The organism is Pantoea dispersa (assembly GCF_035783935.1).
Lineage (GTDB): Bacteria > Pseudomonadota > Gammaproteobacteria > Enterobacterales > Enterobacteriaceae > Pantoea > Pantoea dispersa_C.
This window is the reverse complement of sequence record NZ_JALKOV010000014.1, coordinates 56,272-111,044: the sequence shown is the minus strand read 5'-3', so window position 1 is coordinate 111,044 and position 54,773 is coordinate 56,272. Positions and strand designations below refer to the sequence as shown.

Annotated in this window: 60 protein-coding genes (2 of these 60 only partly in view); 34 read left to right on the top strand and 26 right to left on the bottom strand. The window is 56.0% G+C overall.

Going from position 1 to position 54,773, the window contains the following annotated elements:
• The 7 genes in view from MXF20_RS21795 to MXF20_RS21765 are tightly spaced (at most 58 nt apart) and all read left to right on the top strand, a layout consistent with a single transcriptional unit that may run on beyond the window.
• Positions 1–29, top strand: the 3' end of a protein-coding gene (locus MXF20_RS21795; protein WP_267411833.1) for a hypothetical protein. It extends 310 nt beyond the left edge of the window; the window shows 29 of its 339 coding nt (coding positions 311–339); its start codon lies beyond the left edge, outside the window; the stop codon is at positions 27–29.
• Between the two features lie 58 nt (positions 30–87).
• Complete coding sequence (locus tag MXF20_RS21790) at positions 88–840, top strand: Gp138 family membrane-puncturing spike protein (protein WP_325971427.1); 753 nt, start codon at positions 88–90, stop codon at positions 838–840.
• The gene (locus MXF20_RS21785; RefSeq protein ID WP_325971425.1) at positions 840–1,193 is read left to right on the top strand and encodes a hypothetical protein; all 354 of its coding nucleotides are present in this window, start codon (positions 840–842) and stop codon (positions 1,191–1,193) included. Before MXF20_RS21790 ends, MXF20_RS21785 begins: the two co-directional genes overlap by 1 nt.
• A complete protein-coding gene (locus MXF20_RS21780; RefSeq protein WP_325971424.1) occupies positions 1,193–2,392 on the top strand; it encodes a baseplate J/gp47 family protein in 1,200 nt (399 codons plus the stop codon). Before MXF20_RS21785 ends, MXF20_RS21780 begins: the two co-directional genes overlap by 1 nt.
• Positions 2,389–3,069 (top strand): DUF2612 domain-containing protein, encoded by a 681-nt coding sequence (locus MXF20_RS21775; RefSeq protein ID WP_325971423.1) that lies wholly within the window; start codon positions 2,389–2,391, stop codon positions 3,067–3,069. Before MXF20_RS21780 ends, MXF20_RS21775 begins: the two co-directional genes overlap by 4 nt.
• A complete protein-coding gene (locus MXF20_RS21770) occupies positions 3,051–4,127 on the top strand; it encodes a hypothetical protein (RefSeq protein WP_325971421.1) in 1,077 nt (358 codons plus the stop codon). Before MXF20_RS21775 ends, MXF20_RS21770 begins: the two co-directional genes overlap by 19 nt.
• A complete protein-coding gene (locus MXF20_RS21765) occupies positions 4,124–4,645 on the top strand; it encodes a tail fiber assembly protein (protein WP_325971420.1) in 522 nt (173 codons plus the stop codon). Before MXF20_RS21770 ends, MXF20_RS21765 begins: the two co-directional genes overlap by 4 nt.
• A 133-nt stretch (positions 4,646–4,778) precedes the next feature.
• Here the strand turns inward: MXF20_RS21765 and MXF20_RS21760 are convergent, their stop codons facing one another.
• From MXF20_RS21760 to MXF20_RS21740, 5 genes are all read right to left on the bottom strand, one after another.
• Entirely contained in the window at positions 4,779–6,170 is a 1,392-nt protein-coding gene (locus MXF20_RS21760) for a glucosyltransferase domain-containing protein (protein WP_325971419.1), read from the bottom strand.
• Positions 6,167–7,078, bottom strand: coding sequence for a glycosyltransferase family 2 protein (locus MXF20_RS21755; protein ID WP_325971418.1), 912 nt, complete (start codon positions 7,076–7,078; stop codon positions 6,167–6,169). The genes MXF20_RS21760 and MXF20_RS21755 overlap by 4 nt, the downstream gene beginning before the upstream one ends.
• Positions 7,075–7,434: a GtrA family protein gene (locus MXF20_RS21750; protein WP_325971416.1), complete on the bottom strand. Its 360-nt coding sequence runs from the start codon at positions 7,432–7,434 to the stop codon at positions 7,075–7,077. The genes MXF20_RS21755 and MXF20_RS21750 overlap by 4 nt, the downstream gene beginning before the upstream one ends.
• 173 nt (positions 7,435–7,607) lie before the next feature.
• Positions 7,608–7,874, bottom strand: a complete 267-nt coding sequence (locus tag MXF20_RS21745; protein WP_325971415.1) for a hypothetical protein — start codon at positions 7,872–7,874, stop codon at positions 7,608–7,610.
• Between the two features lie 16 nt (positions 7,875–7,890).
• On the bottom strand, positions 7,891–9,018 hold the full coding sequence (locus MXF20_RS21740; protein WP_325971413.1) for a site-specific integrase: 1,128 nt from the start codon (positions 9,016–9,018) through the stop codon (positions 7,891–7,893).
• Positions 9,019–9,294: 276 nt separating this feature from the next.
• Here MXF20_RS21740 and MXF20_RS21735 point away from each other — a divergent pair, with 276 nt between their 5' ends.
• Both MXF20_RS21735 and MXF20_RS21730 read left to right on the top strand, forming a co-directional pair.
• A complete protein-coding gene (locus MXF20_RS21735) occupies positions 9,295–10,143 on the top strand; it encodes a hypothetical protein (RefSeq protein WP_325971411.1) in 849 nt (282 codons plus the stop codon).
• 47 nt (positions 10,144–10,190) lie between these two features.
• Positions 10,191–10,811 (top strand): LysE family translocator, encoded by a 621-nt coding sequence (locus MXF20_RS21730; RefSeq protein WP_325971409.1) that lies wholly within the window; start codon positions 10,191–10,193, stop codon positions 10,809–10,811.
• 3 nt (positions 10,812–10,814) lie between these two features.
• On the opposite strand, the gene cmoB is transcribed toward MXF20_RS21730, so the two are convergent.
• The 3 genes from cmoB to MXF20_RS21715 all read right to left on the bottom strand — a co-directional run bounded on the left by cmoB (position 10,815) and on the right by MXF20_RS21715 (position 13,408).
• Positions 10,815–11,783: a tRNA 5-methoxyuridine(34)/uridine 5-oxyacetic acid(34) synthase CmoB gene (gene cmoB, locus MXF20_RS21725; RefSeq protein WP_325971407.1), complete on the bottom strand. Its 969-nt coding sequence runs from the start codon at positions 11,781–11,783 to the stop codon at positions 10,815–10,817.
• The gene (gene cmoA, locus MXF20_RS21720; RefSeq protein WP_058757507.1) at positions 11,780–12,508 is read right to left on the bottom strand and encodes a carboxy-S-adenosyl-L-methionine synthase CmoA; all 729 of its coding nucleotides are present in this window, start codon (positions 12,506–12,508) and stop codon (positions 11,780–11,782) included. Before cmoA ends, cmoB begins: the two co-directional genes overlap by 4 nt.
• A gap of 78 nt (positions 12,509–12,586) precedes the next feature.
• The gene (locus MXF20_RS21715; RefSeq protein ID WP_325971405.1) at positions 12,587–13,408 is read right to left on the bottom strand and encodes a DUF72 domain-containing protein; all 822 of its coding nucleotides are present in this window, start codon (positions 13,406–13,408) and stop codon (positions 12,587–12,589) included.
• 230 nt (positions 13,409–13,638) lie between these two features.
• Here MXF20_RS21715 and aspS point away from each other — a divergent pair, with 230 nt between their 5' ends.
• The 6 genes from aspS to ruvB all read left to right on the top strand — a co-directional run bounded on the left by aspS (position 13,639) and on the right by ruvB (position 19,192).
• Complete coding sequence (gene aspS / locus MXF20_RS21710; RefSeq protein WP_325971403.1) at positions 13,639–15,420, top strand: aspartate--tRNA ligase; 1,782 nt, start codon at positions 13,639–13,641, stop codon at positions 15,418–15,420.
• The gene (nudB, locus tag MXF20_RS21705) at positions 15,420–15,851 is read left to right on the top strand and encodes a dihydroneopterin triphosphate diphosphatase (protein WP_325971401.1); all 432 of its coding nucleotides are present in this window, start codon (positions 15,420–15,422) and stop codon (positions 15,849–15,851) included. Before aspS ends, nudB begins: the two co-directional genes overlap by 1 nt.
• A gap of 241 nt (positions 15,852–16,092) precedes the next feature.
• The gene (locus tag MXF20_RS21700; RefSeq protein ID WP_325971399.1) at positions 16,093–16,836 is read left to right on the top strand and encodes a YebC/PmpR family DNA-binding transcriptional regulator; all 744 of its coding nucleotides are present in this window, start codon (positions 16,093–16,095) and stop codon (positions 16,834–16,836) included.
• Between the two features lie 37 nt (positions 16,837–16,873).
• Positions 16,874–17,401, top strand: a complete 528-nt coding sequence (ruvC, locus tag MXF20_RS21695; protein ID WP_325971397.1) for a crossover junction endodeoxyribonuclease RuvC — start codon at positions 16,874–16,876, stop codon at positions 17,399–17,401.
• 163 nt (positions 17,402–17,564) lie between these two features.
• Positions 17,565–18,179: a Holliday junction branch migration protein RuvA gene (gene ruvA / locus MXF20_RS21690; protein WP_059009758.1), complete on the top strand. Its 615-nt coding sequence runs from the start codon at positions 17,565–17,567 to the stop codon at positions 18,177–18,179.
• A gap of 8 nt (positions 18,180–18,187) precedes the next feature.
• Complete coding sequence (gene ruvB / locus MXF20_RS21685) at positions 18,188–19,192, top strand: Holliday junction branch migration DNA helicase RuvB (RefSeq protein ID WP_325971394.1); 1,005 nt, start codon at positions 18,188–18,190, stop codon at positions 19,190–19,192.
• Positions 19,193–19,198: 6 nt separating this feature from the next.
• Here the strand turns inward: ruvB and znuB are convergent, their stop codons facing one another.
• Together znuB and znuC are read right to left on the bottom strand one after the other, a co-directional pair.
• A complete protein-coding gene (gene znuB / locus MXF20_RS21680) occupies positions 19,199–19,984 on the bottom strand; it encodes a zinc ABC transporter permease subunit ZnuB (protein ID WP_325971392.1) in 786 nt (261 codons plus the stop codon).
• Positions 19,981–20,736 (bottom strand): zinc ABC transporter ATP-binding protein ZnuC, encoded by a 756-nt coding sequence (znuC, locus tag MXF20_RS21675; protein WP_325971390.1) that lies wholly within the window; start codon positions 20,734–20,736, stop codon positions 19,981–19,983. Before znuC ends, znuB begins: the two co-directional genes overlap by 4 nt.
• Before the next feature lie 77 nt (positions 20,737–20,813).
• On the opposite strand from znuC, the gene znuA reads away from it, so the two are divergent.
• The 3 genes from znuA to lpxM all read left to right on the top strand — a co-directional run bounded on the left by znuA (position 20,814) and on the right by lpxM (position 24,230).
• Entirely contained in the window at positions 20,814–21,785 is a 972-nt protein-coding gene (gene znuA, locus MXF20_RS21670) for a zinc ABC transporter substrate-binding protein ZnuA (protein WP_325971388.1), read from the top strand.
• Between the two features lie 14 nt (positions 21,786–21,799).
• A complete protein-coding gene (gene mepM / locus MXF20_RS21665; protein WP_325971386.1) occupies positions 21,800–23,128 on the top strand; it encodes a murein DD-endopeptidase MepM in 1,329 nt (442 codons plus the stop codon).
• 127 nt (positions 23,129–23,255) lie between these two features.
• Positions 23,256–24,230, top strand: a complete 975-nt coding sequence (lpxM, locus tag MXF20_RS21660) for a lauroyl-Kdo(2)-lipid IV(A) myristoyltransferase (protein WP_325971385.1) — start codon at positions 23,256–23,258, stop codon at positions 24,228–24,230.
• A gap of 47 nt (positions 24,231–24,277) precedes the next feature.
• Here the strand turns inward: lpxM and MXF20_RS21655 are convergent, their stop codons facing one another.
• The 3 genes from MXF20_RS21655 to MXF20_RS21645 all read right to left on the bottom strand — a co-directional run bounded on the left by MXF20_RS21655 (position 24,278) and on the right by MXF20_RS21645 (position 28,025).
• Complete coding sequence (locus MXF20_RS21655) at positions 24,278–25,513, bottom strand: MFS transporter (protein ID WP_325971383.1); 1,236 nt, start codon at positions 25,511–25,513, stop codon at positions 24,278–24,280.
• 92 nt (positions 25,514–25,605) lie between these two features.
• Positions 25,606–27,048, bottom strand: a complete 1,443-nt coding sequence (gene pyk / locus MXF20_RS21650) for a pyruvate kinase (RefSeq protein WP_325971382.1) — start codon at positions 27,046–27,048, stop codon at positions 25,606–25,608.
• A 107-nt stretch (positions 27,049–27,155) separates the two neighbouring features.
• Entirely contained in the window at positions 27,156–28,025 is an 870-nt protein-coding gene (locus tag MXF20_RS21645) for a MurR/RpiR family transcriptional regulator (RefSeq protein ID WP_325971381.1), read from the bottom strand.
• A gap of 372 nt (positions 28,026–28,397) precedes the next feature.
• Here MXF20_RS21645 and zwf point away from each other — a divergent pair, with 372 nt between their 5' ends.
• On the top strand, positions 28,398–29,873 hold the full coding sequence (gene zwf, locus MXF20_RS21640) for a glucose-6-phosphate dehydrogenase (protein WP_021509979.1): 1,476 nt from the start codon (positions 28,398–28,400) through the stop codon (positions 29,871–29,873).
• 269 nt (positions 29,874–30,142) lie between these two features.
• The gene (locus MXF20_RS21635) at positions 30,143–30,790 is read left to right on the top strand and encodes a bifunctional 4-hydroxy-2-oxoglutarate aldolase/2-dehydro-3-deoxy-phosphogluconate aldolase (protein ID WP_325971379.1); all 648 of its coding nucleotides are present in this window, start codon (positions 30,143–30,145) and stop codon (positions 30,788–30,790) included.
• Positions 30,791–30,875: 85 nt separating this feature from the next.
• On the opposite strand, the gene purT is transcribed toward MXF20_RS21635, so the two are convergent.
• On the bottom strand, positions 30,876–32,054 hold the full coding sequence (purT, locus tag MXF20_RS21630) for a formate-dependent phosphoribosylglycinamide formyltransferase (RefSeq protein ID WP_325971377.1): 1,179 nt from the start codon (positions 32,052–32,054) through the stop codon (positions 30,876–30,878).
• A gap of 161 nt (positions 32,055–32,215) precedes the next feature.
• On the opposite strand from purT, the gene MXF20_RS21625 reads away from it, so the two are divergent.
• Both MXF20_RS21625 and MXF20_RS21620 read left to right on the top strand, forming a co-directional pair.
• Positions 32,216–32,857, top strand: a complete 642-nt coding sequence (locus tag MXF20_RS21625) for a tellurite resistance TerB family protein (RefSeq protein ID WP_058757517.1) — start codon at positions 32,216–32,218, stop codon at positions 32,855–32,857.
• Between the two features lie 119 nt (positions 32,858–32,976).
• The gene (locus MXF20_RS21620; RefSeq protein WP_325971376.1) at positions 32,977–35,040 is read left to right on the top strand and encodes a prolyl oligopeptidase family serine peptidase; all 2,064 of its coding nucleotides are present in this window, start codon (positions 32,977–32,979) and stop codon (positions 35,038–35,040) included.
• On the opposite strand, the gene exoX is transcribed toward MXF20_RS21620, so the two are convergent.
• Positions 35,034–35,702, bottom strand: coding sequence for an exodeoxyribonuclease X (exoX, locus tag MXF20_RS21615; RefSeq protein WP_325971374.1), 669 nt, complete (start codon positions 35,700–35,702; stop codon positions 35,034–35,036). The two genes, MXF20_RS21620 and exoX, sit on opposite strands and share 7 nt — an antisense overlap.
• 3 nt (positions 35,703–35,705) lie before the next feature.
• Positions 35,706–35,936: a DNA polymerase III subunit theta gene (locus tag MXF20_RS21610; protein WP_128599376.1), complete on the bottom strand. Its 231-nt coding sequence runs from the start codon at positions 35,934–35,936 to the stop codon at positions 35,706–35,708.
• Between the two features lie 153 nt (positions 35,937–36,089).
• Here MXF20_RS21610 and copC point away from each other — a divergent pair, with 153 nt between their 5' ends.
• The 6 genes from copC (at position 36,090) to MXF20_RS21580 (ending at position 39,111) form a co-directional block, all read left to right on the top strand.
• Positions 36,090–36,467: a copper homeostasis periplasmic binding protein CopC gene (copC, locus tag MXF20_RS21605; RefSeq protein WP_325971370.1), complete on the top strand. Its 378-nt coding sequence runs from the start codon at positions 36,090–36,092 to the stop codon at positions 36,465–36,467.
• Complete coding sequence (copD, locus tag MXF20_RS21600; RefSeq protein WP_325971369.1) at positions 36,467–37,348, top strand: copper homeostasis membrane protein CopD; 882 nt, start codon at positions 36,467–36,469, stop codon at positions 37,346–37,348. Before copC ends, copD begins: the two co-directional genes overlap by 1 nt.
• Positions 37,349–37,376: 28 nt before the next feature.
• Positions 37,377–37,724, top strand: coding sequence for a YebY family protein (locus MXF20_RS21595; protein WP_325971439.1), 348 nt, complete (start codon positions 37,377–37,379; stop codon positions 37,722–37,724).
• 621 nt (positions 37,725–38,345) lie between these two features.
• Positions 38,346–38,558, top strand: coding sequence for a cold-shock protein (locus tag MXF20_RS21590; RefSeq protein ID WP_325971368.1), 213 nt, complete (start codon positions 38,346–38,348; stop codon positions 38,556–38,558).
• A 20-nt stretch (positions 38,559–38,578) separates the two neighbouring features.
• Positions 38,579–38,728 carry a hypothetical protein gene (locus MXF20_RS21585; RefSeq protein WP_240656183.1) on the top strand — a complete coding sequence of 50 codons (150 nt, stop codon included), beginning with the start codon at positions 38,579–38,581 and terminating at the stop codon, positions 38,726–38,728.
• A 254-nt stretch (positions 38,729–38,982) separates the two neighbouring features.
• The gene (locus MXF20_RS21580; protein ID WP_021510004.1) at positions 38,983–39,111 is read left to right on the top strand and encodes a hypothetical protein; all 129 of its coding nucleotides are present in this window, start codon (positions 38,983–38,985) and stop codon (positions 39,109–39,111) included.
• A 112-nt stretch (positions 39,112–39,223) separates the two neighbouring features.
• Here the strand turns inward: MXF20_RS21580 and MXF20_RS21575 are convergent, their stop codons facing one another.
• The 4 genes from MXF20_RS21575 to MXF20_RS21560 form a co-directional block, all read right to left on the bottom strand.
• Positions 39,224–39,784, bottom strand: coding sequence for a diguanylate cyclase (locus MXF20_RS21575; RefSeq protein ID WP_325971365.1), 561 nt, complete (start codon positions 39,782–39,784; stop codon positions 39,224–39,226).
• Positions 39,785–39,960: 176 nt separating this feature from the next.
• The gene (locus tag MXF20_RS21570; protein ID WP_325971364.1) at positions 39,961–40,131 is read right to left on the bottom strand and encodes a hypothetical protein; all 171 of its coding nucleotides are present in this window, start codon (positions 40,129–40,131) and stop codon (positions 39,961–39,963) included.
• Between the two features lie 69 nt (positions 40,132–40,200).
• Positions 40,201–40,593, bottom strand: a complete 393-nt coding sequence (locus MXF20_RS21565) for a NirD/YgiW/YdeI family stress tolerance protein (RefSeq protein WP_325971438.1) — start codon at positions 40,591–40,593, stop codon at positions 40,201–40,203.
• Between the two features lie 75 nt (positions 40,594–40,668).
• Positions 40,669–40,899, bottom strand: coding sequence for a hypothetical protein (locus tag MXF20_RS21560; protein WP_325971363.1), 231 nt, complete (start codon positions 40,897–40,899; stop codon positions 40,669–40,671).
• Positions 40,900–41,287: 388 nt separating this feature from the next.
• Here MXF20_RS21560 and MXF20_RS21555 point away from each other — a divergent pair, with 388 nt between their 5' ends.
• The gene (locus MXF20_RS21555; protein WP_021510008.1) at positions 41,288–41,458 is read left to right on the top strand and encodes a hypothetical protein; all 171 of its coding nucleotides are present in this window, start codon (positions 41,288–41,290) and stop codon (positions 41,456–41,458) included.
• Positions 41,459–41,494: 36 nt separating this feature from the next.
• Here MXF20_RS21555 and MXF20_RS21550 read toward each other — a convergent pair whose 3' ends face one another.
• Positions 41,495–42,256 (bottom strand): hypothetical protein, encoded by a 762-nt coding sequence (locus MXF20_RS21550; protein WP_325971361.1) that lies wholly within the window; start codon positions 42,254–42,256, stop codon positions 41,495–41,497.
• A gap of 232 nt (positions 42,257–42,488) precedes the next feature.
• Entirely contained in the window at positions 42,489–43,220 is a 732-nt protein-coding gene (locus tag MXF20_RS21545) for a class I SAM-dependent methyltransferase (RefSeq protein WP_325971360.1), read from the bottom strand.
• Between the two features lie 251 nt (positions 43,221–43,471).
• Between MXF20_RS21545 and MXF20_RS21540 the strand changes: the two genes are divergently transcribed.
• Positions 43,472–44,119 (top strand): metallophosphoesterase, encoded by a 648-nt coding sequence (locus MXF20_RS21540; RefSeq protein WP_325971437.1) that lies wholly within the window; start codon positions 43,472–43,474, stop codon positions 44,117–44,119.
• A 6-nt stretch (positions 44,120–44,125) separates the two neighbouring features.
• Here the strand turns inward: MXF20_RS21540 and rsmF are convergent, their stop codons facing one another.
• The 3 genes from rsmF to yebS all read right to left on the bottom strand — a co-directional run bounded on the left by rsmF (position 44,126) and on the right by yebS (position 49,510).
• A complete protein-coding gene (rsmF, locus tag MXF20_RS21535) occupies positions 44,126–45,550 on the bottom strand; it encodes a 16S rRNA (cytosine(1407)-C(5))-methyltransferase RsmF (RefSeq protein WP_418936870.1) in 1,425 nt (474 codons plus the stop codon).
• A 113-nt stretch (positions 45,551–45,663) separates the two neighbouring features.
• A complete protein-coding gene (locus tag MXF20_RS21530; protein ID WP_325971358.1) occupies positions 45,664–48,297 on the bottom strand; it encodes a PqiB family protein in 2,634 nt (877 codons plus the stop codon).
• Positions 48,266–49,510: a membrane integrity lipid transport subunit YebS gene (gene yebS, locus MXF20_RS21525; RefSeq protein ID WP_325971357.1), complete on the bottom strand. Its 1,245-nt coding sequence runs from the start codon at positions 49,508–49,510 to the stop codon at positions 48,266–48,268. Before yebS ends, MXF20_RS21530 begins: the two co-directional genes overlap by 32 nt.
• Positions 49,511–49,728: 218 nt before the next feature.
• Between yebS and MXF20_RS21520 the strand changes: the two genes are divergently transcribed.
• The 4 genes from MXF20_RS21520 to htpX all read left to right on the top strand — a co-directional run bounded on the left by MXF20_RS21520 (position 49,729) and on the right by htpX (position 54,158).
• Positions 49,729–50,229, top strand: coding sequence for a GAF domain-containing protein (locus tag MXF20_RS21520; RefSeq protein WP_325971356.1), 501 nt, complete (start codon positions 49,729–49,731; stop codon positions 50,227–50,229).
• Positions 50,230–50,325: 96 nt separating this feature from the next.
• On the top strand, positions 50,326–51,006 hold the full coding sequence (gene proQ / locus MXF20_RS21515) for an RNA chaperone ProQ (RefSeq protein WP_325971355.1): 681 nt from the start codon (positions 50,326–50,328) through the stop codon (positions 51,004–51,006).
• Positions 51,007–51,026: 20 nt separating this feature from the next.
• Positions 51,027–53,066, top strand: coding sequence for a carboxy terminal-processing peptidase (gene prc / locus MXF20_RS21510; RefSeq protein WP_325971354.1), 2,040 nt, complete (start codon positions 51,027–51,029; stop codon positions 53,064–53,066).
• A gap of 210 nt (positions 53,067–53,276) precedes the next feature.
• Entirely contained in the window at positions 53,277–54,158 is an 882-nt protein-coding gene (gene htpX / locus MXF20_RS21505; RefSeq protein ID WP_325971352.1) for a protease HtpX, read from the top strand.
• A gap of 46 nt (positions 54,159–54,204) precedes the next feature.
• Here the strand turns inward: htpX and MXF20_RS21500 are convergent, their stop codons facing one another.
• Positions 54,205–54,773, bottom strand: partial view of an MFS transporter gene (locus tag MXF20_RS21500; RefSeq protein ID WP_325971351.1) — the end only. The gene runs 814 nt beyond the window's last position; 569 of the gene's 1,383 nt are visible here — the last part of the coding sequence; its start codon lies off the right edge, out of view; it ends in the stop codon at positions 54,205–54,207.

Sequence of the window (54,773 nt, the reverse complement as noted above, 5' to 3'; positions counted from 1 at the left end):
GCACTTTTGACTGCCAAAAAATTAATTAACTGCGCATCTTTGAAAATATAACCCGCTTCGGCGGGTTTTTTATTGCCTGGAGTTTACATGTCAGTATCACCGCAATCGCTGGCAGGCGGCGAACAGCAGGCTATGAAGGTGCTGTCAGACACCATCTTCTCCATGCTGCGTGTTTCGCTGCCCGGCATAATCGAATCCTTTGACCCCATCGCATGCACCTGCACCGTTCAACCGGCGCTGAAGGGCCAGACCGCTGATGAGCTGGGCAACATGAAATCAGCGCCACTTCCGCTGCTGGTAGATGTGCCAGTGGTGTTCCCGCGGGGCGGCGGCTGCACCATAACGTTCCCTGTGAAATCGGGAGACGAATGCCTGGTTGTTTTCTCTGATCGCTGCATCGATTTCTGGTGGCAAAGCGGCGGAGTACAGGAGACTGTCGATCCGCGGCAGCATGATTTATCAGACGCCTTCGCAATTGTTGGCCCGCAGTCTCAGGCTAACGTCATCAGCAACATCAGCACCACCACGCTGCAGATGCGTACCGATGACGGCTTTGCTTATATCGAGCTGGATCCGAACAGCCACGCCATAAACATTGTGGCGCCGGGCGGATTAGACGTGAAAGCGCCGCTGTCCGAGTTTAGTAACGCGGTCAAAGTAAATGGCCTGTTTACGTGGCTCGGCGGCATGGTGGGCAGCCTTGCCACCGGCACCGCGGCGAAGATTACCGGTGCTATCCAGTTCCTCGGCACGCTCACATCCAACGGCAAAGACATCAGCGACCAGCATACGCATAACGGCGTGCAGACTGGCAGCGGCAATTCCGGCAAGGTGAACTGATGCGATACAGACGCGAAGATGACGACGGCGATTACACCTTCGGGCAGGGTGATGATACCTGGCTGATTAACTCACCTGAAGCAGTGGCGCAGGCGGTTAAAACACGATTTCTGCTCTGGTATGGGCAATGGTTTCTCGATACCACTACTGGGACGCCGTGGATTCAGTCGGTCCTGGGCAAGCAAAAGCCGGAAACGTACAACCTTGCCATACGCCAACGCATCCTTGAGACACAGGGCGTTAATTCAATTCTTTCATTTGACACCAACCTCAACACCTCATCACGCCGGGTAGTGTTCACGGCAACTATCGACACCATCTACGGAACGACGACAGTCACAAGCGAGGCATAATGGCTCTTGATCTCGACACGCTGGGGCTCTCCGCTACGGTGACCGCCTCAGGGATTAGTGCGCCTGATTACCAGACGATACTCTCCACCATCACCAGTTACTTCCAGCAGATTTACGGGACCGACGCCTATCTCGATCCGGATAGCAAAGACGGACAGATGGTCGCTCTGGTGGCGCTGGCTATCAACGATGCCAACAACACTGCAGTTAAGGTGTACAACTCGTTTTCACCTTCAACGGCAATGTCTGATGCCCTGACGCGAAACGTAAAAATTAACGGCATCGCGCGCAAAGCCGCCACCAACTCCACTGTTGACCTGACGCTAACCGGAACAGGCGGCACAACCATCACTAACGGCTCGGTGAAAGACGCCAACGGCATTATCTGGAACCTTCCAGCCAGCGTGACAATCGAGCCGGGCGGTACCGTAATCGCAACGGCAATCTGTGCGACCTCTGGCGCGGTTGCAGCAGTAATTGGTTCTGTGAACCAAATAAATACACCGACGCGCGGATGGACGGCGGTTACGAACGCCAGCGCGGCGACGGTCGGCACTGCCACAGAAAAGGATTCTGCGCTGCGAGTGAGACAAACCCAGAGCGTAGCGCTGCCCTCACTGACTCCCTTCGATGCCTTAGACGGTGCTCTGGCGAATGTGGCCGGCGTAACACGCCATAAACTCTACGAGAATGATACTGCGTCTGTGGATGCAAATGGGCTGCCGGCGCACTCTATTTCAGCCATCGTCGATGGTGGTGACGCAACGGATATTGCTCAAACGATCCGAGGCAAAAAGGGGCAGGGTGTGGCCACATACGGCACTACATCAGTAACTGTGCCGGACAAATACGATAATCCACACGTCATAAGCTTTTACCGTTCCACTGACGTGCCGATTTATGTCGCGCTTTCGCTGAAGGTATTCACCGGATATACCACGCAAATCGGAGAGCAAATCAAACAGGGGATCGCTGACTATATCAATGGGCTGCTTATCGGCGATGACGTCCTGCTAAGCAGGGTTTACTCCCCTGCAAATTTGGGCGTAGTTAGTGGTGGCAATGCCCGCTATTACGATATTTCGTCTCTGCAAATTGGTAAAAGTTCCGGGACTGTGGCTCCGGCCAATATCGTCATCGCCTTCAACGAATCAGCATCCTGCAGTACCGCCAACATAGCGCTGACGGTGACCTCATGAGCAAATACACCGAACTGATAACCAACTATCACGCTGGTAAACCCCGTTTCGTCGCACATGTTGACCTTTCAACTCGCCCACTTACCGATGCATCAACTGCGCTTCAGGGGCTGATCACCGCCTTTGATATCGACAGCGCGGTTGGTGCGCAACTGGATATTCTCGGCGAGTGGATTGGGCGGACGCGCATCGTCAGCCAGCCTATCAGTGGCGTCTACTTCTCGTTTGATACGGATGGCCTCGGCTGGGATCAGGGCATATGGCAGGGGCCGTATGACCCTGATGCTGGCTATACCAGCCTTAGCGATGACACATACCGCATCGTGCTGAAGGCGAAAATAGCAATCAACAACTGGGACGGCCAAAACGACACGCTGCCGCCAATCCTTGAGACAGCGCTGGAAGGTTCAGGCCTGAAAATGCAGATCGTCGATAACCAGGACATGACCATCTCTGTGTGGGCGTTTCCGGAAGAAGACATCAGCCAGGTCTCGCTGGAACTCATCGCTGCCATTCGGCAGGGATATCTAACCGTTAAAGCTGCCGGCGTCTGGGCTGGCGACATTCAGACGCCTTCAATCGAAACACCATCTGTCGGAAACCGGTTTTTTGGCTTCGATATGGACAACGAATATATCGCCGGATTTGATGATGGCGCATGGGAGAAAATACTCTAATGGCAATAAACAACATTAAACCTTTCGCAACTGGCGCAAATGCGAATGTATTGTCGCAAGCTGACTACGAAGCACTGCCAGCTCTGCTGACTGGGTTTCAGGCGGGTAAGGCATCAAGCGCTCAGATTAACAAAGCAATTCGACAATCATCACTTATCGCTGCAGCCGTCGCTAAATTTATTAACGATAATGGTGGTTATGATGTTCTGGATAATGGTGACTACGCAACAATTGCTGCCAATATTCAAAATACAATTGCGCAAAAATACCTTTCCAGAGTTAATCCACTTGCTGAATTGGTAACAGATAATAAGCAATCAGCAGCAAGGACTAATCTCGGATTGGGGTCAATGGCTACGCAAGGGGCTGGTAACGTAGCCATCACTGGTGGTAATGCTACGCTGACTAGCATAAATGCTCAGACGGGCACAGTCACGAACCTCACAGTAAGCGGAACAGCTACCGTTTCGACCTTTAATGGTCAAACATTAAACGCAACAGCGTTGAATGTTTCCAATGCGACTGCCTTTGCTGGCGCAGTATCCTTTACCGGTCAGGACTATCTCAATAAGAATTCAGTTGTAAACGTTCCTACTGATACCTCAAACCAGACTTTTGGCCTGCGCCTTACAGGTTCTGGAGGTCAGCGAAGTGATGAGCTTTTCTATGAAAAGATTGGCACCTATGCAGCCCGCCGCTTTATCGTAATCTCGGGCGGGAATACCATCACATATGACATGCGTCAGGATGGTTCCATGGTCTGCCTTAACCCTGTAGGCACATGGCAGATACTCCCTAGCGGGGAAATTAACGGGCCCAAATGGGGTGGTAATCTCTCTGATTTCATCAGTACATGGTCCAGAAGTAATTTCATGACGGATACACGGCTTGGTTCTGTCACGACGCTTTATAAGGCGAACAATACCAACGTATTCACCTGCCCGAGCGGATATTCTTTCAGCAGCATCGATACCGGTGATGTCGGGACAGTTACAGCCACTGCGCGGCCCATTCAGAAACAAATCAACGGCAACTGGATTACGGTGAGTCAGCTATGATTAATTTAAAGAATTTTCAGCCTTACACTCCTGAAGAACCACCATTCGCAGGGGCGATGTACCTCAAGGCTGCAACGGGAGAGGACTGGTACGACTGCCAGAAATCCTTTGCGGATGACACGCTGAAAATCGCGTATAACGATGACGGTGTGATTGTCTCGGCCAGTAAGGATGTATCAGCCATGTTCCCGTCCGGGCTTTCTGTAGCTGAAGTTGATGCCTCAACTGCTACGGATTTGGGCGCGCTGATAAATGGTGGGTGGGCATATGAGGACGGTAAAATAGCCGCGGTTGTCCTCACGCAGGCGCAGCTGGTAGCCGCTGCTGTAGCCCAGAAAGCGCTCCTGATGAGCCAGTGCACAGACAAAATAGCGCCGCTTCAGGATGCAGTTGATCTGGATATTGCCACGGATGATGAGAAAGCACAGCTTGCAGCCTGGAAAAAATACAGGGTGATGTTGAATCGGATTGATACATCATCGGAGCAAGATATCAAATGGCCAATAACCCCGAACTAAATATAACGTAGTTGCTTAAAATTTCCTAACCGACACATACCAAGCTAATGACTGATTAGATTCCGTTTTGAATGTTCTTGTTAAAGATTTTATAAAATAATAAAGGGGCGATAACCCCTTTATTATCGTTGGGTTATTTAAAATTGACTGTTAAGTCACTTCCGGAGACACAAGCCTTGATAAAAGCATTTTCATTGGTTTTTTCGCACTGCAAAGCCTCTGCCTTATAAGAGTTTGGTTTTGTATATGATTTTACACCATGATATATAAGTGGGGTGTCAGAAAATAAATCATTGCTAAAATAGAAGAAGTTTATTTTATTCGACATAGGAATTTCAGACTCTACCAGTTCAACGAACTGAGATTTTTTAGGTTCACCAATAAAATGCGACGAATAAATTACATTTGCATCAGTTATTTTTAATATGCCGCTATATATCTCCTCATTAAATTTAGATTGCTCTTTGTAAGCGAAACTAATAGCGGAAGAAACGTAGAAAGCAAATAGCGAAAAAATACCTACTATTATTAATGCAAATTTTTCATGCAACACCAATGACATAGTGGCTATAAGATAAAACGCGCCTATGTAAGTGGCTGTCATTACGCGCGGCTCGAATACAGGATGGAGTAAAATTAGCGATATACCACCAAAGCACATGAAAAGGGATACTATAGATCCTGCCACTAACATAGCGGAGTAATAAAGGCAATATTCCTTCCCTCTGTTTCTTACAAAAAATATTGAGATTGATAATAGTGAAAATATGAAAAGAACTAAAATTACAGAGGACACTTTAAATGAAGATGTGGCACTATTCAAAAGTGCAATGAAGCTCCTGAGATTTTGAATAAAATCCCCTAAGCTCCCATTAAATATCGTTACAGAGTGAACTTTGGCGTATTGTGATAGATCGACGAAATTTAATATTACCTTGTAAATTACTAATACTAAAATGGTGATTAAGGCTCTTTTAATGATTAACGCTAAAGAGTATTTTTCGCCTAATTTTCTAGTATAGATCAACTCTAAAAGGGATAATGAAATATATAGTGATAATGATGTTTGATATGAGCCTACGCCTAGAGTAAGAAACAAGACTGAAAACAACAACCATCTATTGTCATGCTTAATAAAGCACAGCGCTGTGATGGCTATAGATGCCACCATTACAAATGAGTCGTACTTATACAGCATAGGCTGGGAAAAATAAGGATTCACTATCAGAAAGCTCAAACCTACACAATATGAAATCCCTAGTTTTTGCTCTTCGCAAATTTTATATATTACAAAAGCAAAACCTATAAGTGATATCAATATAGAATAAGGGTGTGCAATTATTGCCTTGCCACCAAAGTTAAACGCCCAATAAATAAGGTTCGCAAATGGCCTACCATCTGCAGCCCATGCATACACACCAGAGTTGGCACGATTGAAATCGTCAATGTATAAAAAATCATTGTTAATGAATGGCATGCAAAATATGAAAATTGGAGCAATAATAGCCAGAAATCTTAAATTCATTTTTTATCCTTGATCACGTATCTTGGTCTACTTTTCGATTCTATATATATCCTGCCGATATATTCACCTAGCACGCCTATACCAATCAACTGAATCCCTCCAAGGAACAGAATGGATACCAGAATAGAAGGGTATCCATGAACCGGATTACCAAAGGCGATCGTATCAAAAATCATCCATGCGCCATAAAGGAAGGATACAGCAGCTACTAATAGGCCTATGTATGTCCAGACCCGCAAAGGGAATGTGGAAAAGCTGGTGATGCCTTCTAATGCGAGATTCCATAACTTCCATCCATTAAATTTTGATGTGCCGGCAACACGCTCCGCCCTTGTGTACTCGACCACCTCTACCTTACCGCCTACCCAAGAAAGTATCCCCTTCATGAATAGGTTGCGTTCCGGCAAATTCTTGATGTGTTCGATAATTTCACGCGACATCAAACGAAAATCCCCAACATTTTCCTCAATGGCAGGAGAGCTGATTTTGTTGTGCAGTCGATAAAACCATTCCGCGGTTTTCCGCTTTAGGTGTCCGTCCGAGCTTCTGTCTGTGCGCTTGGCCAGAACGACATCTGCCCCACATTTCCAGCGCTGAATAAGCTCAGGTATAACCTCTACCGGGTCCTGAAGGTCAACATCAATAGGAATGACCGCGTCACCAGTTGCATTCTCAAGACCTGCAAATAGAGCTGGCTCTTTACCGAAGTTTCTTGTGAAAGATAAAGGCTTCACCAGAGGATCGGATATTGAAAGGGCATTAATAATCCCTTCAGTTCCATCTTTACTGCCATCGTTGATGAATACTATTTCAACAATATACTCAGCCAGCTCTTTGCGTACAGCTTTATAAAAAATCGGAATGGCCTCTTCTTCATTGAATACTGGTACAACTAACGATATTTTCATTTCACGTTCCTGAACACTATGTATTTTGAATAAAGAAAACCGCACACTAAACTAATGGCAGAGAAGACAACCAGTGTCGCCACTGGGTTAACTTTTAGTCGATCTGCATAAGAGCCTATCATAACCGCAACCATACCCATAAAAAATACGTACATCATGTATCTAAATGTCGTTGCCTCAGCGTTAAAAGTCCACTTAGCATTAGCAAAAAAAGAAAATGTAACTGCCACACAGAATGCTATGAAATTGGATAAAGATTGAGGCTGATCACGCTCGACGCAAATAGCAAAAACAATCCAGTGAATAGCTGTATTCAGCACACCTATGCTTACATATCTAGCAAAAATTTTAGCCATAATGATACCCAAGTTTGAAGTAGGTGAGATTTTGGCATCCACGCCAGGCACGATCAAGATCAATCAAGATTATTTGAAGCTCATCATGGGGATGGGGTATTTAGGAAGAAAAAAAGCCCCGGCGACGGGGCAGAGGTATACCGCGCCGATCCGCAGCCATTCTCAATTCGGCATCACTCAAGTACAGTAACGTCAGGGTGGTGCCGGCCCGCATCTATCTCATCTGCACACCTAAGTAACTCCTTCGCCAACTCTCTCGCCATATTCGCACGTATACTGATCGCAAGGTCAGGGAACTCTTGCGGATCATCAATGTGGCCCGTCAGTGAGTCTTTCATCTTGAGGTCCACCACCAGAATCCGTCCCCACGCGCTATAAATCATCCCAAAGTCAGTTAGCTCTGGCATGCGGCCAATGTTAGACGTTTCATATTTAGACATTAGAATTCCTCAGTTGCTAATCCCCATTGATTTCGGAAGAGGCCAAAGGTGGGGTGGGAGTTATGCCTCGACTCTCTTGCAAAGCTTTATATCGATCATGTAGAGAGCGTGGGTATAGCTCTGTATAAATTTGCCAAAGAGTTTTTAGTGAACGATGGCCGGTCACCTGAGCTACTTCCTCCAGAACGAAACCAGCCTCAAATAGGCGACTTGCACCTTCCCGACGCAGGTCGTGATAACGCAAGTCTTCGATTCCCAATTTGTTTCTCTCCTCGCCAAAAACTATGGATATCCGCTTATGCTTAAAGGGAAATATCAACTCGCTAAGCCTCGGTTGTTCCATAACGATATCCCAAGCCTCCCCAAGCAGAGCCACATACATGTGATTGCCAATTTTTTTTCTCGGATGCTTTCGATCACGCACAAGAATGGCTTTTTGGTTATGGTCAATGTCGGCCCACCGCAAACTAGTCACCTCGCCAATCCTCATGCAGGAAAGTATCGAAAAGAGAAAGATGCGATGAAAAGGAATTTTTTGATTCGAACGCCGTGAGCGAGCCTCAAGCGCTACCAGAAGAGCGTTTGTTTCATCCTGGGTCGGTCGGCGGCTCCTTTTTTGGGAGCTAGCTGTCATTCCCAACTTTTGGAGCTGATACTTAGCTTGCTGGTAACACTGCAAATCCACCTTGAGATTGAACATAGGCTCTGCTGCGCCGAGAACGGAGCCTATAAAGGCAATATCATTCCTTATGGTCGATGGCCCGGCACCTTGCGCCTCACGCAGTCTGGCATGCTCAATAAACGTGTTCGTGGTAAATTCCGACAAGGAAACTTCAGAGATTTCGCAACGACGAATGAGATTTAATGACCATGTCTTACTCTGTCCATACTTGATATTTGGGTGGTTAGTGTACAGATCTAAAAGCTCGCCAAAGGTAGTAGCTGGCTGCGCATCTACAGTAGGAACGCCATTTTTCTCGATGTCAGCAACTCGCATCACTCCCCAGCTTTTGGCTAACGCCTGTTTAGAGAAGGTCTGGCGCTCTCGATAGATTATTGCACCATCTTTCTTAACGCCGACTGTGCAGCGATACTTGATTTCACCTTTAGATGTTGCTCTTTTTTCAATGCTGTAAAAGGCCATAAATGCTACCTCGCGCCGCTGTCACTCAGGGGGACCTGCAGGGGGACCTGAGTGCTCAAAAATACACGAATATACTGTATTAATATACAGTAATATGCAAGGTAAAAATCTGCACTTGTTTTTATTGCACTGAAATATATGACTTTTTTCACGGCTTCTTTCTTCCTCTTCACTATTCCTTGCTGGGGTTCTTTTTGTCTGCCGTTTCGCCATGCATAGCGCATTAGTGAAAAAGATGCTTTGATTACTCTATGGCTTAACGCGCGGATAACGCTGATGAAATCCCTCCCTTGTGTTGCTGTGATACTGCTGTTTCCCGTTGCCGGTGCGGCGCTGGCCGCCAGCAGCGCGTGCCCGCCGCTGAGCAAAAACATCACCAGCAGTAACAACTGGATTATGCTGGGCGGTGATGCCAAAGGCGCGGTGCGTCAGGTCGTGGCCGGTGAATTTGGTAAAGATGTCAATTCGCAGAAGCGCGTGCTCGGGCAATTTGACCGATGCGGCGATCTGATGGTGGCTGACATCACCTATGACAAAAATGAAGGCAACGTGGTGCTGAGCATGGAGCAGCACATCGCGCGCGTGCAGCGCGGTTGGGTCGCCGACTATGCGTATCTGGTAAAGGTGACTCGCGCGGGCAAAGAGGAAGTGGTGGATAACCGTCAGGGCACCATCAGCTGGCAGATAGGGCAGCACGGCAACATCATCAGCGCCTCGGATAAATTTACCAGCATGGGGAAAGAGGGCTTCACCGATACCACTTACCGCTACGATAAACACTTCCGGCTGGAAAAAAGTATCGCACGCGGCAGCGACGCGCTGACCAACGGCGAAAACACCTGGCGCTGGAATCCGCAGGGGATGGTGATTGCGTCCACCAGCGCGCGCAGCAAAGACACTTACAGCTACGATAACCAGTGGCGCGAATTGCGGCTGCACGGCACCGCGACTACGCCGGTCAGCACTGTGCGCTCGGTGGATGAGTGCCAGCTGTGGGACGAGGTGGGTAACTGCACGCTGAGCTACCTGCATGAAACGGAGGTGTTTGCCAAAGGCACCATTGAGCGGCATCTCAGTTCGGCTTACAAATATCAGTACTGGGATCGTCCGGCGACGGACAAGTAACGCGCCGTGGCGTATGCTGTTCTGCGCACAAACAGGGAGCGCACACCATGACACTGATTATTTCTTTTCTCTTCGCCATCACCTTGCTGACCCTCACGCCCGGCTTTGATACCGCGCTGGTGCTGCGATCGGCGGCCGCGCAGGGCTGGCAGCGTGCCTCGGCCACCGCGCTGGGCGTTACGCTCGGCTGCCTGGTGTGGGGCGTGGCGGTCGGGCTGGGCTTAGGCGCACTGCTGCTGGCGTCGGAACTGGCTTATAACCTGCTGAAAGGGATCGGTGCCGCGTATTTGCTGTATCTCGGCGTCAGACTGCTGCTCAACCCGCGCAGCGCGGTAGCCAGCGCGCAGGATGGGCAAAAGCGCGAGGAGCGCTATCTGACCTGCTTCGCGCGCGGCCTGTCAGGCAATCTGCTGAACCCGAAAGTGGGGGTGTTTTACGTTACCTTTCTGCCGCAGTTCATCCCGGCCGGCGCGTCGGTGCCGCTGTGGTGTACGCTGATGGCGCTGACGCACATGGTGATTGGCTTAGTGTGGAACGCGGTGTTGATTGGCGGCAGCCAGTTCTTTGCCCGCCATCTGCGCCGTCCGGCGGTGCTGAAAGTGATGGATCGCCTGACCGGCTGTGTGTTTATTGGTTTCGCCGCGAAGCTGGCGCTGTCGCGGCGTTAAGTATTACGGCTTGCGCGCCACCAGCACGGCACGCAGCGGGGCGGGGTAACCTTCAACCGTTTTGCTGCTGTCGTGCGGATCGAGGAATTCCGCCAGCGATTCGCTGGTCATCCAGTCGGTGCGCCGCTGCTCGTCCACCGAGGTGATGGCATAATCGGCGATGCGCACATCGACAAACCCACACTTCTCCAGCCAGTTTTTCAGTGCCGCCGCAGACGGAATAAAGTAGACGTTGCGCATCTGGGCGTAGCGCTCACCCGGCACCAGCACCGCATTTTCGTCGCCTTCAATCACCAGCGTCTCCAGCACCAGTTCGCCGTCACTGACCAGCTGATTTTTCAGCTGCAGCAGATGATCGAGCGGAGAACGGCGGTGATAGAGCACGCCCATGGAAAATACGGTATCGAATGCCTGCAGTGCCGGCAGCTGCTCAATGCCCAGCGGCAGCAGATGCGCACGACGATCGTCACCCAGCAGCTTACGCACCGCTTCGAACTGGCACAGGAACAGCTGCATCGGATCGATACCGACCACCAGCTGCGCGCCGGCACCAATCATACGCCACATGTGATAACCGCTGCCGCAGCCCACATCCAGCACGGTGCGACCGGCCAGCGAGGAGATATGCGGCAATACGCGATCCCACTTCCAGTCGGAGCGCCATTCGGTGTCGATCTCGCAGCCGTAGAGCGAGAACGGCCCTTTGCGCCACGGCATCAGATTACGCAGCAGCTTTTCGATGCCGGCGCGCTGGCGATCGGTTAGCGCGTCATGCTGCGCGCTGACGCTGTGCAGCAGATCGAGCTGCTGCGGCACCAGCAGCGGCAGGTTGTCGACTGACTTCTCCCAGTTGCGGAAATGTCCGTGCAGGTTTTCACGCTGCCAGGCGGCAACCTGTGCCGGCAAGACTTCCAGCCAGCTGGCGAGCGGACCGGTAGCGATTTGCTGATAAAAACGGCCAAAATCAATCATTTCAACGCCACCAGAGAGCCAAAGTTAAAGCACTGGAACCACAGTTCAGCATGGGCAAACCCGGCGCTTTTCAGACGGGCTTTGTGAGTTTCTACGCTGTCCGTCAGCATCACGTTCTCCAGCATGCTGCGCTTCTGGCTGATCTCCAGCTCGCTGTAGCCGTTGGCGCGCTTAAAGTCGTGATGCATGTTGAACAGCAGTTCGCCGACATCGGCATCCTCAAAGCTGAACTTTTCCGACAGCACCAGCGCACCACCCGGATTGAGGCCGGCGGCGATTTTTTGCAGCAGCGTCAGGCGTGCGTCAGGCTCGAGGAACTGCAGGGTAAAGTTGAGCACCACCAGTGAGGCGTTTTCGATGTGGATATCGCGAATATCCGCTTCCAGCACCTGCACCGGCGTAGCGGCGCGAAAGGCGTCGATGTGGCGACGGCAGCGTTCCACCATCGCCGGCGAATTATCGACGGCAATAATCTGGCAACCGGGTGCCTGAATATTGCGGCGCACCGCCAGCGTGGCCGCGCCCAGCGAACAGCCGAGATCGTAAACCTGGCTGTTGGGCTGCACAAAGCGTTCTGCCAGCATGCCAATCATCGAAATGATGTTGGAATACCCCGGCACCGAGCGCTGAATCATATCGGGAAAGACTTCAGCCACGCGCTCGTCGAAGGTCCAGTCGCCCAGCTTGTCGATGGGCGCGGAAAATAGCGTATCGCGGTCAGACATAATGAAATATCCGGAGAGAAAACGGAAAGGGCGCTATTCTGGCAGAAACTGCCGCGGGCTGCACCCGTTTCGCGGCGTTTAGAACAGACTGGATTGCTGCGGCCAGTCAGGCAGCGGGCGCAGCGTCGGCTCCAGCTGCTGCAGCTGCGGCCACAGCGCCTGCAGCAGTGGAAACACCGCGCCCATATCCGGCGTGTGCAGGAACAGCAGCGGGTCGCTGTCGTGCTGCCAGTCCGCCAGTTTTTGCTGCCAGACGTCAAACAACGGCAGGCTTTCTGCCACGCTGTCGCTGCCGATGAAGCGCACCATCGGCTGACCGGCGGTGCGTACCGCGTGCGTCGGCACCCGTGGCTTCTGCGCGCGCGCATGCACGGCGGCCGGGCTGAGCGAGGCAGACGCATGCACCGGGCGGCTGTCGAGGATCACCCGGTTAACGCCGCGCTGATGCAGACCGCGATTGAGCGCGCGCTCGGCCTCGCCCTTGGCAAAGAAAGCCGCGTGACGCACTTCGACGCCATAATGAAAACTGCGCGGCAGGCGATCGAGAAACGCCCATAAATCTGTCAGCTGCACCGGTGAAAAGGCGGCGGGCAGCTGCAGCCAGTACTGGCCGATGCGCTGGCTGAGCGGATCCAGCAGGCGCAGAAATTCATTCACCAGCTCATCACAGTTCTTCAGCGCCGCTTTGTGGCTGATGGTGTCAGGAAATTTAAAGCAGAAGCGGAAGGCGTCGTCTGTCATGTCATACCAGCGCTGCACCACTTCCGGCTTTGGCAGTGCATAAAGCGTGGTATTGCCTTCGACGCAGCCGAACAGCCGGGCGTAATCCGCCAGGGTTTCAATGCCCAATATTTTCCAGTTGGCGTGCTGCCACTGCGGTAATCCAATACGAAGTGTCAAAGCTGCTCCTGCCTGCTGTGCGCCGTAAAAGGCGCCGGACGTGACTCGGTTTTGCGCCGGGCAGGTTCCCGCCAGCTAACGAACGCTGACGATTTGTCCGCTTTGCGCGGGATCTGCTTATCCTGCCTGCCATTTTCCATTATAATAGCCGCCTTTTTTGCGGCAGCATCTCAGAAGGTTACGCGGCCTGATGCTGTCTGGCAGCAGCGGCGAAGTTAAAAGGATACGTTATGCGTACAGAATATTGCGGGCAGCTCAATCTGTCTCATGTGGGTCAGCAAGTCACTCTCTGCGGCTGGGTCAATCGCCGTCGCGATCTCGGCAGCCTGATTTTTATCGATATGCGCGACCGCGAAGGCATCGCCCAGGTGTTTTTCGATGCCGATCATCAGCAGGCTTTCCAGCTGGCATCTGAACTGCGTAACGAATTCTGCATCCAGATCACCGGTACCGTGCGTGCGCGCGAAGAGAAAAACCGCAACAGCGACATGGCGACGGGCGATATTGAAGTGTTCGCGCATGAGCTGAACATCATCAACCGCGCGGAACCGCTGCCGCTGGACTCCAACCAGACCAACAGCGAAGAAGCACGTCTGACCTATCGTTACCTCGACCTGCGTCGTCCGGAAATGGCGCAGCGTCTGAAAACCCGTGCCAAAATCACCAGCTTTGTGCGCCGCTTTATGGACGGTGAAGGCTTCCTCGACATCGAAACGCCGATGCTGACCAAAGCCACGCCGGAAGGTGCGCGTGACTATCTGGTGCCGAGCCGCGTGCACAAAGGCAAATTCTATGCGCTGCCGCAGTCACCACAGCTGTTCAAACAGCTGCTGATGATGTCCGGTTTTGACCGCTACTACCAGATCGTCAAATGCTTCCGTGACGAAGACCTGCGTGCGGACCGCCAGCCGGAATTCACCCAGATCGACGTAGAAACCTCGTTCATGAGCGCGGAACAGGTGCGCAGCGTGATGGAGCAGATGATCCGTGAACTGTGGCTCGACATCAAAGGCGTCGACCTCGGTGACTTCCCGCAGATGACCTTTGCCGAAGCGATGAACCGTTACGGCTCCGATAAGCCCGATCTGCGTAACCCGATGGAGCTGGTAGACGTTGCCGACCTGCTGAAAAGCGTGGAGTTCCAGGTGTTCGCCGGCCCGGCTAACGACCCGAAAGGTCGCGTCGCAGCGCTGCGTGTGCCGGGCGGTGCGGCCCTGACGCGTAAGCAAATCGACGAATACGGCAGCTTTGTCGGCATCTACGGCGCCAAAGGGCTGGCGTGGATGAAGATCAATGCGCGCGCCAGCGGTTTCGACGGCGTGCAGAGCCCGGTAGCCAAATTCCTGACGCCGGAAATCGTCGAGGCCATTCTGCAGCGTACCGACGCGCAGGACGGCGACCTGATCTTCTTCGGCGCCGACCGTGCCAAAGTGGTGGCAGATGCGCTGGGCGCGCTGCGTCTGAAAGTGGGCCGTGACCTGCACATCACTGATGACAAAGCCTGGGCTCCGCTGTGGGTGGTCGACTTCCCGATGTTCGAAGAGGACGACGAAGGCGGTCTGGCGGCGATGCACCATCCGTTCACCTCGCCAAAAGCGCTGACCGCAGAACAGCTGGCTGCCGATCCGACGCAGGCGGTGGCTAACGCCTACGATATGGTGATCAACGGTTACGAAGTGGGCGGCGGTTCGGTGCGTATCCACAGCGGCAAAATGCAGCAGACGGTGTTCAGCATTCTCGGCATCAGCGAAGAAGAGCAGCGCGAGAAGTTTGGCTTCCTGCTGGATGCGCTGAAGTTTGGTACGCCGCCGCACGCAGGTCTGGCATTCGGTCTTGACCGCCTGACCATGCTGCTGACCGGCACCGACAATATCCGCGATGTGATTGCGTTCCCGAAAACCACCGCGGCGGCTTGTCTGATGACCGAAGCGCCAAGCGAAGCCAACCCGGCGGCGCTGGCGGACCTCGGTATCCAGATCGCGCCGAAGAAAGTCAATCCAGAGACGAAATAATGGGCTATAAACACCCGGTATCGGTGCTGGTGGTGATTTTTGCGCAGGATACCGGCCGGGTGTTAATGCTGCAGCGGCGTGATGATCCCAGCTTCTGGCAGTCGGTTACCGGCAGCCTCGAAGCGGGCGAGACGCCAGCGCAGGCAGCGCTGCGGGAAGTGGCCGAGGAGCTGGCGATCGACATCGCCGCCGAAGGCCTGGTGCTGGAAGATTGTCAGAAACAGATTGAGTTTGAAATCTTCCCGCACTACCGCCATCGCTACGCGCCGGACATCACGCACAACCGGGAACACTGGTTCCGGCTGGCGTTACCCGCTGAGCGCCAGCCGCTGCTGAGCGAACACCTCGCCGCGCAGTGGCTGCCACCGGCCGCCGCCGCCGCGCTGACCCGCTCATGGAGTAATCGTCAGGCAATCGACGAGTTTATCTGAATGCCCGCCACCGCGCGTTTTTCCGGTGGTTTTATCGTTAAATTACAGACATACGGTGTAAATCGAAAGATTTGCACCGCTAAAATAGAACAGTCAGGCGTCATCGGCGCAGCAAGGTTGTTCACCGCCAGCGCACAGCAACCGGAGCGTACATGAGTACGTGAGGATTGCGCACACTGCCGGGGAACAAGATTGCCAGCAAGATAGCCTGCACCCTGTTAAAGATCGGAGAATATGTAAGATGGCTGGACATAGTAAATGGGCGAATACAAAGCACCGCAAAGCGGCTCAGGACGCTAAGCGCGGTAAAATCTTCACCAAAATCATTCGTGAGCTGGTCACTGCCGCGAAGCTGGGCGGTGGCGATGCGGGCTCCAACCCGCGCCTGCGCGCGGCAATGGACAAAGCCCTGTCCAACAACATGACGCGTGACACCATGAACCGTGCCATCGCGCGCGGCGTCGGCGGTGAAGACGACAGCAACATGGAAACCATCATTTATGAAGGTTACGGTCCGGGCGGCTCTGCGGTCATGGTTGAGTGTCTGAGTGATAACCGCAACCGTACCGTGGGCGAAGTGCGTCACGCCTTCAGCAAAACCGGCGGTAACCTCGGTACCGACGGCTCGGTCTCTTACCTGTTCAGCAAGAAAGGCGTGATCTCCTTCGCGCCAGGCCAGGACGAAGATGCGGTCATGGAAGCGGCGCTGGAAGCCGGTGCAGAAGACGTGGTGAGCTACGATGATGGCGCCATTGACGTTTTCACCGCGTGGGAAGAGCTGGGCAGCGTGCGCGATGCGCTGGAGGCCACCGGCCTGAAAGCCGACAGCGCCGAAGTGTCGATGATTCCATCCACCAAAGCGGAACTGGATGCCGAGAGCGCACCTAAACTGCTGCGTCTGATCGACATGCTGGAAGATTGTGATGATGTGCAGGAAGTTTACCACAACGGTGAAATTTCTGATGAGGTAGCGGAAACGCTGTAATGGCGTTACGCAAAGCCCCGCACTCCGGAGACGCGCTATGGCGATAATTCTCGGGATTGACCCCGGCTCGCGCGTCACCGGCTACGGTGTCATCCGCCAGACCGGCCGCCAGCTCAGCTATCTGGGCAGCGGCTGTATCCGCACCAACGTTACCGATCTGCCTTCACGCCTTAAGCTGATTTACGCTGGCGTCAGTGAAATCATCACCCAGTTCGCCCCGGATTACTTTGCCATCGAGCAGGTGTTTATGGCGAAGAACGCAGATTCGGCGCTGAAGCTGGGGCAGGCGCGCGGCGCGGCGATTGTCGCGGCGGTCAATCACGACCTGCCGGTGTTTGAATACGCGGCCCGCCAGGTGAAGCAGACGGTGACCGGCATCGGCAGCGCAGAGAAAAGCCAGGTGCAGCATATGGTACGCACGCTGCTGAAACTGCCGGCTAATCCGCAGGCGGATGCCGCCGATGCGCTGGCCATCGCCATCACCCATTGCCACGTCAGCCAGAACGCGGCGCGCATGAGCGACAGCAAACTGGTGCTCACGCGCGGACGTTTGCGATCCGGTTAGCAAAATCGTGGCAGTTCAATAGGCTGGATATGCATCCAGCCTTTTTTATGGTATACATAGCCAACATTTTCATCCGGCAGGCGCGCGGCTTGTCGCTGGTTATCGCGGTATGGCAGGGTGCAGATGACCCGGACGCTTACCCCTACATTAAGGAACTGCTCAGGTGATTGGTCGTTTACGAGGCCTTATTCTGGAAAAACAGCCGCCGCTGGTGCTGATTGAGGCGCACGGCGTCGGTTACGAAGTACACATGCCAATGACCTGCTTTTACGAGCTGCCGGACATCAATCAGGAAGCGATTATCTTCACCCAGTTTGTGGTGCGTGAAGATGCGCAGTTGCTGTTCGGGTTCAACAGCAAGCAGGAGCGGGCGCTGTTCCGCGAGCTGATCAAAGTTAACGGCGTCGGACCCAAGCTGGCGCTGGCGATTCTCTCCGGGATGTCGGCGCAGCAGTTTGTCACCGCCGTAGAGCGTGAAGAGATTGCCTCGCTGGTGAAATTGCCGGGCGTGGGCAAGAAAACTGCCGAGCGTCTGGTGGTCGAGATGAAAGACCGCTTCAAAGGTATGCACGGTGATCTGTTCGGCGGCGACTCGGCGTTTACCCTGACCACGCCAGCGGCACAGCAGGATAACAACGACGCCGAAGCTGAAGCCGTTGCGGCGCTGGTGGCGCTGGGTTATAAACCGCAGGAAGCCAGCCGTATGGTCAGCAAGGTTGGCAAACCGGATGCGGATTGTGAAACCCTGATTCGCGAAGCTCTGCGCGCAGCTATTTGAGGTAATGCATGATTGAAGCCGATCGTCTGGTCTCGGGCAGTTCTTTCACGGAGGAAGAGGGCCTTGACCGCGCTATTCGCCCAAAGCTGCTGACGGAATATGTCGGGCAGCCGCAGGTGCGCGAGCAGATGGAGATTTTCATCAAGGCCGCCAAACTGCGCGGTGATGCGCTGGACCATCTGCTGATCTTCGGCCCGCCCGGGCTGGGTAAAACCACGCTGGCCAACATTGTGGCTAACGAGATGGGCGTTAACCTGCGCACCACCTCCGGTCCGGTGCTGGAGAAGGCGGGCGATCTGGCGGCGATGCTCACCAACCTTGAACCGCACGACGTGCTGTTTATCGATGAAATTCACCGCCTGTCACCGGTGGTGGAAGAGGTGCTGTATCCGGCGATGGAAGATTATCAGCTGGATATCATGATCGGTGAAGGCCCAGCGGCGCGCTCAATCAAACTGGACCTGCCGCCCTTCACCCTGATTGGTGCCACCACGCGCGCCGGCTCGCTGACGTCTCCGCTGCGCGATCGCTTCGGGATTGTGCAGCGCCTCGAGTTTTACAACGTGCCGGACCTGCAGCACATTGTCGGCCGCAGCGCCGCCTGTCTCGGGCTGACGCTGAGCGAGGAGGGCGCGCTGGAAGTGGCACGCCGGGCACGCGGCACGCCGCGTATTGCCAACCGCCTGCTGCGCCGTGTGCGTGACTTTGCTGAAGTGCGCGCCAGCGGCAACATGAGCGGCGAAGTGGCTGCCAGCGCGCTGGACATGCTCAATGTCGACAATCAGGGCTTCGACTACATGGACCGCAAGCTGCTGCTGGCGATCATCGACAAGTTTATGGGCGGTCCGGTGGGTCTGGATAACCTGGCTGCAGCGATCGGTGAAGAGCGTGAAACCATTGAAGACGTGATCGAACCGTTCCTGATCCAGCAGGGCTTTATTCAGCGCACGCCGCGCGGCCGGATGGCCACGCAGCACGCCTATAAGCATTTCGGCATCAGCCGCGAAGAGTAACCGGCGTCACGCCGCCGGTTTTTTTGCCATGCTGATGATGAACAGCGCAGCGGCACACAGCACCACAGACGGACCGGCAGGCGTGTCATAGCTGGCGGAGAAGGTCAGGCCACCGGTGACGGCAATAATGCCAATAAGCACCGCAAAGCCGGCCATCTGTTCCGGCGACCGCGAGAAGCGTCGCGCGGTGGCGGCGGGAATGATCAGCAGCGAAGTAATGATCAGGGCGCCAACAAATTTCATCGCCACGCCAATGGTCAGGGCCGTTACCAGCATCAGCATCAGACGGGTGCGCTGAATGTTAACTCCGTCAACCTGCGCCAGCTCCGGACTGATGGTCATCGACAGCAGCGAGCGCCACTGCCAGGTCATTACCGCCAGCACGATAACCACGCCGCCACCCATCATCCACAAATCATCCGGCGTGATTGCCAGCAAATCGCCAAACAGGTAAGCCATCAAATCCACGCGCACGCCCTGCATCAGGCTGACCACCACCAGACCGAGCGACAGCGCGCTGTGCGCCATAATCCCTAATAGTGTGTCGATCGCCAGGTGCGGACGTCGCTCCAGCCACACCAGCCCGAGCGCCAGGCAGACGGTGACCAGAATCACCGCATAATAGGGGTTTACATTCAGCAGCAGACCAAACGCCACGCCGAGCAGTGACGCGTGGGCGAGGGTATCGCCGAAATAGGACATGCGGCGCCAGACCACAAAGGAGCCGAGCGGACCGGCCGCCAGCGCCAGCAACACGCCGCCCAGCCAGCCGGGTAATAACAGTTCAATCATGACGGGCCGTTTCCTTTGCGCAGAACAATGCGTCCCTGTAAATCGTGACGGTGATTATGGTGATGACGGTAGATCGCCAGCTGCTGCGCCCCACGCGGGCCAAACATGGCGATGAATTCCGGATGCTGCGAAACCGCTTCCGGCGTGCCGGAACAGCAGATGTGATGGTTGAGGCACAGCACTTCATCGGTCTTTGCCATCACCAGATGCAGGTCGTGCGAGACCATTAACACGCCGCAGTTGAGCTCGCGCCGCAGCTGGTCAATCAAATCGTACAGCGCCACCTGGCCGTTGACGTCCACACCCTGCGTCGGTTCGTCCAGCACCAGCAACTGCGGCTGGTTGAGCAGGGCACGCGCCAGCAGCACGCGCTGCGTTTCGCCGCCCGAGAGTTTCTGCAGCGGTGCCTGCAGCAGATGCCCGGCCTGCACCCGCTTCAGCGCCGGCAGGATTTCGTCACGGCGGCTGCCACGCGACAGACGCATAAAGCGCTCCACGCTGATCGGTAACGTGGGATCGATGTGCAGCTTTTGCGGCACATAGCCAATACGCAGTCCCGGCGCACGCCGGACGCTGCCGCTGTCTGGCGTTAACAGGCCAAGCACCGCGCGCACCAGCGTGGATTTACCGGCCCCGTTGGGACCGAGCAGCGTGAGAATCTTGCCCGGCTGCAGTGACAGGCTGATGCCTGCCAGCACAGCGCGCTGGCCAAACTTCACGGAGATGTTTTCGAGTGTAACAAGTGAAGACATGTTATTTACGGGTTGCATAGAATTTCGAATGTTATAATATCACATTCCATCACCTGGTCACGATGGAATGACGCATTATGTTACACAATAAAAAGCGCCTGGCTTTTACCCTTTCTGCGGCGGCGATCGGCCTTGCCACCACGTTTTCCGCGCAGTCAGCGGTTGTCGCTTCAATTAAGCCGCTCGGATTTATCGCAGCCGCCATCGCCGATGGTATTACGCCGGTTGAAGTATTGCTGCCGGACGGTGCCTCTGAACACGATTATGCCTTACGCCCATCCGATGTAAAACGTATTAAAAACGCTGACTTAGTCGTATGGACCGGGCCTGAGATGGAAGCCTTCCTCAGCAAGTCTGCCGGCGAGTTACCGGCCAGTAAAAACCTCGAAATTGCCGCCCTGCCAGGGGTCAAACCGCTATTGATTAGCGGGGGTGAAGATGAGGACGAAGATGAGCACGATCACGATCATCACCCTGACTCAGACAATTCCGGGAAGCAAGACCCGTCTCATACCCATCATCATCACGGTGAGTTTAATATGCACCTGTGGATGTCACCGGAGATTGCGAAACAATCTGCTGTTGCAATCCACGGAAAATTATTGGAACTTATGCCGCAAAGCAAAGCCAAACTTGACGCCAACCTGCAGCAGTTTGAGGCACAATTGGCGGACACAGATACACGGATTGGCGCACAACTCGCGCCGGTACGGAACAAGGGTTATTTCGTTTTTCACGACGCTTACAGCTACTTTGAAAAACATTACGGTTTATCACCATTAGGTCATTTTACCGTCAATCCTGAGATCCAGCCGGGCGCCCAGCGTTTACATCAAATACGAACACAGTTGGTTGAGCAGAAAGCAGTCTGCGTTTTTGCTGAACCACAATTCAGGCCGGCGGTCATCGATGCCGTGTCTCGCGGAACCAGCGTGCGTAAAGGCACTCTCGACCCGCTGGGCATGGGAATCAGCTTAACCAAAGACAGCTACGTGAAATTCCTCTCACAGCTGTCAAGCCAGTATGCGAGCTGCCTGAATGGAGCATAGAGGAATAGGTAAAAGTGCAGCAGATAGCCCGCTCTGTCGCCCTCGCATTTAATAATTTGCCGCGCCCCCACCGCGTTATGCTGGGGTCACTTACCGTTGTCACGCTGGCCGTCGCTGTCTGGCGGCCTTACGTCTATCACCCCCGTGATGTCGCGCCTATCGTGAAAGACATCACGCTGGACAAAAACGAACTGCGCACACTGCTGCCTGAGGCCAGTGAGCCGATCGATCAAACCACGGCCGAACCGGAAGAAGAGATCCCGGCGGACGACATCGACAAAGACGTACCGGTCAATCCCGATCAGCATGATTACACCGTTTCTTCTGGCGATACGCTAAGCAGTGCGCTTAATCAGTATGGCATCGACCTCGGCGACATCAATGCGCTGGTCAGCAGCGATAAAAGTCTGCGCAATCTGCGCGTGGGCCAGCAGCTGAGCTGGACCTTGGATGCCGATGGCGCGCTGCAGGATTTCACTTGGGAAATCGATCGCCGTGAAACCCGCACCTATGCGCGTCAGCCGAACGGCAGCTTTAAGATGCAGCAGGAGATGCAGAAGGGTGAATGGCAGAACAGCGTGCTGAAAGGCGAAGTGCGCGGCAGCTTTGCCGCCAGCGCACAGCGTGCCGGCCTGACCAGCGCCGAAACCAGCAGCGTGATCAAAGCCATGCAGTGGCAGATGGATTTCCGCAAACTGCGCGCCGGCGACGACTTTAGCGTGCTGATGTCGCGCGAGATGCTGGACGGCAAGAGTGCGCAAAGTCAGCTGCTCGGCGTGCGCCTGCGCACCGGCGGCAAAGATTACTATGCCTTCCGCGCGGAAGACGGTAAGTTCTACGATCGCAACGGCTCAGGTCTCGCGCGTGGCTTCATGCGCTTCCCGACGGTGAAGCAGTATCGCGTCTCATCTAACTTCAATCCGCGCCGCCTGAATCCGGTAACCGGCCGCATCGCGCCGCATAAAGGCGTCGATTTTGCGCTGCCGATTGGTACGCCGGTGCTGGCCGTCGGTGATGGCGAAGTGGTGATGGCGAAAAACGGCGGTGCCGCCGGTAATTACGTGGCCATCCGTCACGGTCGCCAGTATATGACCCGTTACATGCACCTGAGTAAAGCGCTGGTGAAACCGGGTCAGAAAGTGAAGCGTGGCGATCGTATCGCGCTTTCCGGTAACACCGGTCGCTCCACCGGGCCACATCTGCACTATGAAGTGTGGATCAACAACCAGGCGGTGAACCCGCTGACGGCGAAACTGCCGCGCATGGAAGGGCTGACCGGTAAAGATCGCAGCACTTATCTGACGCAGGTGAAAAGTTATCTGCCGCAGCTGACGCTGAAATAACGTTAATCTTCGGACAGACACGCAAAAACCGACGAATTATTCGTCGGTTTTTTGCTATCTGGTGCGTGAAGATTGCAAAATTACCTGCCGTCACTATCATTGAGCCATCATTGTCAGAGGCGAGTGCATGGAAACCCGAAAGAAAAATAACAGTGAGTTTATTCCCGTTTTTCAACGTTCTTTTTTAAAGCCGAAATACTGGGGCAGCTGGCTGGCGATTGGCGCGCTGGCTGGAATGGCCATGTTGCCAGCAAAAGTGCGCGATCCGGTGCTGGGCGGGCTGGGTAAATTTGCCGGCAAGCTGGCGAAAAGTGCGCGCCGCCGTGCGCTGATCAATCTCTATTATTGCCTGCCGGAGCTGAGTGAAGCTCAGCGTGAAGAGATTGCTGATCGTATGTTTGCCACCGCGCCGCAGGCGATGGTGATGATGGCCGAGCTGGGGATGCGCAATCCTGAGCGCGTGCGCCAGCGCGTTGAGTGGCACGGGCGCGAAATTATCACCGCGCTGCAGGAGCAGCAGGAGAACGTGATTTTCCTCGTGCCGCACGGCTGGGGCGTCGACATTCCGGCGATGCTGCTGGCCTCCGAAGGTCAGATGATGGCGGCGATGTTCCATAATCAAAGCGATCCGCTGATGGATTATCTCTGGAACACCGTGCGCCGCCGTTTTGGTGGTCGCATGCATGCGCGCAACGACGGCATCAAACCGTTTATTGCCTCGGTACGTCAGGGCTATTACGGCTACTATCTGCCGGACCAGGATCACGGTGCTGAGCACAGCGAATTTGTTGATTTCTTCGCGACCTACAAAGCGACGTTGCCGGCAGTCGGCCGCCTGATGAAAGTGTGCCGTGCGCGGGTGGTGCCGCTGTTTCCGGTGTATAACAGCACGACGCACAAGCTGGAGATTTACGTGCGTCCGCCAATGGACGATCTGCTGGATGCCGATGACACCACGCTGGCGCGGCGCATGAATGAAGAAGTAGAGATTTTCGTGCGCCCGCATCCAGAGCAGTATACGTGGATCCTCAAGCTGCTGAAGACGCGTAAGGAAGGGGATATCGAGCCTTACGCGCGCAAAGATCTTTATCCGCGCAAGTAGTCTGACGCGCGCTGAACCGTGCCGCTGGCGGCACGGTTCTTCTTTCTTCACCCGACGGTTTCGATGTGGCTGCGCCGCTTGCGCTCGCGCAGGAACAGCGTCACCAGACCAAACCACAACACGCCGGCGCCGAAGTTGATCGCGCTGAACCACGGCGTGCCGCCACTGAAATAACCACTCTTCGCCAGTTCAATCCCGGCCGCCAGCGTCAGAATACTGATCATGCCCAGCATGGCGGCGATGCTGCCTTTGCCTTCACTGCTGGAATAGAGCGTCAGCCGGTACAGTCCGGCATTGACCATCCCGGCACCAAACGCATACAGACTAAGACCGGCCGTAAGCAGCAGGTAGCTGTGGCTGTCGAGCAGATTTGCCACCAGCGCGATGCTCAGACCGAGTAAAATCGGCCAGGCGGCAAATTTTATCGGTTGCTCAATCGGCACGCGTCCCGCCAGTTTGCCCAGCGTCAGGTTACCGGCGATCATCGCCAGAAACACCGGCAGCTGCAGCAGGGCATAGTGCATGCGTGACAAGCCTTCCTCGTGCATCAGGATCACCGGCGACAGCGCCACCCAGGTGAGAATTGGGATGAACACCAGGCCAATGGCAAAGGAGCCGTACATCACCTGCTTATCTCGCGCTAAACGCCCGTAGCCGCGCGCCAGGTTTGGCAGCGCAATCGAGTGGCTGCGATCGCCGGCGGTCTCCGGCATGATGCGCCACAGCACCACAAACGCCAGCAGGCTGCAAATGGCAAACAGCCAGAACATGCTGCGCCATTCGCCCACCGTCAGCCACGCTGCTCCTGCCAGCGGACCGGCCAGCGGTGCCAGCAGCGCCACGTTTGCCATCAGCGCCATCATGCGCACCGCCAGCGCCTCGTCAAACGCTTCCTGGACTGCGGCATAGCTCACGGCGCCGATGAAGCACAGGCTGATGCCCTGGATAAAGCGCAGCGTAACGAACTGTTCGATATTGCTCACCCAGGTGGTGAGGATACAGGCGGCGGCAAAGAACAGAATGCCGAACAGCAGCACCGGACGCCGGCCATATTTATCCGACAGCGGACCGAGCAGCCACTGCAGCACCACGCCGCCCATCAGATAAGCGGTCAGCGAAGTCGATACCCATTCCGGGCCGACGTTAAACTCAGCGGTGACCAGCAGCATGCCGGGCTGGATCATGTCATGGGCGATGTAGGTCGCGAATTCAAACAGCACCAGCGCCAGCGGAAACAGCAGTACGCGCCCGGTGAGTTGACTGATAGGTTGATAGCGGGCCATCTGGCCTCCTTGTCAGCAAAAAAATAAAACGCGACTGCCAGGCAGTCGCGTTTGTCCATGTTGTTACAGCCGCTGTCGGGTGGTGCGTAAACTCAGTCTACGCGCAGGACACGGCTGGTGTTGGTGGTGCCGGTGGTCGCCATCACGTCGCCCTGGGTGACAATCACCAGGTCGCCGGAGACGAGGAACCCTTTGTCGCGCAGCAGATTGACGGCATCATGCGCGGCGGCGACGCCATCGTTGTTGCTGTCAAAATAAACCGGCGTTACGCCGCGATACAGTGCGGTCAGGTTCAGCGTACGTTCATGACGTGACATTGCGAAGATCGGCAGACCCGAGGTGATGCGCGACGTCATCAGCGCAGTGCGGCCGGATTCGGTCATGGTGATGATGGCTGATACGCCCTGCAGATGGTTCGCCGCATACATCGCCGACATGGCAATCGCTTCTTCGATGTTATCGAACTGAACTTCAAGACGATGCTTGGAGACGTTCACACTTGGAATTTTTTCCGCGCCAAGACACACCTTCGCCATCGCCGACACAGTTTCCGCCGGATACTGGCCGGCCGCGGTTTCTGCAGACAGCATGACCGCATCGGTGCCGTCCAGCACGGCGTTCGCCACGTCCATCACTTCCGCGCGGGTTGGCATCGGATTGGTGATCATTGACTCCATCATCTGGGTGGCGGTAATGATGGTGCGGTTCAGCTGACGCGCACGACGAATCAGCGCCTTCTGAATGCCCACCAGTTCCGGATCGCCAATTTCCACGCCGAGATCGCCACGCGCCACCATCACCACATCAGAGGCGAGGATGATGTCGTCCATCGCTTCCTGGGTCGCCACCGCTTCGGCGCGCTCCACTTTAGCCACCAGTTTGGCGTCGCAGCCGGCATCGCGGGCCAGACGGCGCGCGTAATTCATGTCTTCGCCGTTGCGCGGGAAGGAGACAGCAAGGTAGTCGACGCCAATTTTCGCGGCGGTGACAATATCCAGCTTGTCTTTTTCTGTCAGCGCTTCAGCCGACAGGCCGCCGCCGAGCTTGTTGATGCCTTTGTTGTTGGAGAGCGGTCCGCCAACCGTTACTTCGGTGAACACTTTCACGCCCTGAACTTCCAGTACCTTCAGCTGCACACGACCGTCGTCCAGCAGCAGGATATCGCCCGGCACCACGTCTTCCGGCAGGCCTTTATAGTCGATACCGACTTTCTCTTTGTCGCCTTCGCCTTTGCTCAGGTTCGCATCCAGCAGGAAACGGTCACCGACATTAAGGAACACTTTGCCTTCTTTGAAGGTGGAGACACGAATTTTTGGGCCTTGCAGATCGCCGAGAATGGCGACATGACGCCCGAGTTTTGCTGCAATCTGCCGCACTTTATCGGCGCGCAGTTGATGATCTTCCGGGGTGCCGTGGGAGAAATTGAGTCGCACAACGTTAGCGCCCGCCGCGATGATTTTTTCGAGGTTGTTATCGCGATCGGTGGCGGGACCGAGGGTTGTAACGATCTTGGTTCTTCTGAGACGTCTGGACATGAAGGACTCCGTTGACAAAGTATCGTGTCGATCACAAGTGACACGCAATGGTCACTCATTCTATATGATCGAGGGGCTGTGATTCGACTCACATTGTAAATGTGATGTTAATTATTTTGCTGCGCGCGTGATTCCGGCTCCGGCTTGTCGAGACGCGACGCTTTCAGCGCCTCTTTTACCCGCTTCAGATTCTCGCGGAAAGCCGCACCGCGCTCAAGGGTAAAACCGGTTGCCAGCACGTCTACCACGGTGAGCTGCGCCAGGCGGGAGACCATCGGCAGATAGATGTCGGTATCTTCCGGCACATCCAGCGTCAGCGCCAGCGTGGCTTCCTCAGCCAGCGGCGATCCGGGCGAGGTGATAGCCAGTACAGTGGAAGCGTTTACACGCGCCAGGCGAGCCAGTTCTATCATATTTTTGGTACGGCCAGTATGCGATATCAGAACAAACACGTCATTTGGTCCACTATTTATGCAACTCATGCGCTGGATCACAATATCCTCGGACCAGATGACCGGCAGATTAAAACGCAGGAATTTATTAGTGGCATCGTGCGCCACCACCGCTGAAGCACCGAGGCCGAAAAAGGCAATTTTGTGCGCCTGCGACAGTGCCTGCACTGCCTGATCGATCACCTGCATATCCAGCTGCTGACGCACCCGGCTCAGACCCGCCAGCGCGGAATCAAAGATTTTGTGACTGTAACGTTCCACGCTGTCACTGTCTTCCACGTCGCGGCTTACCCAGCTCGGGCCTTTCGCCAGACTCTGCGCCAGCTGCAACTTGAAATCGGGAAAGCCGCGCGTGCCCATACGATGGCAGAAGCGGTTCACCGTCGGTTCGCTGACCTGCGCCGCCTGAGCCAGTGCAGCGATGCTGGAGTGCATCGCCTGCTGCGGCGCGGCGAGAATCTGCTCTGCGACCTTGCGTTCTGACTTACTCAGCGCGGCAAGCTGCGCCTGTATCTGTTCCAGCATGCTGTTAACCCGATGACCCGTCATTGTTTTTTGCACTCACCCGTGCGTGAAATTGCTGCCAATTATGCGGAATATACCGTGTAATAGTCGGCGGCACGCAGCGGCGGACAAATGTAACCGTGCTTTTTTTGTCATACTTTGATCGCTGCCGGGTTTTAGCCCGACAAACATCGAAACAGAAAATCGCGCGCTAGCGCACTTCACATCACGCTAAATGCGACCAGGCGGTGCAGGATATTAGCCTGCAACCGACCGCAGCCGGGTTGTCCTGGCGCGGTGAAAAACGTACATTGTGCTGTAAGAAAATTACAATAAGGACCCGGCAGGATGAGGACGCTCAGGCCGGGTATATCCTGCAACGAGGAGAGGAAAATGGCGGTAACACAAACAGCCCAGGCATGCGATCTGGTGATTTTCGGTGCCAAAGGCGATCTTGCACGCCGGAAACTGTTGCCTTCACTGTATCAGCTGGAAAAAGCCGGTCAGATTCACGACACCACGCGCATTATCGGCGTGGGTCGCGCGGAGTGGGACAAAGAGGCCTACACCAAAGTGGTGCGTGAAGCGCTGGAAACCTTCATGAAGGAGAAGATTGACGAAGCGCTGTGGGACAAGCTCAGCGGCCGTCTCGACTTCTGCAACCTCGACGTTAACGACACCTCGCACTTCTCGAAACTGGGCAAGATGCTGGATCAGAAAAACCGCGTCACCATTAACTACTTCGCCATGCCGCCGAGCACCTTTGGTGCCATCTGTGAAGGCCTGGGCGCTGCCAAACTGAACGCCAAACCAGCGCGCGTTGTCATGGAGAAGCCGCTCGGCACCTCGCTGGAGACCTCACAGGAGATCAACGACAGCGTCGGTAAATTCTTCGATGAAAGTCAGGTGTTCCGCATCGACCACTATCTCGGCAAAGAGACGGTGCTCAACCTGCTGGCGCTGCGGTTTGCCAACTCTATTTTCGTCAATAACTGGGACAACCGCACCATCGACCATGTGCAGATTACCGTGGCGGAAGAGGTGGGTATCGAAGGCCGCTGGGGTTACTTCGACAAAGCCGGCCAGATGCGCGATATGATCCAGAACCACCTGCTGCAGATCCTCACCATGATCGCCATGTCGCCGCCGTCCGATTTGAGCGCTGACGCGATTCGTGATGAGAAGGTGAAAGTGCTGCGTTCGCTGCGCCGAATTGACCAGACCAACGTACGCGAGAAAACCGTACGCGGTCAGTACACTGCCGGTTTTGTGCAGGGTAAGAAAGTGCCGGGTTATCTGGAAGAAGAGGGGGCTAACAAACAGAGCAGCACCGAAACCTTCGTTGCCATCCGCGTGGATATCGACAACTGGCGCTGGGCGGGCGTGCCTTTCTACCTGCGCACCGGTAAGCGTTTGCCGACCAAGTGCTCAGAAGTGGTGGTGTACTTCAAAAATCCGGAAATGAACCTGTTCAAGGACTCTTACGCTGAGCTGCCGCAGAACAAGCTGACCATTCGTCTGCAGCCGGACGAGGGCGTGGATATTGAGATCCTCAACAAGGTGCCGGGTCTCGATCACAAGCATAAGCTGCAGACCACCAAACTGGATCTGAGCTACTCCGAAACCTTCAATCAGTCGCATCTGGCGGATGCCTACGAGCGTCTGCTGCTGGAGACCATGCGCGGCATTCAGGCGCTGTTTGTGCGCCGCGATGAAGTTGAAGCCGCGTGGACCTACGTTGATTCGATCATCGAAGCGTGGAATGCGGATGGCGATGCTTCAAAACCGTATCAGGCCGGCACCTGGGGTCCGGTCGCCTCGGTGGCGATGATCACCCGCGACGGCCGTTCGTGGAACGAGTTTGAATAACCGGTCCTGCATCGTTGACTGAGATGTTAATTGTCACGCCCCTGCGCTGTTCGCCAGGGGCGTTTTGTTTTCAGCCTGCAGGGGTTTACCCTGATCACCATTGATTGCGGCCCTGCAGAATGATGCGCACCAGGCAATCTTAAAAAAATGAACCGCGGTTTCAAAAATTGATGATATCCAATAGACGTCCGTCCGGCCAATCTTGTATGGTAGAGCTCACTTTCTGACAGCTGGACCGCGCGTCGGGCTGTCTCTCCTGAGGAAACGTAATGAAGAACTGGAAAACGAGTGCGGAACAGATTCTGACTACCGGCCCGGTTGTGCCGGTGATTGTGGTTAACAAGCTGGAACATGCGGTGCCGATGGCCAAAGCGCTGGTCGCAGGTGGCGTGCGCGTGCTGGAAGTGACGCTGCGCACGCCGGTGGCGATGGATGCGCTGCGGGCGATGATCAAAGAAGTCCCGGAAGCGATCGTCGGGGCTGGCACGGTGATCAATACCCAGCAGCTGAAAGAAGTCACCGACGCCGGTGCGCAGTTTGTCATTAGCCCGGGGCTCACCGAGCCACTGCTCAAGGCGGCGGTGGAAGGACCGGTGCCACTGATTCCTGGCATCAGCACCGTGTCGGAGCTGATGGTTGGCATGGATTATGGTTTGCGCGAGTTCAAGTTCTTCCCGGCAGAGGCGAACGGCGGCGTGAAAGCACTTGCAGCGATTGGTGGTCCATTCCCGCAGGTGCGTTTCTGCCCGACCGGCGGCATTTCGCCAGCCAACTATCGTGACTATCTGGCGCTGAAAAGCGTGTTGTGTATTGGCGGTTCGTGGCTGGTGCCAAACGATGCGCTGGAGAGCGGCGACTGGGATCGCATAACGCAGCTGGCGCGCGAGGCAGTGGTGGGCGCGGCTTCACCCCGCTGATCGGTAAGAGCGCTGCCGCGCAGAGGCTACGTGGCAGCGATCCATCTTTGCGGGTGGTGATAACAACGCTTCACCACCCGGGCAATCAGCCCTGAACCTGCACCGCCGCGGCGCTGGCAATGGCGCGGGCCACGGCCTCATCGGTGCTGGCACCGGTCGCCAGCGCGACGCCCAGACGACGCTGCCCCGCGATTTCCGGCTTACCAAACAGGCGCAGCTGCAAACCCGCTCCGAGTGCGGCTTCCACATTCACGAACTGCACGTTGTGGCTGTCGAGCTGTGGCAGAATAACCGCCGAGGCGGCCGGACCGTACTGGCGAATGCCGCCAATCGGCAGGCCAAGGAAGGCGCGCACGTGCAGCGCGAACTCCGAGAGATCCTGCGAAATCAGCGTGACCATACCGGTATCATGCGGACGCGGAGAGACTTCGCTGAACACCACTTCGTCGCCGCATACAAACAGCTCCACGCCAAACAGGCCGTAACCGCCGAGGGCTTTCACCACGTTCGCCGCGATATCCTGCGCACGCTGCAGGGCCAGCTCGCTCATCTGCTGCGGCTGCCAGGATTCCCGGTAATCGCCATCTTCCTGACGATGGCCAATCGGTGCGCAGAAATGGATGCCGTCCACCGCGCTGATGGTGAGCAGGGTGATTTCAAAATCGAACTTCACGACGCCTTCCACGATCACCCGGCCCGCGCCCGCGCGTCCGCCTTGCTGCGCGTAATCCCAGGCGTGATCCAGCTGGCTGGCTTCGCGAATAAAGCTCTGGCCCTTGCCCGAGGAACTCATTACCGGCTTCACGATACAGGGGAAACCGATCTCATGCGCCGCCGCGACGAAACGTTCTTTGCTGTCGGCAAACTGGTAGGTCGAGGTCGGTAACGCCAGCTCTTCGGCCGCCAGACGGCGAATGCCTTCACGGTTCATGGTCAGACGCGCGGCACGCGCCGTGGGCACCACTTTTTGCCCCTGCGCTTCCAGCTCCAGCAGCTTTTCGGTGGCGATGGCTTCGATCTCCGGCACCACAAAGTGGGGCTGCTCCTGCGCGATTAGCGCCGCCAGCGCGTCACCGTCCAGCATGTTGATGACGTGGCTGCGATGTGCAACGTGCATCGCGGGTGCATCGGCATAGCGATCGACCGCGATCACTTCTACCCCGAGACGCTGACACTCCAGCGCCACTTCTTTGCCCAGTTCGCCTGAACCTAACAGCATGACACGCGTTGCGGCAGGACGCAGCGCGGTTCCGAGAGTCGTCATAATTTCACCTTAGCAGTCAAAATGCGCGCGCAGTATAAACGAAAACGTTTGCGTACTCACGCGTTGCGCACGTCTGGCTTTGCCATACTTTGCCGGCTCTGACGTTAACTGACACAGCGTGCGGCAGCATAGTGAGCGGAAACTTAAACAGGAGTTAAACGATGAGTAACTGGCTGCAGCAAATTCAATCGGTTCTGGCAAAGAAGGGCGGTGACGGCAAATCGGGCGGCCTGAGCGATATGCTGGCACCCGGCGCGCTCGGTGGCCTGGCGGGTTTACTGGTTGCCAGCAAATCGTCGCGCAAGCTATTAACCAAATACGGCGGCACCGCGCTGCTGGTCGGTGGCGGCGCCGCGGCAGGCGCGGTGCTGTGGAATAAATACAAGCAGCGCGTGCGGGAAACCCATCAGGATGAGCCGGCATTTGGCCAATTGCAGACGCCGCTCGATCAGCGCGCGGAGCGACTGGTGACCGCGCTGGTGTTTGCCGCGAAAAGCGACGGGCACATTGACGATCGCGAGCGCACGGCCATCGAGCAAAATATCCATCAGGCCGGTTACGGTGCGCAGGCAGAAGCACTGATTCAGCAGGCGATGAACCGTCCGCTCGATCCACAGTGGCTGGCTGCCGACGTGAAAAACGAAGAGGAAGCGCTGGAGCTCTATTTCCTCAGCTGCGCAGCCATCGATGTCGATCATTTTATGGAGCGCAGTTATCTCTCTGCACTCGGCGACGCGCTGAAAATTCCGCAGGATGTGCGCGACGGTATTCAGCGCGACATCGCGGCGGAAAAAGCGGCCTGAGTCACGCCAGAGGCGGCTGCGGCGGCCTTTGGTTACACTTCGCGTGCGCTTCCGGCTTGGCTTCCGCTGCCAGAAGTGCCACGCTTGCAGGATGTCGTCTTTCAGGGAGAAACTCTGTAATGAATCAGCCGCAAGCGAAAAAAATTCCCCATCACATGACGTTACACGGTGAAACGCGCACCGATAACTATTTCTGGCTGCGTGATGATGACCGGCAAAATCCCGAGGTGCTGGCTTATCTGCAGGAGGAAAACCGCTACGGTAAAGCGATGATGGCCTCGCAGGATGCGCTGCAGGATCGGGTACTGAAAGAGATCATCGATCGGCTGCCGGCGCAGGACCATTCGGTGCCGTACATTAAACGCGGCTATCGCTACCAGAGCCGCTATGAAGCCGGTAATGAGTACGCGGCCTATTACCGCCAGCCGGTGGATGCGCCCGCCGACCAGCCGTGGCAGCTGCTGTTAGATGGCAATCAGCGCGCGGCGCACAGTGATTTTTACACCATGGGCACGCTGGATATCAGCCCGGATAACCAGGTGATGGCGCTGGCGGAAGATTTTTTATCGCGCCGCCAGTACGGCATCCGCTTTCGTAATCTCAACAGCGGCAGCTGGTATCCGGAAGTGCTGCGCGACGCCTCCTCCAGCGTGGCATGGGCCAATGATTCCCGCACGCTCTATTACGTGCGCAAGCACCCGAAAACGCTGCTGGCCTATCAGGTGTGGCGGCACGAACTGGGGCATCCGCAGTCAGAAGATCAGCTGGTGTATGAAGAGCAGGATGAGTCCTTCCACCTCAGCGTGCACAAAACCACCTCGGAACACTTCATCCTGATCGCATTGTTCAGCACCACCACCAGTGAAATCCTGTTAATTGACGCCGAATATCCGGACGCACAGCCGCAGGTGTTCTGTCCGCGGCGGCGCGATCATGAATACAGCATCGATCACTACAATCATCAGTTCTTTATCCGCTCCAACCGCGACGGCAAAAATTTCGGCCTGTACCGCAGCGCGTGGCTGGCTGAAGATCGCTGGCAAACCCTGATTACACCGCGCGATAACGTAGTGATGGAAGATTTCCAGCTGTTTCGTAACTGGCTGGTGGTCGAAGAGCGCCAGCGCGGCGTGAATACGCTGCGGCAGATTAACTGGGCAAGCGGCGAGAGTTACGGCATCGCTTTTGACGATCCCGCCTATGTTACCTGGCTGGCTTACAATCCGACGCCGGAAAGCGATACGCTGCGCTACGGCTATTCGTCGATGACGACGCCGACCACGCTGTTCGAACTTAACATGGAGACCGGCGAGCGGCGCATCCTCAAACAAACCCCGGTGCCGGGCTTTGACTCTGCCGACTACAAAAGTGAACACTTGTGGATCACGGTGCGCGATGGCACGGAAGTGCCGGTCTCGCTGGTTTATCACCGCAAACATTTTCAGCGCGGCGCCAATCCACTGCTGGCCTACGGCTACGGCGCGTATGGCAGCAGCATGGAGGCCAGTTTCGGCACCAGCCGCATCAGCTTACTGGAGCGCGGTTTCATTTACGCCATTATCCACGTGCGCGGCGGCGGCGAGCTGGGCCAGCAGTGGTATGACGATGGCCGGCTGCAGCATAAAATGAACAGCTTTACCGACTTCATTGATGTTACCGAAGCACTGGTGGCGAAAGGTTACGGCAATCCACAGCAGCTGTACGCCATGGGCGGCAGTGCCGGAGGCTTGCTGATGGGCGGGGTGCTGAATATGGCCCCGCAGCTGTTTCATGGCGTGATCGCTCAGGTGCCGTTTGTCGATGTGGTCACCACCATGCTCGATCCGTCAATTCCGCTCACTACCGGTGAATATGATGAGTGGGGCAACCCGGAGCAGGCCGAATTCTATCGCTACATCCGCCAGTACAGCCCGTATGACAACGTCACGGCGCAGGCGTATCCGCACCTGCTGGTGACCACCGGGCTGCACGATTCGCAGGTTCAATACTGGGAGCCGGCTAAATGGGTGGCAAAACTGCGTGAGCTGCGCACTAACGATGCGCTGTTATTGCTCTGTACCGATATGGATTCCGGTCACGGCGGGAAATCGGGACGCTTTAAATCGTATGAAGGCGTAGCACAGGAGTTTACCTTCCTGATCGCCCTGGCGCAGGGCACGCTGCCGCCACGCAGCGATTACTGAGTGTCCTTCACGTATTTGCGCAGCGTCTGCCGCAGCGGCGCGCGCAAATCACGCACGTTCTCCAGTACCCAGCGCAGATAGCCCGGATCCTTACGCGCAATGCTGCCGATGCTCTGACCGCGATACTTACCAAACGGGAACACATCGTCGCTGACCGGCGCTGGCTGGCAGCGGCTCACCATCTCGCTGGCGCTCCAGCCGGAAGTTTCCATAATGCGGATCAGCAGCGCGGCGGTGACGTAGCAATCGTACAACGCGCGGTGTGCGTGCAGATCCTGCGGCGGCGACACGTCCAGCCCGAGGCTGTGGCGCAGCGCCTGATTACCGTATTTGATGCCCGGCCACAGCTGGCGCGCCAGCGTCATGGTACAAATCCACTCGCCCGGCATCGTCGGCAGCATGCGCCGGTCGAAGCTGGCGTTATGCGCCACATAGTGCGGGCTGCCGTGATAGCGGCCAATCGCTTCTTCGATGGTTGGTTTGCCGGCCACCATGGCTTCGGTGATACGGTGCACCGCCATCGCCTGACGGCTAATCGGGCGGTCCGGGCAGATCAGATCGCTCATCGGATTGACGATCTGGCCGTCAATGACATCCACCGACGCCACTTCGACCACGCCGCCCTGCAGGCCACAGGTTTCAGTATCAATTACGCGTAACATAAATTATTTCTGCTTCGGTTCGTAGGGCAGGCGGGAGAGGCTGAGCGATGCCTGGCGGTAGGTCATCAGACGCTGACGGAACCATTCGCGCAGCGCTTCCGGCTGCTCGCGCTCCACCATCTCGGCGATCACCGGCATGTTATAGCGCTCTTTAAACGCCACGCCAGCGGCGGCGAGATCGACGTTGACTTTGTCTTTCTCTTCCTGCGACAGCAGGGCAAGGTTTTGGCTCATGCATTTCTCCTGATAAACAGGGGCAAAAATAATGGTTTCGCCCTGCAGGATCAAGGGAATTGGATCGCACCGCAAGTCTCGACAGCCTAAAAGCAGCGGCGTATCCTGCTGCCACATTTGCGGCGCGTTGCCGCAGTTTAAAGGGAAGACGTGATGATGAAAACTGCATCCCGGCGCGTTGTCGCGCTGCTGCTGGCGGGCGCAACGCTGGGCTTCAGTCAGCTGGCTCTGGCGCACGCGCACCTGAAAGCCCCGGTGCCGGCGAATAACGCCGTGGTGGAACGCGCGCCACAGCAACTCACCCTGACATTCACGGAAGACATTGAGCCGGCATTCAGCGGCGTGGTGTTGATCAACGCGCAGCAGCAGCCGGTGGCGCTGGAGAAAGCACAGCTGAATCCGCAGCAGCACGATCAGCTGATTGTGCCGATCGCCCAGCCGCTGGCGTCGGGCCAGTATCAGGTCAACTGGCACGTGCTGTCAGTGGACGGCCACAAAACCAAAGGTAGCTACAGCTTCAGCGTGAAGTAATGAGTCTTAGCGAGTTATGGATCGGCCTGCGGGCGCTGCATTTTCTGGCGCTGTTTCTGCTGACCGGCAGTGCGTTTTATACCGCACTGCTGGCACCGGCGCGCTACCGACCGCAGCTGGCGCAGCGCTTGCGGCGGCTGATGGGATACAGCGCCGTGCTGAGCTTACTTAGCGCGCTGTTGATGCTGGCAACGCAGACCGGGCTGATGAGCGGCGACTGGCGCAGCATCGCCAGCATCGACGTCTGGCTGGCGGTGCTGAGCACGCGCTTCGGCGTAGTGTGGCGCTGGGTTATTCTGTTCGCCCTGCTCAGCACGCTGGCGCTGATCCTGCGTGGTAAGCTGCGCCAGCAGGCGTTACTGGTCAGCGCGCTGTTACAGCTGAGCGCTCTGGCGGGCGTTGGCCATGCGGCGATGCGTGACGGCATGCCGGGACTGCTGCAGCAGGGCAACCATGCGCTGCACCTGATCGCGGCCGCCTTCTGGGCCGGTGGCCTGCTGCCGCTGCTGCTATTAATGCGCGAGGCGCGCAACATTGCCTGGCGCACCGATGCCATTCGCAGCATGATGCGCTTTTCACGCTATGGTCATCTGGCGGTGGCGCTGGCGATTGTTACCGGCACGGTCAACAGCCTGCTGATTGCCGGGGCGCCGCGCAACTGGCATGCCACGCTGTGGATCGAGCTGCTGGTGAGCAAAGCGTTGCTGGTGGCACTGATGGTGTTGATTGCGCTGCTTAATCGCTATCTGCTGGTGCCGCGTTTTCGCCTGGCCGCCAGCCGGGCACCGAAGCTTTTTATCCGTCTGACGCAGCTCGAGCTGCTGCTGGCGTTGATTGTTATCGGGCTGGTGAGCGTGTTTGCTACGCTGTCGCCGGCCTGAATCTGTTAAAAGATGAGATGAGGTCGAGATTTTGCTGAAGAAACTGATTCCAGCTGGGTTACTGCTGGCGTTGTGCAGCCAGGCGTTCGCCGGGCAGATTATCACCGTCAGCCGTTTTGAAATGGGCAAAGATAAGTGGCCGTTCACCCGTGAAGAGGTGATGCTGACCTGCGAGAAAGATGGCGCACTGTTTGCCATCAATCCCAGCACGCTGCTGCAGTATCCGCTGAATGATAAAGCGCTGGCACGCGGCAATGCCGGGCAGGGCACATTGCAGTCGATTGATACCATCCTTGCCGCTGATAAAGCGCATCCGGGACAAAAAATGAGCCTGCAGCCGATCGTTGATCGCGCGCAGCAGCTGTGCGGTAAATAATCCCTGTATTTTCAGGCGTAGCGCACATTTTTGCCGCTGCGCCTGCCAGCCGTTAGTGCCAGCCCGATCACAGAGTTGGCAGCTTTTGCCGGCGGCATTGCCCACTGGCTGGAAAATCACCGATGCTGGTCTACCTTTAAAAGGCAAGGCGTCCTCGCCTGCAAAAATGCCAACTTTTAGCGCACGGCTCTCAACGAGCCATTTCCCTGGACCCGATACAGGAATCGTATTGGGTCTTTTTTTATCTCTTTCTCATCACAACCTATTATTCGGCACAGCTGTGTTAAACAGTGAAAATTAACTATTTTAAAACCCGATTCTTTTAGCTGGGATAATAGTGACCAAATCTATCCACTTAAAATGTTAAACGCGGCGTAGTCACCGCTTCGTCATACCCGGAATTTATCAATAAAATTTATTAGTGCTTGTGTTTACCCACCAGACGTGCGTTAATGCATCTCCGGTCTTATAAGCAGACAGTCCCATAGTTAGTTCGTTTTGTATCTCTCATCTGTGTTAGTGCCTACCCTGCGCCTTTCTCTTTGAGTTTTATCTCAGGTTCTGATGTGTCTCTGCGGTTCAGCCTCTAATGCCATATGGCTCATTATCAAGGTAAAAAACATGTCAAATAAAATGCTCGGTACAGTAAAATGGTTCAACGCTGAGAAAGGTTTCGGCTTCATTTCTCCGGAAGACGGCAGCAAAGACGTTTTCGTCCATTTCTCTGCTATCCAGGGTACTGACTTCCGCACGCTCGATGACGGTCAGAAAGTTGAATTCTCTGTTGAAAATGGCCCTAAAGGTCCGTCAGCTGTTAACGTTACAGGTCTCTGATTATTACAGTAATTAATGCTATGAGATGCCCACAATGTCAGGGCTCTCAGTATCGCCAGTCCGTTTTTGACAGGAACAGGCAAAATCCACTTGGCGCAAAATGTATTTTTTGTAAGTCGATTATGGTTGCCTTTCCCTCGTCGTTGTATGTGATGAAAGAAGCGAACTAATCACGCTGTGTTGTGCATGTGGCGAAATAAAGCAAAAACCACATCCAATGGCTAACGCAGCGCTCGCAATATTATCGGTCACCTTCGGGTGGCCTTTTTTTATGGTAACTAGCTGAAGCCAGGCGATAAGCAAAGCGCAAATCGCTGACTAATTGACTTCTTACGCTTGATTCACAGTTGCGCTATAAACCCGCCGGACCGGCTGATAACGCAACTAGAATGATCATTACCCAATGTGGGGTATGGAGGTGCTTATGTCAGAACGACCCGATGATGTCACTCCGCTGCCTGATGATGCGCAGGTGCCCGGCGAAGAGCCGCTTGATGACGATGATGATACCGGCACCGGATTGCCTGAAGACGATGGGCAAAAACCGATCTAATCGATAAACCTCCTGCGGGAGGTTTTTTTTTATCTTGCCGGTACTGGCTGTGGTGGAATCCATATTTCTCCCAATCATCCAGATTTCCGTTCAGCGCGGTGGTGAATGCTGTTCATGTTGGGGCGTTTTTCTTCACGCGTCGGGTACGCAGATATTCTTCCAGATAAGGCAGCAGTTCAAACACTACGATTGCGCACAGTACGCCAATAATATAACCCTGCGGCAGCGGATCGGCGCGCAGCGTAAGAGTAAACCGGGGCGCTTCATTGCCGGCACCAAACAGCGCGAGAAATTGCGGCCAGTGACGGGAGATCACCAGTAGCAGCGCCATCAGCGGTACCATTTCGAGAAAACTGTGGATGTGTTGTTCGACCGGCGTCACTTTTCTGCTTTTCACTGCGTAGCTGACGTCCCATAACGCAGTGGCTTCATGACAAAAAAACAGCACGATCATTAGCGCAATAATCAGCGCATTGACCTCAAGAAATAATGCCAGCAGCAGCGGAGTGCCCATCTCCAGAAACATTAAAATATGTATCCACGTCTCTTTAACGCCGGAGGTGTGCTCTATTTCTGTTGCGCGATGACAAAGCCAGTCGGCAAAGCCAGCAATAAGCCAAACCGGTAAGACAAAATAGAGTAACAGCAACATTTGTGGATCAAGACTGTGCATCAGCATATCCTTTATTTGAGCGTAATAACCAAGCATAGCTATGAAAAATTAATCAGGATAATGGTGGTGAACTTTAATTAAGCAAGACGTAAAAATGCCGCCGGGAATAATACCGGCGGCAATAAGGACGATAAATTTTCAGGGCAGGGCGTGATAAGTGCTGATGCCGCTAACAGTCAGGCCTGCGGTTGACCCACCGGCCCTTTGCTCATTGGGCCACCGGGCACCGGTTGTTCTGCGGGAACATTGGGCCGGCCATCCGGACCAATCGGCCGTTCAGGTTGCTGACAGCCAGCCAGCGCGGTCAGGCTGGAGAGGATTAACAGACTGGCAAACAGGCTCTTCATAGGGTGATTTCCTGCTGGTGGAAAAATGAAGTCCGCCGCACGGAGACGGCGAACCGGTCTGCTACGGAATCAGGGCTCTTCAATACGGGCAACATCGACACGGGTATTTTCGCCCCGGCCATACACTTTGCCGCTCACCCGGACCTGATCCTCGGCGTTATAGGTTTTGCCTTTGAAGGTATCGGTAGCAGCCTTAATCGTCACGGTGCCGGTGCTGTCGCGGAATTGATAATTATCACCGCTTAACTTTTTAACGATATAACCTTCCAGCGTGACATAGCCGCCCTGACGAAAATCCCGAATCTGTTCGATATGCGTCTGACCAGTATCTTCAGAACCTTTATAACCGGCATCCTGTTGCTTCTGCGGCGGCGGCGTTTTACCGCCTTCAAAGCCGCCCTGTTCAGCGAGAGCGCCCAGACTGAATACCATCAGCAGCGACGCCAGTACCGTTTTCTTCATCATCATTATTCCCTCTTGATTGCATCATTCCACAATGACTTAAGCCTGGCACAGGATCGGCGATCCGGGGAGCCGTTACGCTGAATCGTTATCCAGCACGCTGGCTGGAATGTCGATGCGATCGTCCAGCGACCAGCGTTTCTGCCCCAGTACGCGCTGCGGCGTGGTGTCCGGTACGTTGAAATAGTAACCGGCTGCGCCGTTGTCGTCGGGCTGCGCTTTGAACAGTGTGTCCGGACCAAGACCCATCTCATTGAGGTCTTCATCGCTAATCGCGAGGTAGGTGGCTAATGCAGACTGACTCATGGCTTTCCTCCTGTCTGATTGATACGTATTCAGTTAAGCATCGATCGGTATTTATGCCATCGGCTGCGCTTATTCAGGCTCGGCCTGATTTGACGAACGCCAAATGCTGTTCTTGACTGAATCGTACAGGCATTAAATTGAGGTCGCTGCCATGACTGAGCTATTCCATATTATTTCCGTCGGTACTCTCGTCGCCGGACTTTATTTGCTCAATTAGCACATTTAATAAGCGCAATGACAGCGCGTGGATAATATCTAAGTGACGTTGTCACATGAGTGTTGCGTTATCATGCTGAGCGCAACCCGGCGGATATTTAGCTGCAGCCAGCCACAGCGAAAAATGGTATAACTGGGCGCATTCATTGATGGGCGCTTAACAGGATTTCGCATGGCAGCAAATACGCACTACCTTCTCTGGGTGATGATTGGTACGCTCACCATTCTGAGCATTTTTATCGGCGCAATCGTCGGTCAGGCCAAAACGCCGCGCACCGGATTGCTCACTTTTGCCGGTTTGTTTATCGGGTTTATGCTGGCGATCTTTTTAATCACGCGCTAGACGAGGATTCGGCAAAGCGAACCGATGATTTTCCGTTTACCATCCGCTGCCGTTGCGAATATGGCCCCAGCGCGGGGTGATGTTCTGCTCCAGCTGGTATATCAGCGCCAGAATCAGGTTGAGGTTATAGCGGGTCACCTCATTATGTTGCGTGATGCAGGGTGATGACGATTCAATCAGATTGAAATTACTGTATTTTTCCAGCAGCCCGAGGTGCGGTAACACTTCCTGCTCGCGCTGATGATCGGCCAGAGCAGTAAACAGATAAATATTTTTCTGCGTCTGGCGATCGCGTCGCAGGGCATTGGGCAGGTATTTATTTAGCAACGCGACCGCAGCCGGGCTTATCTCACCCATCATGGCTTTACCCACACTGGGCCAAATCTGGCTTGCGTAGTCACCGAGAAAAAACTGCGGCACGGCAGTAATAATGTTTCTGATATCGTGGCGGATACCGAAGTAGAGCGCTGCACTGCCGCCTTTCGACGCGCCGAGAATGGTCACGTCAGAAGGTTGGGTTAGCTCAATCACCGCCCGGATGAGCTGACTGACGCCGTGCTCGATATTGAACTGAAGATTGTTACACAGGTAATACGCTGGCAGCCCGTTGAAATCGTCTTTGATCCATAACACTGCGGCGCGGGTGTGCTCCAGCAAAGTAAAATCATAGACGGTAGGATCGGGCAGGTTAAACCCGGACATCACAATCAACAGATGCTGATTATCCAGAGTTGCCGGTTTATAACGATAGTGCACATCCAGGCCATTCAGATAGTTAAAGGTATAGTCGGTGATCATGCGGGCTCCTGTGGGGTTCAGCAGACAGAAGCGACACAAACACAACCGGCATTAACAGCATGTCAGGTTAATAGTTGAGAATGATAGTTAATATCATTTAATTTGTTCGGAATTGTCTTAGGCGTTACAGTAGGTGTCGTCCCTTACAGAGCTAACACCTTGATTGAGTGCCGGAGATAAGCGCCGGGGGGAATTTTCACAGGGCTGCAGGATGCAGCCACTGCTGAAAACCTTACAGCGGCCTGCGCGCCGCCAGCAAAAACAGCATCGGACGATCGCGCTCTTCTTCCAGTGCCGGATTCTCCGCTACCTGCTGTACATCCGGCCCCCACTCATCCAGCCGTTCAATCACCAGCCCGGCGGCAATCAGTGCGTTGATCCACGTTGCCAGCTTGCGATGCTGCTTCTTCACGCCATCGGCAAACCAGTTGCTGATGCGTTCACCTTCCTGCTGATACTGATTGACTGGCCAGCTGCGCTGCCCGGCATCATCAACTAACCACTGCTGCTGACGCGGTGCGGTATAAATCGGGTGCTCGCACGAAAACACCAGCATGCCGCCGGGACGCAACGCTTTAAAGATTGTGGCAAACAGAGGGTCAATATTGCTGAGATAGTGCAGCGCCAGCGAACTGTACACCACATCAAAGGTGCTGCTGAGCTGCAGGGTTTCGAGGTCGGTGCGCTGGTAAGTGATGCCGGGCCGATCGGTCATGGCAGCGGCCTGCGCCAGCATTTTTTCTGACACATCCAGCCCCAGCACTTCACGCGCGCCTTGCTGCTGCGCGTAGCGACAAAACCAGCCGTAGCCACAGCCCAAATCCAGCACGCGCTGGTCGCGCAGTTCTGGCAGCATGGCCCGCAGCGCGGGCCACTCGGGTGCGCCGTCCAGTCCGTTGACCGAACGCGGCAGGGTGGCGTAGCCAGCAAAAAAATCGGGGTTATCGTAAATATTCTGACTCATAGAGACTCCTTTCAGTGATGCGCAAAGGAGTGTAAGCGTTTAGCGCGGCATGAAACACCGCTCAGCCGACAAAAAGCAGATGCACCAGGCGCGCGAGCGACTCCAGCAGCAGCAGGCTGCCAATAAAAATCATCACGAGGATGCCAACAAACTGTTTCCGACTGCTCACGCTGATGCCTCCGCGGCTACCCCTCACCGGACTATACTTTATGCCGGATTTACTAAACTTCCAGTCAACCGGGGCAGATTACATGTTTTATCAGACGCTGCATGCAAATAACTGGCGCAATATCTGGGTGGTCGGCGATTTGCACGGCTGCCGGGCGCAGCTTGATGCGCAGCTGCTGCGGCAGGGCTTTGATCGGCAACAGGATCTGCTGCTGTCGGTCGGGGATTTAATTGACCGCGGGCCGGACAGCATTGGCTGTCTGCAACTGCTGGAAGAGCCATGGTTCCGCTGCGTGCGCGGTAATCACGAGCAGATGGCGCTGGATGCGCTGCAGGGCGACGATCCGATGCTGTGGATGATGAACGGCGGAGACTGGTTCTGGCAGCTAAACGGTGCGCGGCTGATTGCCGCGCGTCATGCGCTGAAGCGCTGCGCCGAACTGCCGCTGATTTTACATCTGCAATTTGATGAGCGCATCGTTGTCATTGCCCATGCCGACTATCCTGCCAGTGGCTATGCGCTGGGGCAGGATGTCGACTGGCATCAGGTGGTCTGGAGCCGCGACCGGCTCGCTCGCCATCAGCGCGGTCGCTCGCTGCCGATTACCGGCGCCAGTGCGTTCTACTTTGGCCACACGCCGCTGGAGCAGCCGCTTAACGTCGCTAATCAGCACTACATTGATACCGGCGCGGTCTTTGGCAACCGGCTGACGCTGGTGCAATTGCAGTAATGCTTGTTAACGGAACAGCCGGCCGTCGCGCACCAGTTCACGCGGGTAGCTGTTTTTGATGCGGTTGCCAACGCGTTTCGCCAGGCCCAGCGGCTGCTGCTGGTAAGTGACAATCACCTCATCGCGCGCGGGCGGCGTGTCGGGATGGATATCCTGTCCGCGATACCAGCTTTCCGCCTGCGCTTCGTCCAGCTCGAACGCCAGCGCGTTGTCCGGTTGTGCCAGCGCCACGACGGCTTCATGCTGCCAGCGAAAACCTTTCGGGAAGGTTTCCGCCAGTTTGAGACCGATACGCGAGAAACGCACTTTGCTCAGCCAGTTCTCCAGCGCCGCCGGGAACAGCCACAGCTCTTTGTCGCGCTGCCACAGCGTCAGGCTCTCATCCCAGTGCAGTCCCACCTTGTGCGCTGCCTGTGCCACCTCGGCCACCAGCTTACGGCTGGCGGGAGAGAAGGGCAGCTTGCCGAGTTTGTAGGTCGGCGCGGGCAGCGCAGGCACGCTGGCCGTTTTGCGCAGCCGCGCGACGAAAAAGCCTTCGCTGTCGAAAATATGCGGAAACACGTGCAGGAACCCTTCCGGCGTCAGCGCGCGTTCGGCGCCGGCGAACAGATCATTGAGCGGAACAATTTCCAGCGCCTGCGGATAGCGCTGCTGCAGCCAGGCAATCACCTGCTGGTTTTCGATAGTATTGAGCGTACAGGTCGAGTAAATCAGCGTGCCGCCCGGCTGCAGCGCGTGGAAGGCGCTGTCGAGTAAATCGCGCTGGGTGGCGGCGATGGCTTCGGTGCTCGCCAGCGTCCAGTTACGCAGCGCGTCGGCATCTTTTCGCACCACGCCTTCGCCGGAGCAGGGCGCATCCAGCAGAATGGCGTCAAACTGTTCCGGCAGCGCGGCACCAAAGACGCGCCCATCAAAATGGGTCAGCGCCACATTGCTGACGCCGCAGCGGCTGATGTTGGCATGCAGCACTTTCACCCGGCTGGCAGAATATTCATTGGCGAGGATCGCGCCCTGGTTGCGCATCAGCGCGGCCATCTGCGTGGTTTTAGAGCCCGGCGCAGCGGCCACGTCCATCACCTGGCGGGCATCCGGCGCGGCGTCAAACAGCGCGCTGACCGGCAGCATCGAGCTGGCTTCCTGAATATAAAACAGACCGCTGAGGTGTTCGGCGACGCTGCCGAGCGGTAGCGATTCATCATCACGCGCAATCCAGAAGCCTTCCCGACACCACGGAATCGGCGTCAGCTGCCAGCCATAGCCCGCCACGCGCGCGAGAAAGTCCTCCACGCTGATCTTCAGCGTATTGACGCGCAGACTGCGGCGTAGCGGCTGCTGACTGATGGCGAGAAAGCGTTCGAGTTCGGCCTCGTCGGCCAGGCTGGCGCGCATCAGCGCGAGAAAATCTTCAGGAAAACGATCGGACACGGATATCTACCGGACTAACAAAGTGAGGGCGAAGTGTAACGCCGAGCCCGGCTAAGGTACAGCTGTGCGCAATCTCCCCGGCGCAAATAAGTCGGGCAGCCCGCAGGCTGCCCGTTGTCTCAGTTTGGCGACGGAATCGCCGTGCCCCAGTTGCGCCACTCTTTCGGCGCTTCATCCTGCAGCAGGAAGTGCTTATCGGCACCGGCCTGCGGTGCCAGCGGCACCGTCGGTGGCGTGGCAAACTGGATGCCACCGCGAATGAACTGCTGGAAGGTGCCGGTTTTCACCACGCCGCCAATCAGGCCAAAGTCGAGGTTGTAACCGGAGGCCAGCCAGAACACCGAGTTGTTACGCACCAGATGCTGATACTTCTTGCTGATGCGCAGCGCGATTTGCACGCGGTCGGCCATGTTACCCAGCGAAGTGCCGGTGACCGTGCCGACTTCTACACCGCGGAACAGCACCGGGGTGCCAATCGACAGCGATCCGGCTTCGGTGGTATCCGCATAGATGTTCAGCCCGTTAAGGTAACGCGAGTCGGTAATGGTGCTCTCCTGCAGCTCAAAGCTGCGCGCCAGCGCGCCTTTGCCCGGATCCACGTTCACATACGGCTGCAGCAGCGTTTCCAGGTGATTAACGCCGGCGGGTGAAATCTCCGGCGAGACGACAGAGAAGCGGCTGCCAATGCGCGCGAAGTCCTGCACATATTCCGGGTAAAGCACCGCTTTCGCCACCACCTGGTTGTTATCCTGGCTCAGCGCCAGCGACTCCACCTGACCGACATTAATGCCGAGGTAGCGGATTGGCATGCCGGCCGAAAGTTTGCTGGCATCAAAGGTGTGCAGGGTAATCTGGCTGCCCACTGCACGCGCGGCGGTTTCAGACGGATAGAGCACGCGCTTAACGCCTTTCGCCGCCTGCGCGCCCGTCAGGTTGTCAAAGCTGATGGCCCCTTTCAGCGCGCGATTCAGCGGTGAAGCCTGCACGGTTAAGCCGCTGCCATTAAGCTGCACTTTGGCACCGCCTTCGGCCCAGAACACGCTTTCGCTGGTCAGCAGCTTGCGATACTGCGGCTGGATATGGACCGAAATCTCAAACGCATCGGCGCGCGGCACCACATCCACCACTTCACCGACCTGGAACTTACGGTACAGCACCACCGAGCCGGCCTGCACATCCGGCAGGCTGTTGGCGGTCAGTTTGAGCGTGGTCGGCGGCTGATCGCCGGTAATGCCTTCCGCCGCGCGCTCTGAATCGGCGTACAGCGGATAGCGGCTGGACGGCTGACCTTTCGCCCCCGGCACCAGCCGGATGCCGCCGTCAACCCATTCGCGCGCGCTGGCGCCCAGCACCTGCATGCCGTCGAGGCCAAATTTAACGTCGAGACGGCTGTTAACGATGAACTTGCTGTCGGCGTGCACCAGCTGGCGGTGCTCCGGATTGATTGCCGCCACAAAGCTGATGCCGTTCTCATCCAGCCGGCGCGAAATCACCTGACCGATCTTCACGCCATACAGCATCACCGGCTGTCCGGCATCAATGCCGTAGGTTTCCGGCGCGCTCAGCTGCACGGTGAGCACATCCGGCTTCTGCAGCAGCGTTTCGCTGGCCGGCAGCACGCGGAAGTGATCCTGCGGTTCACCTTCGCCCGGCACCAGTTCCAGCGTGTTGCCGGTCAGCAGGCTGCTCAGGCTGGTGTCGGTCAGGCTGAGTTTTGGCGCGCGCATCTCAATGCGCGTGCCGCTGCGCATCAGGCCGGTGACCGAAGGATCGACCGTCAGCTCGCCGGACACTTTGCCGCCCGGCAGCAGCGTCAGTTTGGTCAGGGTGCCCACTTCCAGCCCCTGATACATCAGTGGCGTGCTGTCGGCTTTCAGGTTGTCACCATTCGGCAGGTCGAGCGAAATCAGCACGCCGCGCTGGCTGTGTGCCAGATCCGGATAGAGCTGATAGTTTTGATCGCTGTTGGCCTGTTCGCCGCTGTCCGGCGAGTCGAAGGCAATCGCGCCATTCACCAGCGCGGCCAGGCTCTCCAGCTTCACTTTGGCGCCGCTCAGGCTGACGTCGGCGTCAACGCCCGACACATTCCAGAAACGGCTCTGTTTTTTCACCAGGTTGGTGAAGCGCCGCTCAATCAGCACATCGATGGTCACGCCATCGGTATTACCGTTGATGCTGTAGTCATAGACGCGGCCAACCGGAATCTTACGGTAGTAAACCAGCGAACCGGTGTTGAGCGAGCCGAGATCCGGCGCGTGCAGGTGAATCAGCAGTTCGCCGGTGTTCACCCGGTACTTCGGCTGGGTATCCAGCGCGGTGAAATGATCGCGCTCTTTGCCGTCGCCGGGCATCATGCCAATGTAGTTACCGCCCACCAGCGCATCCAGCCCGGAGACGCCCGCCAGCGAGGCTTTTGGCGTCACCAGCCAGAACTGAGTGTTCTCCCGCAGCGCGTCACGCATGTCGCTCTTGATGCTGGCTTTGATCTGAATGCTGCGGTAGTCATCGCTCAGCACAATGCCCTGCACGGTGCCCACTTCCACGCCCTGGTAGCGAATCGGCGTACGGCCTGGCACGATGCCGTCCGCGGTCTGGAAATTAATGGTGATGGTGGTGCCGCGCTCCTGATAGTTGGTCCACAACAGCCAGCCGGCAATCAGCAGGGCGATGATGGGCAAAAGCCAGAACGGCGAAATCTTGCGTTTGTTACGCAGATTAGCGCTAGTCGGTGTAGTCGGCGTTTCCTGTTGCATGTGCATCCCAGATCAGGCGGCTATCGAGCCACTCAACGGCCATAATGGTCAGGATGACTGCCGCGCCAAAGTAGAAGGCGGCAGGTCCCATGGTAAAAGCCAGCAGCTGATCACGATTGACCAGCGACATGGTTAAAGCAATGACGAACAGATCCAGCATCGACCAGCGGCCCACCCAGGTGACAGCGCGCAGCAGACGGATGCGGGTTTTCAGACCCTGTTCACATTTAAAATGGATGCTGAGCAGCAGCGTCAGCATCACTAATACTTTGGTAAACGGCACCAGAATACTGGCGATAAATACCACGGCGGCCACCGGCACGTTACCGGAGGCGAGGCCGAGAATGCCGGAAAATATGGTGTCTTCACGTCGCGCACCGTTGACGTAAACCACCGAAATCGGCAGCAGGTTAGCCGGGATTAGCAGGACAATTGAAGCAATCAGCGCCGCCCAGGATTTCTGCAGGCTGTGGCGCCGGCGGAAATCGAGCGGCGTATGGCAGCGCGTACAGCGGCCGCGCTCATCCGGCATGCCGGTATGGTGACAGTTCAGGCAAACCTGCCACTGTTCCGGCGGCTGATGCGGCACTGACTGCGGGTAGTAGTGCTCCCACAGCTCTTCCACGTTGAGATGAATCAGCGTCAGCTGGCTCATGATGGTCAGCGCGATATAGGCAACCAGCCCGTAGCCGACCTCCAGCGCGGCATAATCCTGCACCTTAATCGACGCCACCGCCACGCCGACCAGATAGATATCCAGCATCACCCACTCTTTGAGTTTCTCCAGCATCAGCAGGACCGGGCGCAGGTTCATGCCGAGCGCGTGACCAATCCACAAATAGCAGATGCCGGCGACCAGCGTCACCGGCGCACCAATGGTGCAAAACGCCACCATGGCGGCGGTCAGTACGTTGCCCTGTTGCGCCATTTGCAGCACGCCCTCCAGCAGGCTGGCGTTGATGCGCATGCCGAGCAGGCGGATATCCACCAGCGGCAGGCTGAACGCGAACGGCATCAGTACCATCATCGTGACGGCCATGGCGGTAAGACGCGTCATTGACCAGTCGCGACCGTTCTGAATCTGTGCATGGCAGCGCGGGCAATATGCCGACTGATGCGATTTCACATCCGGTAAGGAAAAAAGGGTATCGCATTGCGGGCAACGCTGATAACGTGCGTGGGGCAACGTCTGGCTGATGGCGTGAATTTTCATAAATGACGCAAGTGGCCCATTGTTCGTTACGGTTACCGGCATGCTGAGCAGAGCATCTCTGTCTGCATCAATTTCTGGCCCGAGAATAGTCTCAAGCATAGCGTGCTAAGGGTATAGTAACTAACACAATGATTCACCTTGTGGGGTTGGATTATTAGTGCTTATTTTAACAACTGAGTGACAACAAGGTCACGCCAGTGATGAGTTATGGTTAAACAATGAACAAAAAAGCCTTTTACGAGGATTTAAATCGCGATGTCCGCGCACTGTTAGCGGGCGAAACCTCTTTCCTGGCGGCGCTGGGCAACTGCAGTGCGCTGCTGTTTGAACGTCTGGAAGGGGTTAACTGGGCAGGCTTCTATCTGCTGACTGAGCCGGATACTCTGGTGCTGGGTCCGTTCCAGGGCAAAATTGCCTGCGTACGCATTCCGGTGGGTAAAGGTGTGTGCGGTACGGCGATGGCGGAGGACAAGGTGCAACGCGTTGAAGACGTGCACGCCTTCCCGGGCCATATTGCCTGCGACGCCGCCAGCAATGCGGAAATCGTGATTCCTCTGAAAGTGAATGGCACGTTGGTCGGTGTCCTCGACATCGACAGTACGGTTTATTCTCGCTTCGACAGCGAGGATGAAGCGGGGCTGGTAGCCCTTACCGACGGGCTTAGTGCAGTGCTGGCGAACAGCGACATCGAAAAATTTCTTCAGCTGACGCGCAGCTAATCGACTGGATCACATAGCATTTGGCGATGTTGTCATTATAATGTCGCCTGTTCATGCCTGCTCTGGTCGGCAAACCCGTTGTAATCAGGAAATTTCATGGAAAATCAACCTAAGTTGAACAGCAGTAAAGAAGTCATCGCCTTTCTGGCGCAGCGTTTTCCACACTGCTTTAGCGCCGAAGGTGAAGCGCGTCCGCTCAAAATCGGTATCTTTCAGGATCTGGTGGAGCGCGTTCAGGGCGAAAACAGCCTGAGCAAGACGCAACTGCGTTCGGCCTTACGCCTTTATACCTCAAGCTGGCGTTATCTTTACGGCATTAAAGCCGGTGCCACCCGTGTCGATCTCGACGGCAACGCCTGTGGCGTGCTGGATGAGCAACACGTAGAACACGCACGTAAACAGCTGGAAGAAGCCAAAGCACGCGTGCAGGCGCAGCGCGAACAGCAAAAAGCGAAAAAGCGTGAAGCCGGTGAAGAGACCGCTGAGCGTCGTCCGCGCAAGCCTGCTGCCCGTAAAGCGGCTGACGGCGAAGCACCGCGCAAGCCACGCCCACAGGCACCGCGTGCGGCGTCCGGCGAGCGTCAGGCTGCACCGCGTCCCGCGCGGACAAAACCCGTCACTGACACCTCAACGTTGCAACCCGGTCAAAACATCAAAGTCAAAGCAGGCAAAAGTGCAATGGACGCCACCATCCTGGAAATTACCAAAGATGGCGTCCGGGTACAGCTCGCTTCCGGCCTGGCAATGATTGTGCGCGCAGAACACTTGCAGTTCTGAAACGGAGGCCCGACCCTGGCATGAACAGCATTTTTAAGATCGGTATGATCGCGGGCCTGCTGCTGGCAGGCCCCGTCTTTGGCGCGGACAACATTACCCGCGCCGACCAGATTCCCCAGCTACACGAAGAAGCACAGCATCCTACCGTCAGTGAGCGCGTCACCTCGCGTTTCACCCGCTCCCACTATCGTCAGTTCGACCTGAATCAGGATTTTTCAACGAAAATTTTTGACCGCTACCTGAATCTGCTCGACTACAGCCATAACGTGCTGCTGGCGTCGGACGTGGCACAATTCGCTGACAAAAAAACCACGCTCGGTGATGAGCTGCGCAGCGGTAAGCTGGATGTGTTTTACGATCTTTATAATCTGGCGCAGAAGCGCCGCTTCGAGCGCTATCAGTATGCGCTCAGCGTGCTGAACCGCCCGATGAACTTCTCCGGCAATGACACCATCGATATCGATCGTGCCAAAGCGCCGTGGCCGAAAAGCACCGATGAGCTGAACGCGCTGTGGGATGCCAAGGTGAAGTATGACGAGCTGAGCCTGAAGCTGGCCGGTAAAGATGACAAAGAGATTCGCGAGACGCTCACCAAGCGCTACAACTTTGCCATCCGCCGCCTGGCGCAGAGCAACAGCGAAGATGTGTTCCAGCTGGCGATGACCGCGTTCGCGCATGAAATCGACCCGCATACCAACTATCTGTCACCGCGCAACACCGAGCAGTTCAATACCGAAATGAGCCTGTCGCTGGAAGGTATTGGTGCGGTGCTGCAGATGGACGATGACTACACGGTGATCAACTCGATGGTCGCCGGGGGTCCGGCAGCCAAGAGCAAATCGATCAGCGTCGGCGACCGCATTGTCGGCGTCGGCCAGCCGGGCAAGCCAATGGAAGATGTGATTGGCTGGCGTCTGGATGATGTGGTGTCCAAAATCAAAGGGCCGAAGGGCAGCAAAGTGCGCCTCGAGATCCTGCCAGCCGGTAAGGGCACCAAAACCCGGACCGTGACGCTGACGCGTGAGAAAATCCGTCTGGAAGATCGCGCGGTGAAGGGCACAGTGCATAACGTCGGCAAACAGAAAGTTGGCGTGCTGGATATCCCGGGCTTCTATGTCGGCCTAACCGACGATGTCAAAGTGCAGCTGCAGAAACTGCAGAAGCAGAACGTCGACAGTATCGTCATCGATCTGCGTACCAACGGCGGCGGTGCGCTGACCGAGGCGGTTTCGCTCTCTGGCCTGTTTATTCCGAGCGGTCCGGTGGTGCAGGTGCGTGACAACAATGGTCGCGTGCGCGAAGACAGTGACAATGACGGCATTGTTTATTACGAAGGTCCGCTGGTGGTGCTGGTCGATCGCTTCAGCGCCTCGGCGTCGGAAATCTTCGCCGCGGCGATGCAGGATTATGGCCGTGCGCTGATTGTCGGCGAACCGACCTTTGGTAAGGGCACGGTGCAACAGTATCGTTCGCTTAACCGCATTTACGATCAGATGCTGCGTCCGGAATGGCCGGCGCTGGGCTCAGTCCAGTACACCATTCAGAAGTTCTACCGCATCAACGGCGGCAGTACTCAGCGTAAAGGCGTAACGCCGGACCTGCTGATGCCAACCGGCGTGGAAGCGGCGGAAACCGGCGAGAAGTTCGAGGACAATGCGCTGCCGTGGGACAGCATTAACGCGGCGACCTACACCAAAACCGGCGATATTACGCCGCTGGTGCCGCAGCTGACCAAAGAGCACGCCGATCGCATCGCCAAAGATCGCGAGTTCCAGTACATCATGAAAGACATCGCGCGTTTCAACGCGATGAAGGACAAGCGTAACATCGTGTCGCTCAATCTGGCCCAGCGCGAGAAAGAGAACCACGAAGAAGATGCGCTGCGTCTGGAACGCATCAATGCGCGCTACCAGGCGGAAGGCAAAGCGCCACTGAAGAGCCTGGACGATCTGCCGAAAGACTATAAAGAGCCGGATCCTTATCTGGATGAAACGGTGAAAATCGCTAACGATTTGGCCCAGCTGGAAAAAGATCAGCCAGCGCCGGCGGCAGCGAAGTAAGCCTTCGGTATGCCATCACAGCACCGCTACGGCGGTGCTTTTTTTTGCCTGAAAATCCCCGTTCCATCTGGCGTGCGCTTTGGCATTACCAAATGTAAAGTTATGTCTTTTTAGGCACTTAAAGATTAAGGTCGCTTGAAATGCTGCGCAATGGACATAGGATGTATATCCGCGCATAAGCGCGAGCACAACTGAGGAAGATTAACGTTTATGATGCGTATTGCGCTTTTCCTGGTCACCAACCTGGCGGTGATGTTGGTATTCGGACTGATTCTGAGTCTGACAGGAATCCAGTCAAGCAGTGTTCAGGGTCTGATGATTATGGCAGGTCTGTTTGGCTTTGGCGGTGCGTTTGTTTCACTGCTGATGTCCAAATGGATGGCGTTACGCTCGGTCGGCGGTGAAGTGATTGAACAACCCCGTAACGAGACGGAACGCTGGCTGATGGAAACCGTCGGCCGCCAGGCTCAGCAGGTCGGCATTGCGATGCCGCAGGTGGCGATTTACCACGCGCCGGACATTAACGCCTTTGCCACCGGCGCACGCCGTGATGCTTCGCTGGTGGCGGTCTCCACCGGCTTACTGCAAAACATGAGCCGCGATGAAGCGGAAGCGGTGCTGGCGCACGAGATTGCCCACATCGCGAACGGTGACATGGTCACCATGACGCTGATTCAGGGTATCGTGAACACCTTCGTCATCTTTATCTCGCGCATTATCGCGCAGGTGGCGTCAGGCTTCCTGTCCGGCAACCGCGACGGTGAAGAGAGCAGCAACGGCAATCCGCTGGTCTATTTCGCGGTGGCAACGGTACTGGAACTGGTGTTCGGTATTCTCGCCAGCATCATCACCATGTGGTTCTCGCGCCATCGCGAATTCCATGCTGACGCCGGCTCCGCGAAGCTGGTAGGACGTGAGAAGATGATTGCCGCACTGCAGCGCCTGAAAACCAGCTACGAACCGCAGGAACCCAGCAGCATGATGGCGTTCTGTATCAATGGTAAAGGTAAGTCGCTGAGCGAGCTGTTTATGTCGCACCCGCCGCTCGACAAGCGTATCGAAGCGCTGCGCAGCGGTGAATACCTGAAGTAACTGGCAAGCAGTGATTAACAGGGCGCCTGCGGGCGCCCTTGTTGTTTTACGATTCCGCCGCCTGGCGGCTTTGCGTCATGCGCAGCATGCTGACGATGGCCGCCACGCTGGCAAAGGTACCGGCCAGCAGCAGCGAGGCATGGGTGCCGCTGTCGCTGAACAGGTTAAACATCAGTGCCACCAGCGCGGCGCCGCTGCTTTGCCCGACCAGTCGCGCGGTGCCGAGCATGCCGCTGGCACCGCCGCTGCGCTGGCGCGGCGCCGACGAGATGATGGTGTGATTGTTGGGTGACTGGAACAGCCCGAAGCCGGCACCGCACAGCATCATGCGCCAGATAATATCGGCATCCGACGGCTGTGCAGGCAGCAGCGCCAGCAGGAACAGTCCGGCGGCAAACAGCGCCAGTCCCAGCCCACCCAGCAGCCCGGCATGAAACTTCTCGATCAGGCGGCCGGCAATCGGCGCCATCACCATGGTAGCCAGCGGCCACGGCGTCAGCAGCAGGCCGGTCGCGACCTCATCCCTGCCTAATACGTTTTGCAGGAAAAACGGCAGCGATACCATTGCCAGCATCTGTGCGCAGAACGAGCAGATTGAGGTGCCGATCGACAACG

Excerpts from the sequence above, each read along its gene's own strand:
- zwf (WP_021509979.1), top strand. The coding sequence starts at position 28,398 with ATGGCGGTAACACAAACAGCCCAGGCATGCGATCTGGTGATTTTCGGT.
- znuA (WP_325971388.1), top strand. The coding sequence starts at position 20,814 with ATGTTACACAATAAAAAGCGCCTGGCTTTTACCCTTTCTGCGGCGGCG.
- htpX (WP_325971352.1), top strand. The coding sequence starts at position 53,277 with ATGATGCGTATTGCGCTTTTCCTGGTCACCAACCTGGCGGTGATGTTG.
- copD (WP_325971369.1), top strand. The coding sequence starts at position 36,467 with ATGAGTCTTAGCGAGTTATGGATCGGCCTGCGGGCGCTGCATTTTCTG.
- MXF20_RS21635 (WP_325971379.1), top strand. The coding sequence starts at position 30,143 with ATGAAGAACTGGAAAACGAGTGCGGAACAGATTCTGACTACCGGCCCG.
- MXF20_RS21625 (WP_058757517.1), top strand. The coding sequence starts at position 32,216 with ATGAGTAACTGGCTGCAGCAAATTCAATCGGTTCTGGCAAAGAAGGGC.
- MXF20_RS21700 (WP_325971399.1), top strand. The coding sequence starts at position 16,093 with ATGGCTGGACATAGTAAATGGGCGAATACAAAGCACCGCAAAGCGGCT.
- purT (WP_325971377.1), bottom strand. The coding sequence starts at position 32,054 with ATGACGACTCTCGGAACCGCGCTGCGTCCTGCCGCAACGCGTGTCATG.
- MXF20_RS21530 (WP_325971358.1), bottom strand. The coding sequence starts at position 48,297 with ATGCAACAGGAAACGCCGACTACACCGACTAGCGCTAATCTGCGTAAC.
- MXF20_RS21585 (WP_240656183.1), top strand. The coding sequence starts at position 38,579 with ATGAGATGCCCACAATGTCAGGGCTCTCAGTATCGCCAGTCCGTTTTT.
- proQ (WP_325971355.1), top strand. The coding sequence starts at position 50,326 with ATGGAAAATCAACCTAAGTTGAACAGCAGTAAAGAAGTCATCGCCTTT.
- prc (WP_325971354.1), top strand. The coding sequence starts at position 51,027 with ATGAACAGCATTTTTAAGATCGGTATGATCGCGGGCCTGCTGCTGGCA.
- MXF20_RS21620 (WP_325971376.1), top strand. The coding sequence starts at position 32,977 with ATGAATCAGCCGCAAGCGAAAAAAATTCCCCATCACATGACGTTACAC.
- MXF20_RS21760 (WP_325971419.1), bottom strand. The coding sequence starts at position 6,170 with ATGAATTTAAGATTTCTGGCTATTATTGCTCCAATTTTCATATTTTGC.
- cmoB (WP_325971407.1), bottom strand. The coding sequence starts at position 11,783 with ATGATTGATTTTGGCCGTTTTTATCAGCAAATCGCTACCGGTCCGCTC.
- MXF20_RS21565 (WP_325971438.1), bottom strand. The coding sequence starts at position 40,593 with ATGAAGAAAACGGTACTGGCGTCGCTGCTGATGGTATTCAGTCTGGGC.
- MXF20_RS21780 (WP_325971424.1), top strand. The coding sequence starts at position 1,193 with ATGGCTCTTGATCTCGACACGCTGGGGCTCTCCGCTACGGTGACCGCC.
- MXF20_RS21610 (WP_128599376.1), bottom strand. The coding sequence starts at position 35,936 with ATGAGCCAAAACCTTGCCCTGCTGTCGCAGGAAGAGAAAGACAAAGTC.
- MXF20_RS21580 (WP_021510004.1), top strand. The coding sequence starts at position 38,983 with ATGTCAGAACGACCCGATGATGTCACTCCGCTGCCTGATGATGCGCAG.
- MXF20_RS21555 (WP_021510008.1), top strand. The coding sequence starts at position 41,288 with ATGGCAGCAAATACGCACTACCTTCTCTGGGTGATGATTGGTACGCTC.
- yebS (WP_325971357.1), bottom strand. The coding sequence starts at position 49,510 with ATGAAAATTCACGCCATCAGCCAGACGTTGCCCCACGCACGTTATCAG.
- MXF20_RS21520 (WP_325971356.1), top strand. The coding sequence starts at position 49,729 with ATGAACAAAAAAGCCTTTTACGAGGATTTAAATCGCGATGTCCGCGCA.
- cmoA (WP_058757507.1), bottom strand. The coding sequence starts at position 12,508 with ATGTCTGACCGCGATACGCTATTTTCCGCGCCCATCGACAAGCTGGGC.
- aspS (WP_325971403.1), top strand. The coding sequence starts at position 13,639 with ATGCGTACAGAATATTGCGGGCAGCTCAATCTGTCTCATGTGGGTCAG.
- MXF20_RS21750 (WP_325971416.1), bottom strand. The coding sequence starts at position 7,434 with ATGGCTAAAATTTTTGCTAGATATGTAAGCATAGGTGTGCTGAATACA.
- lpxM (WP_325971385.1), top strand. The coding sequence starts at position 23,256 with ATGGAAACCCGAAAGAAAAATAACAGTGAGTTTATTCCCGTTTTTCAA.
- znuB (WP_325971392.1), bottom strand. The coding sequence starts at position 19,984 with ATGATTGAACTGTTATTACCCGGCTGGCTGGGCGGCGTGTTGCTGGCG.
- MXF20_RS21570 (WP_325971364.1), bottom strand. The coding sequence starts at position 40,131 with ATGAAGAGCCTGTTTGCCAGTCTGTTAATCCTCTCCAGCCTGACCGCG.
- MXF20_RS21655 (WP_325971383.1), bottom strand. The coding sequence starts at position 25,513 with ATGGCCCGCTATCAACCTATCAGTCAACTCACCGGGCGCGTACTGCTG.
- ruvC (WP_325971397.1), top strand. The coding sequence starts at position 16,874 with ATGGCGATAATTCTCGGGATTGACCCCGGCTCGCGCGTCACCGGCTAC.
- MXF20_RS21590 (WP_325971368.1), top strand. The coding sequence starts at position 38,346 with ATGTCAAATAAAATGCTCGGTACAGTAAAATGGTTCAACGCTGAGAAA.
- MXF20_RS21755 (WP_325971418.1), bottom strand. The coding sequence starts at position 7,078 with ATGAAAATATCGTTAGTTGTACCAGTATTCAATGAAGAAGAGGCCATT.
- MXF20_RS21735 (WP_325971411.1), top strand. The coding sequence starts at position 9,295 with ATGAAATCCCTCCCTTGTGTTGCTGTGATACTGCTGTTTCCCGTTGCC.
- MXF20_RS21740 (WP_325971413.1), bottom strand. The coding sequence starts at position 9,018 with ATGGCCTTTTACAGCATTGAAAAAAGAGCAACATCTAAAGGTGAAATC.
- MXF20_RS21785 (WP_325971425.1), top strand. The coding sequence starts at position 840 with ATGCGATACAGACGCGAAGATGACGACGGCGATTACACCTTCGGGCAG.
- MXF20_RS21765 (WP_325971420.1), top strand. The coding sequence starts at position 4,124 with ATGATTAATTTAAAGAATTTTCAGCCTTACACTCCTGAAGAACCACCA.
- pyk (WP_325971382.1), bottom strand. The coding sequence starts at position 27,048 with ATGTCCAGACGTCTCAGAAGAACCAAGATCGTTACAACCCTCGGTCCC.
- MXF20_RS21550 (WP_325971361.1), bottom strand. The coding sequence starts at position 42,256 with ATGATCACCGACTATACCTTTAACTATCTGAATGGCCTGGATGTGCAC.
- exoX (WP_325971374.1), bottom strand. The coding sequence starts at position 35,702 with ATGTTACGCGTAATTGATACTGAAACCTGTGGCCTGCAGGGCGGCGTG.
- MXF20_RS21790 (WP_325971427.1), top strand. The coding sequence starts at position 88 with ATGTCAGTATCACCGCAATCGCTGGCAGGCGGCGAACAGCAGGCTATG.
- MXF20_RS21770 (WP_325971421.1), top strand. The coding sequence starts at position 3,051 with ATGGGAGAAAATACTCTAATGGCAATAAACAACATTAAACCTTTCGCA.
- znuC (WP_325971390.1), bottom strand. The coding sequence starts at position 20,736 with ATGTCTTCACTTGTTACACTCGAAAACATCTCCGTGAAGTTTGGCCAG.
- MXF20_RS21775 (WP_325971423.1), top strand. The coding sequence starts at position 2,389 with ATGAGCAAATACACCGAACTGATAACCAACTATCACGCTGGTAAACCC.
- ruvB (WP_325971394.1), top strand. The coding sequence starts at position 18,188 with ATGATTGAAGCCGATCGTCTGGTCTCGGGCAGTTCTTTCACGGAGGAA.
- MXF20_RS21745 (WP_325971415.1), bottom strand. The coding sequence starts at position 7,874 with ATGTCTAAATATGAAACGTCTAACATTGGCCGCATGCCAGAGCTAACT.
- MXF20_RS21730 (WP_325971409.1), top strand. The coding sequence starts at position 10,191 with ATGACACTGATTATTTCTTTTCTCTTCGCCATCACCTTGCTGACCCTC.
- nudB (WP_325971401.1), top strand. The coding sequence starts at position 15,420 with ATGGGCTATAAACACCCGGTATCGGTGCTGGTGGTGATTTTTGCGCAG.
- copC (WP_325971370.1), top strand. The coding sequence starts at position 36,090 with ATGATGAAAACTGCATCCCGGCGCGTTGTCGCGCTGCTGCTGGCGGGC.
- MXF20_RS21540 (WP_325971437.1), top strand. The coding sequence starts at position 43,472 with ATGTTTTATCAGACGCTGCATGCAAATAACTGGCGCAATATCTGGGTG.
- MXF20_RS21545 (WP_325971360.1), bottom strand. The coding sequence starts at position 43,220 with ATGAGTCAGAATATTTACGATAACCCCGATTTTTTTGCTGGCTACGCC.
- MXF20_RS21560 (WP_325971363.1), bottom strand. The coding sequence starts at position 40,899 with ATGAGTCAGTCTGCATTAGCCACCTACCTCGCGATTAGCGATGAAGAC.
- MXF20_RS21575 (WP_325971365.1), bottom strand. The coding sequence starts at position 39,784 with ATGCACAGTCTTGATCCACAAATGTTGCTGTTACTCTATTTTGTCTTA.
- MXF20_RS21645 (WP_325971381.1), bottom strand. The coding sequence starts at position 28,025 with ATGCTGGAACAGATACAGGCGCAGCTTGCCGCGCTGAGTAAGTCAGAA.